Raw genomic sequence first — 56,096 nt, 5'->3', positions numbered from 1 at the left:
ACTTAACACATACACCTTCACTTTTCACCCATGAGCCCCTAATTTCCAGGCTTAACTTTATGAATTTATTCTTAATGTATTTATAAATTTTTTTTAAAGTTCATCCTGATAGCTATACTTTATCTGGCAGTATGAGTATTGAGTGAATGTCTAAAGAGAACCAATGGAAGATTATGAAAAAAAATCACCTAACAGAACGGTTTCATACAGTCCGGGGGTTCGACCTGAATCTTTTAACGATGTTTGAAGCTGTGTTCATTCATGGCAGCGTTACAAAAGCTGCAGATATCCTGGGAATAACACCGTCAGCCGTCAGTCAGGCCCTGGGGCGCTTACGGGATCACTTTTATGATCCCCTCTTCGTCCGTCAGGGTAAAATCCTTATTCCTACGACAACTGCCATCAGCATTCATGACAAGATGGCCGCGCCGTATGACAATTTGCTCTCGCATTTCCAGGAAATCGAGAAACCACTCGCCAACAGAAATTTAGTGATTAATAGTCCGCAATACATATCTATTAGCATCCTGCCTGTTCTGATCAAAATCACTGAAGCTATGTCCCCCGGATGTAAACTGACTCAGACAATCGGTGAAAACTCCCATGAGATGATTGAAGAGCTTCTGACATATCGTAAAGCCGACATCGTTTTTGACTTCAGCCCGCACCACCATATATCCCGTAATTCTCAGTTACTTTATGAGGAAGATTTAGTCCTTATATGTGCAAAAACACACCCCAGAATTCACGAACAGGTTGCGGGGGGTACGGTTAGCATTGATGCCATTTCCAATGAGCATTTCACATTGGCCAGTAATGAGACTCAAGAAAGGATTATCATTACCGAGAAAATCGAGAAGATTTTAGGTATTACGCGAAAAATCCGTTATGTCGTCGGATCAGTGACTGCCGTGTTTCCTGTTGTTGAAGCGTCTGAAACACTTGCGGTTATTCCCCATGCTGCCTATGAACAATATAAAAACACATACAATGTTCGTATAATCAACACGGACATGGTTCTGCCCAAAGCCTCGTTTTACATGATTTATAATAAAAGCTCTTTAATTAATAAGTTTTTTGCATCTCTGATTAGCAACATTGAAAACATTTATCCTAAAGCTTAATTTCACATGTTGATAACTACGCACTTCCCCGCGATATCCGATAAGACAATAAAAGGCGACCGTGGTCGCCTTTTGTTTTTTCAGGCACAACGTGAACAGTGTGGATTACCGTTCCCGGTTATGACCCGCACAGGCGTCGCCCTCCCGCCTCCAAATGCATCTCCCGCAACTTCATAGCAACTATTGTTGTTTTACTTAACTTGTCCCTGACTTTAATAATCGCTGTTAACGATGTGTTGCGAAGATAAGGGAAAGCGATGGGATACCGTTTAAGTTTGCTGGAAAAAAGTCCGCTGGATGAGCATGAGGATGCCGCAGGAGCGTTAAGCCGGACACTGGAACTGGCCAGAAATGCAGAACGCTGGGGCTATCACCGGTTCTGGCTGGCGGAGCATCATAATACTGAGAAACTCGCGATCTCTTCGCCGGAAATCGTCATCGCCTGGATCCTCGCCCATACCCAGCATCTGCGGGTCGGCTCCGGCGGTGTCATGCTGCAACATTACAGTCCCTACAAAGTGGCAGAAAACTTTAATCAGCTGGCATCACTTGCCCCCGGCCGTGTGGATATCGGCATCGGCAAAGCGCCAGGGGGATTACCGCTTTCGACTCATGCATTGCAATACGCGGTGGACCCGGCACGTAAGGGCGATTTTGCCGAACAATTGCGTCAGCTCGACGACTGGTTGTCAGTGCCCGTCAGTGGGAAGGGTGACGATGCACTTTCTGCCACCCCTCAGCCGCCCCAGCCGGCATCACGTTTCTTATTAGGTGCCAGCGAACAAAGCGCCCGTCTCGCCGCGAGTCTCGGCTGGAATTTCGTTTTTGCTGCGCACCTGAATGCCGACGAGCGCGATATTTCCAGCGCCCTTTCTGCTTACTCGCACGACAGTCACGGCAAACGCGCTCTTCTGGCAGTGCCGGTGATTGTCGCTGACACCACCGAACAGGCCGCGCGACTGGTGGATAAAACGCAGCGATATCGCGTTATCACCAGCGACGGGCAAAGCGTCAACGTCGGCAGCCATGAACAAGTTGAGGCCTATCTCCGCCAGTCAAAGGCCCAATCTCATCGTATTGAAGAACGGCAGTCCGAAGTGCTCTACGGCACCGGAGAGGATGTTCATCAGCAGCTGGATGCATTGCAGGCCCGTTACGGTGTGGAAGAATTTATCATTGATACGCCTGTCTCGCAGCCCCGTGCCCGTCTGCGTTCCCTCGAACTGTTAGCCACGTCCAGCGTTGCGCTGGCTTAAGGACACAACATGAGCCACGTGATCCGCCTTGCTCAGGAATCTGAAGCGGCTGCACTGCACAGCCTTTTGCAAAAGGCTTACGAGCCGTTGCTGGAACATGGCATTCATTTCACCATCACCCGCGCCAGCGTGGAGGATGTACGGGATGTTATCCGCAATGAAACGACCTATGTGCTGGAAAAAGACGGCGTACTGACAGCGACGCTGACCACGCGTTTTCTGTGGACGCCGGCGAAGAATCATCTTGCACCCTGGCCGTTTGTCCACTGGTTTGCAGTGGCGGAACACGCCAAGGGTGAGGGGTTTGGCAACGAAATCATCCGCTACGTCGAAGAAACGTTTTTGCGCGACACGCTAAAATCCCCGGCGGTATATCTGGCGACGGCGGTGAAACATCCATGGCTGACCGCTTTGTATCAGCGACGCGGCTATGAGCCGTTTCATATTGCAACCAATCCGCTGGGTGTCGAACTGGTGTATCTGCGCAAAATCCTCAATCAACAGGCATTTGATGCGCAGGAGCAGGCTCCGCTGGTTCGCTCTATTGCTGAATTACGCACGCTGGCTTAACAGCGGCTGAATAATATAATCTTAAGGATGAATCAATGAGTCATAAAAAACAGTTACGTCTGGGCGCAATTATTCAGGGTGCGTCCGGAAATATGTCCGCATGGCGTCATCCGGATGCCGTAGCCGATGCCAGTATTAATATTCAGTTCTGCCAGCAATTAGCGCAACGCGCCGAGCAGGCTAAGTTTGATTTCTTATTTGTTGCTGACGGACTTTATATTACAGAAAAATCTATTCCCCATTTCCTCAACCGTTTTGAGCCGATTACCCTGCTTTCCGCTTTATCACTGGTCACCCACAAAATCGGGCTGGTAGCGACATTATCGACCTCTTACAGCGAGCCGTTTACCGTCGCCCGCCAGTTTGCCAGCCTCGATCATCTGAGCGGTGGCCGCGCGGGCTGGAACGTGGTGACATCACCACTGGAAGGCTCGGCTAAAAACTTCTCCCGCGATAAACACCCGGAACATGATGAGCGTTACCGTATCGCCAGCGAATACGTCAGCGTAGTGAAAGGGCTGTGGGATTCGTGGGAAGAAGACGCGTTTGTACGCAACAAAACCACTGGCCAGTTCTTTGCGCCACAAAAGCTTCACACCCTCAATCATCACGGCAAATACTTCTCTGTTCAGGGACCGCTGAACGTCGGGCGCTCACCACAAGGGCGTCCGGTGGTCTTTCAGGCCGGAGCGTCTGAACAGGGCAAAGCCTTCGCCGCCGAAGCTGCTGACGCCATCTACACCCGTCAGGAAACCCCCGAACTGGCACGCGAGTTTCGTCTCGACGTCCAGCGCCAGCTGGTGGAAAACGGCCGCAACGCCGAAGACATCCGCGTCTTCCAGGGGATCAGCGTGATTATCGGCGACTCGCCTGCCGATGCCGAGCGCAAATACCAGGAAACCGCACAGCTGGTGACGCTGGAAAGCGCACTGGATTATCTTGGCCGCTACTTTGAGCATCACGACTTTGCCCAATACGATCCGGATGCTCCTTTCCCTGACATCGGCGATTTAGGGCAAAACAGTTTCCGCAGCACCACGGATGAGATCAAACGCAACGCCCGCGAACACGGACTGACACTGCGTCAGGCCGCGCTGGAAGCCGCCACGCCACGCCCGACCTTCTTTGGCACTGCTGAAAACGTGGCCGACGGTCTGGAAGACTGGTTCACCTCAGGCGCAACCGACGGTTTTATCGTCCGCGGTGGTACCCCGACGGCATTCGATGATTTCATCGACCGCGTGATCCCGATTTTGCAGGCACGCGGTTTATACCGGAAGGACTATGAGGCGGAAACCTTGCGGGGGAATCTGGGGCTGGGAGAACCGGAGAATCAATTCACTGCTAAGAGTGTGCATTCCGATGCACTGACGGTTTAAGATCAACACATTGGGTTGCCGACCAAACTGGCCTTAAGGTCAAGGTCAAGATCGTGGGCGTCGGCCCACACCGACCAGAGACCCGGTAACGCGCGGGCCTATGGACTCCGCGCTTTTTCACTGCGCGCTATCGCTGGAACGACGGACATGTTCCGGCGCATTAGTGGGTGGCGCAAATCCAGGTGCTTCGCACTGCCTTCTCTCGGTCTTCGAGCCTCTGGTCTCGAAGCCGCTCCGTTCAGCTGAATTTTGAGCACGCCAATCAACTCATCTAAAAGATAAATCCATTCCGTTTTTGAATTTAAGATCGTGCGGGCGATTCAGAAATCTTGCTGAACGGAGCGGCCTGGAGACCCAAGGCTCCAGGACCGAGAGAAGGAACCGCGCAGCGGCAAGATTTCCAGCCTGTCGCAGTGGTCACTGAAACATAGCCAGCGAGCGGAGCGCGCAGTAAAAGAGCCGGAGATTCTTAAGAGGCGCGGCGATAGGCGCCTCTTAAGGCCAGTTTGGGTGGCAACCCAAGGTCTGGTCGGTGTGGGCCGACGCCCACGACCTTGACCTTAACCTGAAGGCCAGTGTGGTTGGCAACCCAAGTTCGTGAAATTAACGCCCTGGCAGTTTGGATGCTAATCCAAGATTCCCCCTGAAATCCTCCCCTCCATACTCTGTATCAATAAGATTCCGTTTTCGCAACTCCGGCAATAAACCGTTAATCAGTAAATCCTCCTGATCCGCCTGTCCCAGGCCATGCAGGGAAATAACGTCCAGCACACCAGCGCGGTAGCGTTCTTCGATAGCATCGGCCAGTTGTTCCGGCGTACCGGCGACAAACCAGTGGCCGGTTTCCTGAGCCTGCACGATCAGTTCGCGCAGCGTCAGCCCCTGTAAGGCGAAACGCTTGAAAATCTCCGCGCGACCGCGACGGCGGTTAATCTGCTCGATATCCGGCAGCAAACGCAGCGGGATAGGCTGATCCAGCGCGGCGTCGCGCAAATCAATGTCGCCGCCCAGCATATCTGCCACCTTGAGACGCCCATGCTGATAATCAATCCGCTCGTGTTTTTCAAATAAACGGCGCGCCACATCTGACGGACTTTCGCCGATGATCGAATGGAACGAGTTCATAATGAGCGGCCGGTTTTGATGGCGGCCAAAAGCATCGGCATGTTGATGAACCCGTTCAACAAAAGCTTTCGCGTCATCCAGTGTCGGCTGGGAGGTATAAATCACTTCCGCGTATTTCGCGCCGAGCTTCAACCCTTCTTCGGACTGCCCTGCCTGAAACTGGACCGGCCGGTGCTGAGGCGGCGGCGGAACGTTCAGCGGGCCCTGCACGCGGAAAAAGTCGCCGTGATGATGGATCGGGTGCAGTTTGCGCGGATCAATACTAACGCCGCCGTTTTTGTTGCGTACCACCGTGTCAGGCTGATTGGCATCAAATAAGGCATTGATTACTTCGATAAATTCAGTCGCTCTGGCGTAACGCACTTCCGGGGCAGGCAATTGTATGTCACCGAAATTCTCTTCGCCGACAGAAGACGTTACCGCATTCCAGCCTGCCCGGCCGCCGCTGACGTGATCGAGTGTACCGATCAGTCGCGCCAGGTTATACGGATGCTGATAGGTTGTGGACACCGTGGCAATCAGACCAATTTGCGACGTCACCTGACTCAGCGCCGCCAGCGTGATCAGCGGATCCTGACTGCCGGTCGAACCGGAAAGTCCGTCGGGGTCAGCCTGCAATAAATCGGCGGTAAACAGCCCGGTAATTTTCTCTCTTTCCGCAATATTCGCCAGCGTGATAGCACGTGAAATACCGGTCTGGCGGCGTGTGTCGTTCGATGCGTGGATCACGCTCCCTGCACCAACCAGGGTTTTTAAGCGTCTGCGGGATGTATTCGTCAAGCTGATCTCCTTTAACTGTACGTAACTATCTATGTTCAAAACTATCTGCGTTAAAAATAGAGACCATTACTCATTACACCACGAAGAAAAAAGCATTTTATTACCCTCAATTGAGATAAGCCGGTAATTCCGTCCTTCTTTAGACCACAGAGATTTACATAGTCATTTATTGTTTCTGATAAGCAAATATTGTGATTTTACAACTTAGCAACCTGACATTAATAATCCTCTCAGCCGCGCGGAATAATGCGGCGTTATTTATTGAGTTCATTTGAATAATTCATGGCTTATTACCTGACGGGAAATGTATGAAATCCTCTGTTAACGTTCGTTCTCTTTCTGTGCTCGCGCTGTTAGTGCTTTCCTCCGGCCAGTCGCTGTATGCCGCTGAACAACCGCAACAAGGCGGGAATCTGACGTGGGGCGTGGAAACCGAACCCAATACGCTCAATCCGCAGTTAAACGGCCAGTCCAAAGCAGAACTGATCCTGCGTGTGGCCTATGAATCGCTGTTAGCCCGCAAACCGGACGGTTCGTACATTCCGTGGCTGGCGACCGGTTATCAGGTGTCGGACGACGGCAAAACCTACACGTTTACCCTGCGCGATGACGTGAAATTCTCTAATGGCGAAAAATTTAACGCCGCCGCCGTGGCCGAAAACTTCCGTCATGCCCAAGACCCGGCGTACTGCGCAGGGTCAAGTATTTGCGCGCTGGCCGGGCGAATTGCCAGTGTTACCACGCCGGATGAGCACACCGTCAGCATTACGCTGAAAGACGTTTACAGCCCGTTCCTTTCTTTTGCTTCCGGCCTGAAGCTGATTTCGCCCTCTTCCTGGAACTCGCCGCAGCTGAAATCCGGCGGGACAGACATCGCGGGTACCGGGCCATTTATTCTCAAACGCTATGAGAAAGGCCAGCAGATTGAATATGTGCGCAACCCGGATTACCGCTGGGCGTCGGCGAATGCGAAACATCAGGGGCCGGCATATCTCGAAGGGATAACTTACCGTTTCCTGCCGGAATCCTCAGTGCGTACCGGCGCGCTGCTGTCCGGTCAGGTGGATGTGATTGAAGGCGTTTCCGGTAACGATGCCGGTGAGTTCAAAGACAATCCTGATTTCTCTTACCAGCACGCGCTCAATACCGGCACGCCGTATTCGTTGTTCCTCAACGTCAAATATGGCCCGACGCAGGACGTGAAAGTCCGTCAGGCGATTTTACAGGGGCTGGATATTTCACCGATTTTGCAGTCGATTTATCGCGGCGAACGCACCCGGGTCTGGGGGATTACGTCGCCGGTCGATCCGTTGTATGACGCCAGCCTGAGCGGTAAATATGGCAATAATCCCACGCTCGCTAACACGTTGCTCGATGAAGCAGGCTGGAAAACCAAAGGCGCAGACGGTATCCGCACCAAAGACGGCAAGCCGCTGAGCATTGAAATCATTCAGGCGCAGGCGACCGTGCGTGACCAGCGCGACGTGTTGTTGCAGGCAATACAGGCGCAGGCGCGGCAGCGGTTGGGCGTGGATCTGAAAATCCGTTATGTCGATTCCGGCACCTATACCGAAGTGCGTAAAACCGGTCAGTTCGGTTCGATTGCTAACTCCAATACCGATACCGACGGCATCGATATTGAAAATCACTATCTGCCAGTGAATGGCGGCGGTGCGATTAACTACAGCCGCACTGATGCGCCGGAAATTATTCCGCTGCTAAAAGGGGCGTCGCTGACGCTGGATACTGCACAGCGCAAAACCTTCTACGGTCAGTTGCAAAACTTTGCCGTGTTGCAACAGGCGCTGGCGCTCCCGCTTTACGAGCCGGAAGATCAGATTGCGGCAGCGTCTTACGTTCACGGCGTCGGCTTCAGGCCGTTCAAACAGATGCCTGAGAATGCCTATGATGTCTGGCTGAGCAAGCATTAATCAGAAGTAAGGAATCAGACTATGTCGGCTGAAACTGCATTTATTTCTCCCCGCCGCCCTGAGGCCAGACCGTCATGGCGCGGGCGGGTCATCCGGCGGATAGTCACCGGCGTTTTGGTGCTGTGGGCGGCGGTCACGCTGTCGTTTATCAGCGTTTACCTCGCGCCCGGCGATATCGTCAGTTTGCTGATGGGCGAACAGGTGCATACGCCGGCGATTGAGGCGGCGATCCGCGCCGAATGGGGGCTGGATCAGCCGCTGTATCTGCAATATCTGCATTACTTATGGCGGGTGCTGCACGGGGATTTTGGCCGCTCTTACATGCTCAATACTGACGTGAGTTCGCTGGTGTTGTCGCAGTTGTGGCCGACGCTGAAACTCACCGGTCTGGCACTGGTGGTGAGCCTGGTGTTTGCCGTGCTGATAGCGGTCACTACCGCGCACCGGCGCTGGGGGCAACGCATCGCCGGTTCCATAGAACTGGTTCTGGCGTCCACGCCCTCATTCTGGCTCGGTATCGTGCTGCTGTTCATCTTCAGTTTTACCTTGCGCTGGTTTCCGGTGGCCGGTGACCGAAGTTTTTCGTCGCTGGTGTTACCGGCATTCTCCCTCGGACTGGCACAAGGCGCGGTAGTGTCGCAGGTGCTGCGCCGCGGGCTGGAAGATGCGCTTGATGAGCCCTTTGTTCTGACGCTGCGCGCCTGGGGACTGGGCAATACCGTCATCCGTTTACGCCATGCGCTGCGTCATGCCGCCCTGCCCGCCGTCACCCTCACCGGCTGGCTGATTGGTGGTCTGCTCAGCGGGGCGGTGATCACTGAACAGGTGTTTGGCCGTCCTGGACTGGGCAAAATCACCGTCGATGCCGTGCTCGGTAAGGATTTGCCTGTAGTGCTGGCGGTCGCGATTTTCTCTGCACTGGTGTACGTGGTGCTCAGTACGCTGGTGGATATTTTGTATCTGTTTATCGATCCGCGGTTGCGCGACGTGCCCGCCGCCGGGGAGGAAAACGCATGAGTCAGGTTCTGCTTTCCGGGCGCATTACGCGCCGTTTCTCTGCCGGTGTTTTACTGGCGTCCGGTTTTATATTTCTGGTACTGCTGGCGGTTGTCTTCCCGGCGTTGCTCACGCATTACGATCCGCTCAATGCCGACCCGATTAACGCGCAGCTTGCGCCTTCCGCCGGTCACTGGCTGGGTACCGATCAGCTGGGCCGGGACGTGCTGGCACGCATTATTTATGGCAGCCGTTATTCCCTGCTGATCAGTCTGGCGGCGATGGGCGTGGCGGTGAGTATCGGCAGCCTGCTCGGCCTGCTGGCTGGCTTATTCAAAGGGCCGCTGGATGAGCTGATCAGCCGCGCGGTGGACGTGGTTTCAGCCTTTCCTGATTTGCTGCTGGCGCTGATGTTGATTGCCTTTACCGGTCCCGGCACCACCAATCTGATTTTCGCACTCGGTGTGGCGTCAGTGCCCCGCTTCACCCGCGTAGTGCGGGCGCAAACCTTTCTGGTGATGTCTTCCGGTTATGTCGAACAGGCGCGCACGCTGGGACTGAAGCGTCACGTTTTGGTCTGGCGACATGTGTTGCCGCACGCCATTGCGCACGTTCCGGCGCTGGCGACCCTCGGACTGGGCACGGCGATTATGGGCACCGCCGGACTGAGTTTTCTGGGTATGGGCCCGCAACCGCCGACCGCCGAATGGGGGCTGATGCTGGCCGAAGGCCGTAATTATCTGCGTAATGCCTGGTGGATTGGCGTCTGGCCGGGCGTGGCAATCACCCTGACGGTGATTTCAGTGAATACCCTGGGACGTTACTGGCAGGCCACTTTTGAAGGAAAACGCCCATGAGCAGCGAACTGTTTATTGATATCCAAAACTTGTCGATTTACTTCCCGGCGGCAGGCGGTGAAAAAGCCGCCGTCAGCGGGCTGAATCTGCAACTGCGACGCGGGGAATCCGTGGCATTTGTCGGTGAATCCGGATCAGGAAAAACCGTGACAGCGCGCAGTCTGCTTGGCTTACAGGATGCCAAAGCGCGTATTACTGCCGACCGTTTTGTGATTGGCGGTGAAGACATGCTCGGCGCCAGCCAGCGGCGCTGGCGTAAAATTCGCGGCAGCCAGATTGGCTATGTATTGCAGGACGCGCTGGTGTCGCTCGATCCGTTACGCCAGGTCGGGCGGCAGCTACGCGATGCGCTGACCGCCAGCCGCAAAACGGATCCGAAGTTGCTCAGCGAACAGGTGATGACCTCGCTGAAATCAGTCGGATTTCCCGATGCGCAAAACCGTCTGAGCGCCTATCCGCATCAGCTTTCCGGCGGTTTGCGTCAGCGGGTTTTGATTGCCACCGCACTGGCCGGAAATCCCGGTTTGCTGATTGCCGATGAACCGACCACTGCGCTGGATATGACGGTGCAAAAACAGATCCTGGACCTGCTGCAACAGCGCCGTGACCAGGGCGAAAGTCTGCTGCTGATCAGCCACGATTTGTCGGTTGTCGGGCAACTGGCTGACCGTATTCTGGTGATGCATCAGGGCAAAGTGGTGGAGGAAGGTCGCGGCGAAAAATTGCTGTCCGCGCCGGAACATTCCTATACGCAACAGTTGCTGGCAGCGGTTCCGAGTCCGGCGACGCGCGGTTTTAAGCTTTCAGGCAGACGTGGCGAACCGCTGCCTGCGCGCAATATTTCCATCACCAATCCGGTGCTGGAAGCCCGACATCTCAGTAAAGAGTACGCCGGTAAAACCGTGGTCAGTCATGTCAGTCTGCAACTTTTTGCCGGTGAAACATTGGGCATTGTCGGGGAATCTGGTTCGGGGAAAACCACGCTGGCGCGGATGATCCTCGGGCTGACCGAACCGGTATCCGGCACGATAGAGATCCAGGGACAACGCTGGAGTCAGGTCCCTGAAACGCAGCGCAGGCTGCAACGTCGTGGTATTCAGCTGATTGCGCAGGATCCGCTGAGTTCATTTGATCCGCGCTATAACGTGGAAAAAATCATCGGCGAAAGCCTCGACAGCGTGGGCATTTTTGGTGAGGAACGGCGCAACCGCGTCCGTCAGTTGCTGGATGAAGTGCAGCTTGGCGACAGTTTTCTGCACCGTTATCCGCGTGAACTGTCCGGCGGACAGCGTCAGCGTGTCGCGATTGCCCGTGCCTTTGCGCCTAACCCTGCGCTTCTGGTGGCCGATGAACCGGTCAGCGCGCTGGATGTTTCGATTCAGGCTCAGGTCCTGGATTTGCTGGCAAAAATGCAGGCCGAACACCGCACGGCGCTGTTGTTTATCTCCCATGATTTAGGCGTGGTGCACCATCTGGCAGACCGGGTGATGGTGATGAAAGACGGCAGCGTCGTGGAGCACGGAAATGTCGATGATGTGTTCTGCCATCCGGCGCATCCGTGGACGAAAAAGCTGATTGATGCGCTGCCGGCAGTCAGTCTGAATCCGCATAATAAGAATTATCAGCCACGACATTCTGCGTAATATTACGCCCCGCATATCGTTAGCGATTTAAAGCATTTGTCGCAGGCAACCGAAAAGTTAATATTATTTTAATGAAATATGCGCGTTATTTATATTAACCAGCGGGAGTACGGATGATCACTGTCAGCGGATTAAATAAATCATTTAACCAATTCCCTGCCCTGTCGGATATTAATTTCACGGTGAATAAAGGTGAAGTTGTATCGATCATTGGCCCTTCAGGTTCCGGGAAATCCACTCTGTTACGTTCGCTGAATTTGCTGGTCAGGCCGGATTCCGGCCAGATCCAGATTGGTGATAAACACATCAACGCGGACACTCTCACCCGCAGACAAACAGCCGATTTTCGCCGCCAGACCTCGATGGTTTTTCAGCACTACAATTTGTTTAAAAATAAAACCGCGCTGGAAAATATCACTGAGATCTTACGTTTTACCCAAAAACTGAACAAAGCGCAGGCACGCGAACGGGGCGAAGAATTGCTTGCGCAGGTAGGTCTGGCGCACAAATCGGCGGCTTATCCCGGCACTCTCTCCGGCGGACAGCAGCAGCGCGTCGGCATCGCCCGCGCCATGGCCGTTGACCCGCACGTTATTTTATTCGATGAACCCACATCATCCCTGGATCCTGAAATGCGCCGTGAAGTGCTCAACCTGATTGAAGGGCTGGCCGGGCGTGATTTAACCATGATGATCGTGACACATGAAATGGGCTTTGCACGGGATGTCTCTGACCGGATATTTTTCATGGAACACGGCCATATTATCGAACAAGGTGAACCGGCCAACATCTTCCAGACCGGATCCTCGAACCGTACCCGTTCTTTCTTACACGATTTTGCCTGATGGCCGTAAACGGAACTTTGCACAATGAATTTTGATTTCCCCTATATGCTTGGCGTTATTCCGCAGATCCTCATATATCTTCCCGTGACCTTGCTGATTTCATTGCTTTCCATTTTACTGGCTACAGTTCTGGGTATTATTTTCGCCCTGTTACTCAGGGCCGGTAAAATACCCGCGGCTTTCGCACACCTTTATATTTCCTTCTTTCGCGGCACGCCGGTTCTGGTGCAGTTACTGATTATTTATTTTGGTCTGCCGCAAATTATTCCTTCGATGAATTCGCTGAGCGCCATGAATGCGGTGATCCTCGGTTTAAGCTTAAACACGTCCGCTTATCTGGCGGAAATCTTCCGTGCCGCCATCGACTCTGTTGATAAAGGGCAACTGGAAGCCTCTCTGGCTTCCGGGCTGAGCATGTTTAAAGCCTGCAGTCGCATCCTGTTTCCGCAAGCCTGCCGCAATGCCATTCCGGCGACCGGCAACGTCTATATCGGTCTGATTAAGAACTCTTCGCTGGCGTTCACCTTAGGCGTGAGTGAACTGCTGGCAGCCGGAAAAATGGTGGCCACAGAATCGCTGAAATTCTTTGAAGCGTATTTCGCCGTGGCGCTGGTCTACTGGGCGCTGACCATCATTTTCAGTGAGTTACAGCGTCGCCTCGAAAAACATCTCGGCAAACCTTATGCCGGGTAAACAGGAAATTATGCTATGCGATTGTTAACACTGGCGATTTGTTCGCTGCCTCTTCTGCTGACCGCGTGCGATAAGCCTGCCGAAAAAGCCGATGACGAGCCGGTTCTGCGGGTGGGTGCGACACCGGACGGTTATCCGCACTATTTTAAAGAGGGCGACACCATCAAAGGTTTCAGCGCGGACATTCTCAACGCCGTTGCCGGTAAGATTCACTATAAAGTTGAATGGGTAACGTCCGACTGGGTGGGCGTGCTGGGCTCTCTCGAAACCGGCAAAGTGGATACCGTAGGCAATTTCGCCGACACGCCTGAACGGCGCAAAAAATATGATTATTCGGCGCCCTACTATTACTCAGCGGCGCAGTTAGCGGTGAGTAAAAACAACACCACCATTCATGGTTTGCAGGACATGAAAGGAAAAACCGTCGCCGCCGATCTCGGTTCGAACTATGCCAAAGTCCTGAAAGAGTTTGACCCGAAAAATGAAATCAAGCTGGTAACCTTTGAGGGGATGGATGTGGTAGTTAACAGCGTGGCGCAGGGAAAAGTGGATGCCTATGTTTCCGGCCAGGTGATCCTGCTCGGGCAGATCAAGCATAAAAATTTGCCGCTGAAAGTTGTCGGTGAACCCTTTGGCCTGAAACAGGTCGCGCTGCCGTTCAGAAAAGATGCACGCGGAGAAGCACTGAAACAAAAAGTAGATGTCGCACTGGGCGAATTACGGGCAGACGGCACACTGAAGAAGATTTCTGAGAAGTGGTTCGACCGGGATCTGAGTGTGGATACAGAATTATCCTCGGTCAGTAAAAGGCAATAAACTCAACGACTCTTCAGTTCAGATACCCCGCCGGAAACAGGCGGGGTTTTGGTTTACGTCCGCAAACCCTGACGACGTTTTATCGATTTACCCGCCAGATACGCCAGCGACGCGCATAACAGGTAATACATCAGCCCGACCAGCATGAAGATTTCCGCCGGGTATATTTGTACCCGGTTATTAACTTGCCCGGCCACCGTGGTCAGTTCCGGCACATTAACGATAAACGCCAGTGACGTGTCTTTCACCAGAGAGATCAGCAGCCCGAGATACGACGGCAGCAGATTCGGCCACGCCTGCGGTAACAGCACAAACAACAGCACTTTGCCGTAACTCATGCCGGACGCCATTCCCGCTTCAGTTTGCCCGCGCGGTAAGGCCTCCAGCCCTGCCAGCGTCGAATGCATCACCGCCGCCGAGGTAAACCAGGCCAGCGCCAGAATCACCGTCAGCGGGCCGGGAATGGATCCGCCAAACACGACCGGCAGCAGGAAATACAGCCAGAAAATCACGAAAATCAGCGGAATGCCGCGGATAAACGATGCCCAGATAAACAGGATTTTCCGCGTCCAGCCGCCGAAACGCCACGCCAGCGCCGCCATCAGAACACCGAACACTAACGCCAGAACGCCCGCCGATGCCGCCATGATAAGAGTCAGCAACACCCCGCCCGGCTCGCCGTCAGCCAGCCTTCCCCATAGAAGATAAGTGAAATTATCCTTTAAAACAGACCAGTCAAATTCCATCGCGGGTTTCCTCCTTTGATACCACCTGCGGCCTGTGCTGAGGTCGTTTCGGGCCAAATGCCGTCATCAGCCCGCCAAGGAACAGTCCGAGCGCCAGATACAACAGCGTCCCGACTGCGAAACCCTCAAACGCGTGGGCGTTGTAGCTTTCAATCTGGCTGACCTGATACGTCAGTTCCGAAAAACCAATGCCGGTGGCCAGCGAGGAAAGTTTCATCAGGTTGAGATACTGGCCGGTGATCGGTTGCCACGCGTTGATCAGCGCCTGCGGCAGGAGAATTGAAAGCAGCAACGTTTTACGGCTGAAACCCTGAGAGATCGCCGCTTCGATCTGGCCTTTGGGCACAGAATTCAGCCCGGCCTGCACTTCTTCTACCAGAAAAGCCGCCGTGAACAGCGCCAGCCCCCACGCCGCACACAAAAATTCCGGCGTCAGCCACGCAATATTGCCCGGAAATGTCGCCCACGGATGGTTGTCACCGATGTAAAAACGCCAGCTTTGAGGCAATGCGCCGTACGCGGCGAAATACCAGAACAGCAGTTGTACCAGCAGCGGCGTGTTGCGAAAAACAGAAACAAACGCCGCCACGACACCGCGTGCAAGACGTGACGTGCTCAGTCGCAGCGCAATCAGCAATATCACCAGTAACGTGGCGAGCAGACTGCCAATAAAGCTGACATACAGCGTGGTGAGGAAGCCGGAGATAATCCATTGCAGAGGCTGGCCGGTCAGCACACCCGCCCAGTCGGGATGCCAGTTCATAACCCTGCTCCTGCCTGCGGATGCAGCGGGAACAGGACTTTCTGCAGGAACCGCTGCGCACGCGGATGCTGAGGACGCAGAAAGAAATCTTCCGGCTGCGCCTGTTCGAGAATTTCGCCGCCGTCCATGAAAATCACCCGGTCGGCGATTTCACGGGCAAAACTCATTTCATGCGTCACGACAATCATGGTGATGCCGCTTTTTGCGAGTTCCTGCATCACCAGCAACACCTCGCCAATCATTTCCGGATCCAGCGCCGACGTCGGTTCATCAAATAAAATGATGCCCGGATCGGTGACTAACGCTCTGGCAATCGCCACCCGCTGTTGCTGCCCGCCGGAAAGCTGCTCAGGATAATGCTGCGCTTTATCGCCCAGACCGACGCGCGTCAGCAAGGCCCTTGCCTTTGCGCGCGCCTCAGTTTTCTTCCAGCCATGTACTTTAATCAGCGCCAGACTGACGTTGTCTTCGGCGGTGAGATGGGCATAAAGGTTGAACTGCTGGAACACAAAGCCGATGTGGGTACGCAACTGGCGTAATGCGGCACCTTTGAGATTGCGCGTCGGCTGGTTATCGATAAAAATTTCACCGCTGCTGACAGATTCCAGCTGATTAATGAGCCGGATAAGCGTGGATTTGCCCGAACCTGATGGCCCGCAAACCGCCACCACTTCGCCGCTGTCCACACGCAAATCGACCTTGCGGATCACCTCATGCGAACCAAAAGATTTACTGACCTGACGAAATTCGACGGCTGCCGTTTTTCCGGCAGATGAATGTGAAAAAACCGCAGACGTCGCTGCGGTTGAGAGAGTGTCTTGCTGCATGTGTCTTACCTTGCATAAAACAGATTATTTGGCTTCGATTTTGAACAGACGCGGCTGAGGCGATTTAGTCTGCGGACCGAACCAGACGTTATAAATGCTGACCGCCTGACCGTTTTTCTCCAGATTCAGCAGCTCGTCATTAACCACTTTCAGCAGGCTGGTTTCGCCTTTTTTCACGCCTACGCCAATTTCTTCTTTGCTCAGCAATTCAGGCAGCACTTTGTATTTGGCCTTATCCGGCGCACCATCCAGCAAACCGGCCAGAATGGTGCTGTCCTGGGTAATCGCCTGTACATTGCCATTGCGCAGCGCAGAAAGCGCCAGCGGAATATCGTCATAAGACAACACACGCGATTGCGGGAAGCGGTTATGCAATTCCTGTTCGCCGGTGGTGCCTTTCACCGCGCCAATACGCGCCGTGGCGTAAGCATCCAGTTTATCCGGCGAATTTGCAGGCACCAGGAACTGCTGGCCGGTGACGAAATACGGCACGGAGAAGTCGATCACTTTCGCGCGTTCCGGCGTGATGGTGATATCGGCAACTATCAGATCCGCTTTACCGGACTGTAACAACGGAATACGGTTCGCCGGATTGGTCGGCACCAGTTGCAGTTTCACGCCCAGCGTTTTTGCCAGTGCTTTCGCGAAATCCACGTCATACCCGACGATGTCATGCGTTTTGGCATCCACAGACCCAAACGGCGGATTGGAATCGAAGGTCGCGACCTTCACCACACCGGCTTTTTTAATGTCCGCCAGCTGATCAGCATGAGCGGCAAAAGTAGAAACCGTGCTGAGCGCCAGAAACAGTCCTGCAGCAATCTTGTTTTTATTTACGTTAATGACAGCCATCGTTTTTCCTTATGAATAGTCTTCAGAGGGCTCCCGCCCGAATTTTTCAAAATGGAGTATTCGAACAAACACAGACCTGTTTTTCTTTTATGAGTCAGAGAATTACATAAGGGATGAAGGCGGTGCCACTAACAAAAAAGGATATAGATGGGTGATTTAGGCATAAGCAGGAGAGATGGGGTTTGAGTTGGGCACCCATGAGCCTTAAGGTCAACACCGTGGGTTGCCACCCAAACTGGCCCTAAGAGGCGCCTATCGCCGCGCCTCTTAGGAATCTCCGGCTCTTTCACTGCGCGCTCCGCTCGCTGGCTATGTTTCAGGTATCGCAGCGACAGGCTGGAAATCTTGCCGCTGCGCGGTGCCTTCATTTCGGGATTGCAGCCTTTGGTCTGCAACCTCTCATTCAGCAAGTTTTCTGAAACGCCCGCACGATCTTAAATTCAACGGCAGACTGTTTTTCATCTTTTAAAAAGGTTGAATGGCGTGCTCAAAAATGGCACCGAATGAATGGTTCGAGACCTATGGCTCGAGCCGAGCGAAGCGAGACAACGTCACGAAGTGACGGCCCGAAGGGCGAGGCCGTAGGCCGAGTAAACCTGAAATTCGGGAATCGCGTAGCGATGACATTTTGCGCCACCCACCAATGCACCAGAACATGTCCGTCATACCCGCGACAGCGCGCAGTGAAAAAAGCGCGGAGTCCAGAGGCCCGCGCGTTACCGGGTCTCTGGTCGGTGTGGGCCGACGCCCACGGTTTTGAACTTGAAGTTGAAGTTGAATTTGAAGTCAAAGGCCGATCACACGCGGCCCCAGCCGGTAATCCCCTGATTTTCCTAAAATCCCCTTCTTTGTACATTCCGTTACACGCCGATACCAATCACTCACGGACAGCAGCGATCCGCACGCCTATTATCCTTTCACCGGCCCCGCAGTGGGGTGGACACTTAAACTAAGATTCTGAGGAATTACACATGAAAAAAGTATTAGCTCTGGTTGTTGCCGCTGCAATGGGCCTGTCTTCAGTGGCTTTCGCTGCTGAAACCACTGCAACTCCGGCACCGGCTGCAACAGCAACTACCGCTGCTCCGGCTCATGCAACTAAGCATAAAGCACATAAAAAACCTGTGCAGAAAGCTCAGGCTGCCAAGAAACACAAAAAAGCAGCTAAAAAAGCACCAGTAGCTCAGAAAGCTCAGGCTGCTAAAAAACACGTGAAACATGCCAAGAAAGCTGCTCCGGTAGCTCAGAAAGCCCAGGCTGCTAAAAAACACGTGAAACACGCTAAGAAAGCTGCACCAGTAGCTCAGAAAGCGCAGGCTGCTAAAAAACACGTAAAACACGCTAAAAAAGCTGCACCAGCTGCAAAAGCAACGCCAGCAGCATAAGTAGTCAGTAAGAAGTCCTTGTGAGCGTATCTACTCACCATTATCAAGACTGATGATTTAACACCCGGTTCGCCGGGTGTTTTTTTCTCCGGTTCTTTATCTTGAGGTACTGATGGAAGATGCTGCGCCGCTACCTGTTCGAAATCACCCTGTGCTCTCTGATCCTCTGCGGTCTGATCACCCTGTTCTTCTACTTCTGAAGTATCCCGGATGACGTCCGTCATCTTCTCAAAAGATTGAGTTATCAGACAAATCTATCCATCACGAAAGATAACCGTCTATAATCGTTCCATAATAACTGGTTATCGGGTTCTCCCTGTTTTCAAGGTCAGAATGTTATGCGCATCGCGTTACCGCTTTTTTTGTGCTTTTTCTGTTTTACCGCCAGTCCTCTTGTTCATGCAGATTCCCCGGATGATGCAGACAGCGACGCACCTTCAATCAGCTTAAAAGAAAAAACTGCCCTGTTCTTCGGTCACGATCAGCGAACTCAGGTTTCTGCGGCAGCGCACTGGCCGTGGCAGGCCATCGGACAGATTGAAACCGAAAGCGGTAATTTATGTACCGCCACCCTGATTTCCAAACATCTGGTTCTCACCGCCGGTCACTGTGTCCTCGCGCCTCCTGGCAAGATCGACAAAGTGATTGCACTGCGTTTTATTTCTCACAATCAGAAATGGCGTTATCAGATAACGGCGTTGCAAACCCTGGTGGATCCTAAGCTCGGTAAGAAACTTAAAGCCGATGGCGATGGCTGGATTGTCCCTCCGAAAGCCGCGCCCTTTGATTTCGCGCTGGTCCGCCTGACGGATGAAAAACTGGCGTTGCCGATCAAACCCCTGCCGTTATGGGAAGGCTCACGCGATGATCTGACTGCCGTGCTCAAGCAGGAAGGCCGAAAAGTGACACAGGCAGGCTATCCGGAAGATCATCTGGATGAGTTGTACGTGCATCAGGATTGTCTGGTGACAGGCTGGGCGCAACCGGGCGTGTTATCGCATCGTTGCGACACGCTGCCGGGCGACAGCGGTTCACCGTTGTTACTGAAGAATGCTGACGGCTGGTCTTTGGTGGCGATTCAAAGTTCCGCGCCTGCGGCGCAGGACCGCTATCTGGCAGATAACCGCGCGCTGGCCGTTCCGGCCATTCGTGACGCACTGAACACGCTGTCTTCCGGCGTTATCAGCGCCAGCACACCGGTGACTGCGCCCGTTCAGTAACTCACAGAATCACCGTTACAGAGCATAAAAAAAACCGCCTGAGTCTGTAAGGCGGTTTTTTAGTTTAGAGAACCGGTTAAACCAGCTGTTCCATGGTCTGCAGGATACGTTTATCCGAAATCGGATACGGCGTGCCCAGTTGCTGAGCGAAGTAGCTGACGCGCAGCTCTTCAATCATCCAGCGCACTTCTTTCACATCTTCACTTTGCTGGCGCACCGGCGGCAATTTGTTTAACCACTGCTGCCATTGCTGCTGGATGTTTTCCACTTTCAGCATCTGCGCGCGGTCGCGGTGCGGATCCATCGCCAGCTTGTCCATCCGGCGTTCAATCGCCTGCAAATAACGCAGCGTATCCGGCAGACGCTTCCAGCCGTTTTGCGTCACGAATCCGCGATAAATCAGCCCGGACATCTGCGCTTTAATATCCGAAAGCGCCAGCGCCATAGTGATATCAATCCGCCCTTTCAGCCGCTTATTAATGCTGAAAACAGTGGTCAGAATTTGCTCTACCTGAATCGCAATCTGCACCACCGTATCATTCAGGTTGGCGCGTACATGCTCATGCAGTTTGGCAAAATCCTCCTCGCGCCACACCAGCCCGCCCGATTCGGCAATCAGTTTGTCGATACCACAGGAAATGCAGTCGTCGATCAGGTCCAGCACTTTACCGTACGGGTTAAAGTACAGCCCCAGTTTGGCTTTGTTCGGCAACTTCTCGTGCAGGTATTTGACCGGAGACGGAATATTCAGCAACAGCAAACGCCGCATACCGCTGAGCATCGCCTGTTGCTGTTCCAGCTCGCTGTCGAACAAACGTATAGCCACGCTGTCTTTTTCATCGACAATCGCCGGATAGGCTTTCACTTCATAGCCACCGCGCTTTTGCTCGTAGCGTTCCGGCAACGTACCGAAACTCCAGACATGCAGATCGCGCTGCTCAATGCCGTCATCTGCCACCGCAGACAGCGTTTGCTGAACCTGCTCTTTCAGGCCGGATTTGAGCGCCAGCAGGTCTTTGCCTTCACGCAGCGTCTTGTTTTTGTCATCAACAATGCGGAACGTCATTTTAAGATGATCGGGCACCTGATCCAGCTGCCAGTCTTCACGTGACACCGTCACGCCGCTCATCTTACGCAACTCTTTTTCCATCGCATCGAGTAATGGCATTTCGAACGGTTTGATGCGTCCGAGCAAAGCGTCGGCGTAATTGGGCGCAGGGACAAAATTGCGGCGAACCGGTTTTGGCAGCGATTTAATCAGCGCCATAATCAGGTCGCGGCGAATGCCCGGTATCTGCCAGTCGAAACCTTCTTCAGTCACCTGATTGAGCAGCGGTAACGGGATATGCACCGTCACGCCGTCAGCATCGGTACCCGGTTCAAACTGATAAGTCACGCGCAGTTTGAGATTGCCCTGATGCCAGAAATTCGGGTAATCGTGGGCGCTGATGTTGCCCGCGCCCTCTTTAATCAGCATGCTTTTTTCAAAGTTCAGGCTGTCTTGCGGCTGTTTTTTCCACCAGGTATCAAAGTGGCGCGCAGACACAACTTCCTGCCCGATGCGTTGCTCGTAGAACAGGAAAAGCGTTTCATCATCGACCAGAATATCGCGGCGACGGGATTTGTGTTCCAGCTCTTCCACTTCTGTACGCAAACGCAGGTTAGCGCGGAAGAACGCGTGACGCGTCTGCCAGTCGCCTTCGACCAGTGCGTGACGGATAAACAGTTCGCGCGACACCACCGGATCAATCGTGCTGTAGTTCACACGACGCGCCGCCACAATCGGCAGGCCGTATAGCGTAACTTTTTCCGTTGCCATCACCGCGCCCTGCGCTTTTTCCCAGTGCGGTTCGCTGTAACTGCTTTTCGCCAGATGCTGTGCCAGCGGCTCGATCCATTCCGGTTCGATACGCGCGGCAATGCGCCCCCACAGGCGGCTGGTTTCCACCAGTTCAGCAACCATCACCCATTTCGGCGGCTTTTTAAATAATCCGGAGCCAGGGAATACGGCAAAGCGCGCATTACGTGCGCCGGTGTATTCCTGTTTGTCCGCATCTTTCTGACCGATATGCGACAGCAAGCCGGTCAGCAGCGAGCAGTGAACTTCGCGATATTCAGCCGGTTCACTGTTCACCGGCAGGCCGAGTTCTTTCACCACCTGACGCAGCTGGGTATAAATGTCCTGCCACTCACGCACACGCAGATAGTTGAGGTAATCACTGCGGCATAATTTGCGGAACTGCGCCGAAGACAGCTCTTTCTGCTGAACTTTCAGATAATCCCACAGGTTCACGAACGCCAGAAAATCCGAATCTTTGTCAGCAAAGCGACGATGTTTTTCATCGGACGCCTGCTGTTTGTCCATAGGACGTTCACGCGGATCCTGAATCGACAGCGCGGAAGTGATGATCATCACCTCCCGCATACAGCCATTTTTCTGCGCTTCCAGCACCATACGCGCCAGACGCGGATCTACCGGCAACTGCGCCAGCTGGCGGCCCAGCGGCGTCAGTGTATAACGCCCGTCAACGGCGTTATTGATGGCATTCAGCTCTTCGAGCAGACGCACACCATCCTGAATGTTGCGTTTATCCGGCGCTTCAACGAACGGGAATGCGCCAATATCACCCAGCCCCAGCGACGTCATTTGCAAAATAACGGAAGCCAGATTGGTACGCAGAATTTCAGGGTCGGTAAATTCCGGGCGCGACAGGAAATCCTGCTCCGAATAAAGACGGATACAGATACCTTCTGAGACACGTCCGCAACGCCCTTTACGCTGGTTGGCCGACGCCTGTGACACCGGCTCAATCGGCAGGCGCTGCACTTTGGTGCGGAAACTGTAACGGCTGATGCGCGCGGTGCCGGGGTCAATCACATATTTAATGCCCGGCACGGTCAGCGAGGTTTCGGCGACGTTGGTAGCCAGCACGATACGGCGACCTGAATGCGACTGGAACACACGGTTCTGCTCGCTGTTCGACAGTCGCGCATACAGCGGCAAAATCTCGGTGTGCGGCAGTTCCAGACGGTTCAGAGCATCCGCGGTATCACGGATTTCACGCTCACCGCTCATGAAAATCAGGATGTCACCCATGCTTTCGCGGCCGAGTTCATCAACCGCATCGAAAATCGCCTGTAACTGGTCACGATCCACATCCTCGGCGTCATCGACAATCGGGCGATAGCGCACGTCGACCGGATATGTCCGGCCAGACACTTCAATGATCGGTGCATTATTGAAATGGCGCGAGAAACGCTGCGGGTCAATCGTCGCGGAGGTGATAATGACTTTCAGATCCGGGCGCTTTGGCAGCAACTGGCGCAGGTAACCGAGGATAAAGTCGATGTTCAGGCTGCGTTCATGCGCTTCATCGATAATCAGCGTGTCGTACTGCATCAGCATGCGATCCTGCTGGATCTCTGCCAGCAGAATACCGTCGGTCATCAGCTTAACGAGGGTGTTTTCACTGACCTGATCGTTAAAACGGACTTTATAGCCGACCGTGTTACCCAGCGTGGTATCCAGCTCATCAGCAATACGGTTCGCCACGGTACGCGCCGCCAGACGACGCGGCTGAGTATGACCAATCACGCCTTTGATTCCGCGACCGAGTTCCATACAGATTTTCGGGATCTGCGTGGTTTTACCGGAGCCGGTTTCGCCCGCGACAATCACCACCTGGTGGTCGCGGATAGCGTTATAAATGTCGTCTTTCTTCTGGCTGACCGGCAGGTTTTCCGGATAGCTGATTTTTGGCCGTGACGCTTCACGGGCGCTGACTTTTTTCAGGCTCTCGTTTATAGCGGTCTGGATTTCAGCACTTAACGCGTCGAGTGCTTCGGGTTTATCAATCTTTCTGGCACCCTGCAAACGACGTTGCAGGCGTTGCCGGTCACGTAGCATCAGCCCGTCTAACTGCGCTGATAATGCCGCGAGCGGTGATTTCACGTTCGGAATTCCTTGTTGCATGTCAGCCGGGGGGCAAACCTTCTGCGCCAGCTGAATCTGAATGGGTGATGAGGAAGGTTCACGCCTTGCCTGCTTGTGTCTATGTTAACACAAGGTGTTGAAGATGCTGAAAACGGGTGGTTTAACGACCGGATTTCAAGTTGTTCAAAAAAATCGATGATAGGTCTCTAAATATTGCGCTATCACTGAATAAACTTTAACAATAAAGTAAGTTCCATTCCGGGGATACTCTGGTTATAAAACCCGAAACCCTATGTACCACACAGTTAAGGAACTCACTCATGAGCAAAGTCCTCGTTCTCAAATCAAGCATTCTTGCTAACTTCTCTCAGTCAAACCAACTGGCCGATTACCTGGTGGCACAGTATCAGTCTGCAAACAGCGGTTCTACCGTAACAGTTCGTGATCTGGCAGCTAACCCAATCCCTGTATTAGATGGTGAACTGGTTGGCGCACTGCGTCCTTCCGATGCTCCGCTGACTCCACGTCAGGAAGAAGCACTGGCGCTGTCCAACACCCTGATTGAAGAACTGCAGGCGCACGACGTGATCGTCATCGCTGCACCAATGTACAACTTCAACATCCCGACACAGCTGAAGACTTATTTTGACCTGGTTGCCCGTGCTGGCGTGACGTTCAAATACACCGAGAAAGGCCCTGAAGGTCTGGTGAAAGGCAAACGCGTTATCGTTCTGACCAGCCGTGGTGGTATCCATAAAGACACCCCAAGCGATCTGGTTGCCCCTTACCTGTCCCTGTTCCTGGGCTTCCTGGGCATGAGCGACGTAGAATTCGTTTACGCTGAAGGCATCGCATACGGTCCTGAAGTGGCGACTAAAGCACAGAATGATGCGAAAGCTGCCATCGACGCCGCGATCAAAGAGCTGGCTGCCGCATAATTGCAGTGATCACAATCTGAGCATCCATTCACTTAAGAATCTGTCCGTTCCGCTCAGATGAAGTTGTGATAAAACTATTGCGCGCCGAGAGGCGCGCTTTTTTTTGCCCCGTTTATCCCTAAATAATCCGCTCTCTTCGGTAAACCTTACTTCTGTAACCACTGTCCGTTAATGCCCCGCACGTATTCACCCTTTCCGGCTCTGGCGACCAGTTTCTGCCCTGCCAGTTTTGCGACGTCGTCCGTGCTGACATTATTTTCCTGTGCCACCTGCTGATATTGCTGCTTTCTCGCCTCGTTGATACGGTTCGCCAGCGCGATGCTTTCGGCATCCTGTTTTAGCGGTGCCAGATAACCGGACAGCATTTCGCCTACGCGCCCCTGCTGTTTGGCTTCATTGAGCGTTAACGCAAACGCCTGACTGCACAACAGCAAACCACCGGCCAGCAACATCAGGCTGCTTCTTTTTATACTGCTTCGTTTGAAGCTGCTCGTTATGACGCTGATAGTTCTAAAAAACATCCCGGACATACGCGCTCCTAGAACAAATCGCTCTGATTTTTCAGCAGATCTTCGACGTCTTTATCCACTTTTATGTGAATTTCGTGTTCAATTTTCACGTTCATATTGATAGTGATCGGCTCTTTAGGCGCAGCCAGTTCGATGCGCGGTACACATCCACTGAGCATCACTACGCAAAACGCCAAGCACGGTCCTGCAAATTGCAGTTTCATTGTTCCTTCCTCACTGTTGGATCCTTTTTCTGCCCGGCCGCAGCGGAGCCTTTTGACAGCGAATTCGCAGGCAAAGACATCTGCTGTTGCAGCCATTCCTGAAGATTGTCGCCAAAGCGCAAGCTGCGCCAAAGCTGGTAGATGTTTTCCTCGTGGGAATAATTGAGGACGATTTCACGTTTTTCTTTGTCACCGCCGTGCGTCGTGTCGGTGTAGTTCACCCCGTCCACTTTAGCTTTCATGGACAACACACCAAGATTATCCAGGCTGACCAGCGCATCAGAACGGCTGATTTCCAGGTAGCGCAGCAGGCCAATCACCATATTATTGGCAAAATTACCGCTGGCCATCGCGTCCGCGAATTGCGGGTCGAGACGCAACGTCAGGCCGCCGTCGTTTCTGATCCAGCCGTTATGGATGATCCACTGCGGATTTTCCACGTACAGCGGCAGCTCGCCATAAATCACGCCCGACATCGCCAGTTGTTTCGGTTTGAGCGCGGTGAATAATTCACTGAGATTGATTTTTTCCAGCTTCAGCACCGCGGCATCATGCTGTGGCATGCGCAGTGCAGAGAGGCTCAGGTGCCCGCGCAACATATCGACGCCCAGATTGCTCAGGGTCAGCGGCGTCGCTTCACTCCACGGATAATGGCCTTGTAAATCAGCGGTGACATTCTGCATTTTGACCAGATTATTGACTTCACCAATGCGCAGCGTCACTGGTTTTTTCACGCCGAGCTGCCAGACCTGATCCTTCAGGCGATAAGGCAGACTGAAATCCAGCCCGCTCAGGTCGCCGTCTTTCATCCAGAAGCCGCCATTTTTCACGACCCAGTGGCCGCCCGCGACAAATCCCTGCCCGCGCGCCGCCGAGAATGCAGACTGCGCGTAGAACGAGCCTGCACGTAATTTAATGTTCAGATCCGGCGTCAGCAGTGTCTGGAACGCGGTGAGTTGTTGTTTAGGCCACCAGCCTTCGCCGCGCAGACGTTCGCCGTCCCAGCGCCCGTTAAGCCGGATCGGCCCAATCGGTTTGGCATCAAGCATTCCGCGCATCGTGAAACTGTCGGGGCTGTCGCCGCTGAGCTGTAACGCCAGCGTTGCCGGAGGCAAATATCCGCCGTTCTCCAGCGCAATTTTTTTCGCCACCAGTTTGATATCACCTTTAAATTCTGTCGGTAAATCAGGGTACTGCGGTTTAAAACGGGAAGAAGGCGGACGTTTCCATTGCAGAGGATGTTCCAGCGTCAGACGCGGCGCATCGACATCAACGAGGCCGTAATGCAGCCGGTCAAAACCGGTTGAAAGCGAATTAATACTGATGAGATTGTCATGCCACTGACCTTTGCCGGACATATCCCAGCGACCGTTAAGCGGCGGCAAATGACCGTTGCCCCAGTAGTTGAAATTCCACTGTCCGATATCCGGCCAGAACGCCAGCGCTTTGCCGCTGAGGTGTAAATCAAACGCGCCCCAGAAGCTGTGGCGTGCTTTAAGAATGGCCTGAAGGGGTCCGCTGACGCCCTCAGCCGACACTTTGACGCCCGCCAGCGGCCAGCGTGCATCACTGATCGTCAGCTCCGGCGTCGGTTTCCCCCACGCACGCAACAGTGAACCGCTGCGCAGTGACAGTGTCGGATTGAGAACCGAGCCGCTGAGCTGGCCGGGAAGCGAAGCACTGAGCGACGTCGCCTGTAAATTGGCCTGGCCGGTGATGCGGAAACCGAGATTACTGTCGAGCAGCCCGACGCGACCCGGCCCCATCGTCAGCACCACATTCGCCTTACCATTGTGGCCCTGCGTCAGCACGTTCAGACGTGCCGTGATATTGGTTTGATCGAACGTCGGCGTCCAGTCACTCAACGTCAGATTTACGCCACCGGCCAGTGGTTGCGACCCATACGGCCAGCGCCACTGCCCTTGCGTAATGTCTAAAACGTTATTGCTCAGTTTCCACGGCAGCATCAGTAACGGCTGCTGGCTGTCTTTTTCTGTCAATGTCAGCACGCCTTCAGTCGCCTGCCAGCTGAGCTGAATATCCAGCGGACCGGGCACCTGCGCGGTTTGCATTTCGGCATGCAGTTCGCCGGATTCCGGCAGAGTGTCTAACGTCGCGGGCAGCAGCAGTTTGCCGCTAAGCGTGAGCGGCTGGTCGCTGCCCGGAGGCGTCAGGCTGAAAGAGTGGATAGCCAGCTGGCGGTTGCCGTCAAGCACCGCGTCGAGTTTCAGCGATTCGCCATTAAAGGAAAGATGCTGCGTGCCGTCAGCATTACTGATCTGCAATTGACCGGCATAGCGCTGCCAGGGCGTGACGGAAAGATGAACGATGCTGATATCGCCGGGCGGCAACATCTGCTGAATATCGGCCAGCGAAAACGTCTGCTGACTGTCACTTTTGGGCAGTTTAGCCAGACAGGCGGTGTCGACGCTCAGGGCCTCCAGTTTCAGCGCCCAGCGCGCGTCATTACGGCTGAGACGGGCATTGCGCGCCATCGCAAGCTGGCAGTCACCCGCGGCATAACCGACGCCCGGCAACTGAAGGACGCCGCCAGCCCAGCGCGGCGCGCCTTTGAGCGTCAGTTGTGTGCCTGCGGGGAGCCAGTGACCGGCCACAACGGGCAACCAGCGCGGCACGGTTTTCCATAACACCCACATCAGTAATGCGACAATCACCACTATACTCAGGAGTATCTGCGCGCTTCTCTTCAGTCCGTTCCTCATGACTTGCCTTGTCTTATGCTTCACTAAATGACCTAACCGCCCGCAAGATATCATAATTAGCGTAACAACTGATGGCCGGATTGCCAGAACACCTGAGCCAAATAGCACGGGATAAATTGTCTGCGCCCCTGCGCTCTGCTAGTTTGGTAGCATATTGCGAATTGTTTCTGAAACTGTTTATTCCTTATAAAACAGTCGGAAACCGTTTCGCCAGAGATTCAAACTCACTGCGGAGAAACACCATGAAAGTGGCTGTCTACAGTACTAAAAATTACGACCGGAAATATCTGGAACTGGTCAATCAACATTATGGCTATGAGCTGGAATTTTTCGATTTTCTGCTGACCCCGCAAACGGCGAAAACAGCGATAGGTTCTGATGCGGTCTGTATTTTCGTTAACGACGATGGTTGCCGCGAAGTGTTACAGGAGCTGGCGTCCCTCGGCATTAAAACTCTCGCCCTGCGTTGTGCTGGTTTCAACAATGTCGATTTAGACGCAGCAAAAGAGCTGGGAATTTCAGTGGTACGCGTACCGGCCTATTCGCCTGAAGCGGTGGCGGAACATGCCGTGGGTATGATGATGTGTCTGAACCGTCACATTCATCGCGCATATCAGCGCACCCGTGAAGCTAACTTTTCTCTCGAAGGTCTGATCGGCTTTAATATGTATCAGCGTACTGCCGGGATTATCGGCACCGGTAAAATCGGTGTGGCCGCCATGCGTATTCTGAAAGGTTTCGGCATGCGTATTCTGGCTTACGATCCGTACCCAAGCCCGCTGGCACTCGAACTCGGCGCGGAATATGTCGATCTGGATACGCTGTATGCTGAATCCGATGTGATTTCGCTGCACTGCCCGCTGACACCAGAAAACCACCACATGCTAAATGCCGGTGCGTTTGCCAAAATGAAAGACGGCGTGATGATCGTGAATACCAGCCGTGGCGCACTGCTTGATGCCACCGCCGCGATTGATGCGCTGAAAAAGCAAAAGATCGGCGCGCTGGGTATGGACGTTTACGAAAATGAACGCGATCTGTTCTTCGAAGATAACTCCAACGAAGTGATCCTCGATGACGTGTTCCGCCGCCTGTCATCGTGCCACAACGTGCTGTTCACCGGCCATCAGGCGTTTCTGACCAGCGATGCGCTGACCAGCATTTCTGAAACCACGCTGATGAATATTGATCAGCTGTCGAAAGGCGTTCACTGCCCGAATCTACTCACCGCATAAAACACCTATGAATGATAAGGCTCACTTCGGTGAGCCTTTTTTATGGTATGCGGTGTTGTCAGCGGCTCAGCACCCGGCTGATTTCCGTGCCATAGCCGGTGATGGTCAGGACGTTGTCGGCCAGCGTCACCGAGGAAAATGGCAGGCTGCTTTCGCCATCCACCATGCCTTTAAGCGTAATAAAATCGGTGTTTTCGACACGTTCGTAGCCGCCGCGATGGTCATGGCCGGCAAAATAGGCACGCACCTCATAGCGGCAAAACAGTTCGACCAGCGTCTCGCAGTTCCACAGGTTATGGCTGTTCACCGGCGTCAGCGGGTAATGTCCGAAAACCAGCACCCCTTCACGCCGTTCGCGGGCTTCGCGCAAATTCTGTTCAATCCATTCCAGCTGTTTGCGCCCGACTGCACCGTTCCACGGCTGCGCCTGCGACTGCTGGCATTCAGTCAGTTCTTCCAGCATATATTCAGCCAGCTGATGATCGTCACCGTTGGCATGATTGCAGTACAAACTGACGTCGTTGCCGTCAATGACCAGAAAACGATAGCCCGGCAAACTGAACGAATAATAACTTTTCGGCAGGCCAATCGCCGGTTTCTGCGCGCCGAGATGTTCAGAAATCACCTGCGCATCATGGTTGCCAATCAGAACCGCATGCGGATGTCTCAGCGCGTCATAGCGGTCAAGAACCGCCTGAAAACTTGTCCAGTCGCGGTCCACCAGATCACCCAATGTGACGACAAAATCGAGTTTCTGCTCATTCAGTTCATTGATGGCAGTAGCCAGTTTATTCAGGCTGTTGCGGTAATAACGAATGTTATGCGGATCGGCATCCGCATATTGTGGATCCGCAATCAGCCCGAACCGCAGCCGCGCGCCGTTCACCAGCGCATCGTGCACCTCCGGCGGCGCGTACAGTGAACTGACATTGCCCAGCGCCAGTGCCTGCCGCTCAGATAACAAAGGGGATGAGGTCGTGACGGTCATAATATTCTCCTGTCAGGGTCTTATCGGATCCCTGCCCGCATAAACGATTGGACAAACTGGCGCTGAAAGATAAGAAACAGCACCAGTAATGGCAGTACGGTCGTCAGTGTCGCGGCGCTGATCAGCGCCCATTGCACGCCCTGTTCCGGCGCAGAAAACAGCTGAAGCCCGACGGTAACCGGCCTTACTTTCACCGAATCGGTGATGACCAGCGGCCAGAGAAAATCGTTCCAGTGGAAGCTGATGGAAACCAGCGCAAAGGCGACGTAAATCGGTTTCGCCAGCGGGATGTAGATTTTGCGCAGGATATAAAACCGGCTGGCGCCTTCCACGATGGCGGCTTCTTCCAGCACCAGCGGGATGCTTTTAAACGTCTGGCGCAGCAGGAAGATGGCAAACGCTGAGGCAAAATACGGCAGCGCGATACCGGCCAGCGTGTCACGCAGCCCCAGCGCACCAATGGTTTTGTAATTATTCAGGATCAGCACGTCGGGACTGATCATCAGCTGCAGCAAGATCAGCGCGAAGATAAAGCCGCCTGCTTTCAGTTTAAATCTGACCAGCGCATACGCCGCCAGCGTCGCCAGAATCAGCTGGCAGACCACAATCATCAGCACCAGCAAGGTGGTGTTGAGAAAATAACGGGCAAAAGGTGCCGCGTTCCAGGCATTGATAAAATTCTGCAGGGTCAGCGGTGCAAACAGCGAAAAACTGCCCTGCGCCGAAGCGGGATGAAGCGCCACCCAGACCGACACCAGCACTGGCAAAAACCACAGCAAAGCGGCCAGCCAGATGGCAAGGTTCAGGGAAAAACGGCTGAGAGAAAAACGATTCACTGATAGTGCGCCCTTTTATCCAGCAGATTAAATTTGATCAGCGCAATGGCGGCGAGGATCACCAGCAGGACGACCGTCATGGCTGACGCGGCCGGCAAATCCCAGTAACTGAACGCGGTACGGTAGATGTAAAACAGCAACAAACTGGTGCTGTTGTTCGGCCCGCCGCTGGTCATGGCAATCACCTGATCGACAATCCTGAAAGCATTCATCGAGGCATTAATCAGGATAAACAGCGTGGTCGGCATCAGTAACGGCCACTGCACACGAAAGAAGAAATAGCGTTTTGACGCCCCTTCTGTTTGTGCCGCCTCTGCCAGACGCGGATCGATTTGCTGCAACGCCGCCAGATAAAAAATCATAAAGAATCCGGCTTCGCGCCAGACGGAAACCGCCATCAGGCTGTAAAGCGCCGTGCCCGGTTCGCCGAGCCAGTTGACCGCAGGCAGCGAAAACAGCGCCAGCACTTTGTTGAGCAAGCCGAGTTGCGGCGTATAGAAAAACAGCCACAGGTTGGCAATCGCCACCATTGGCAACAGCGAAGGAATGAAAAACGCCGCACGGGTCATGGCATTACCGCGCAGCCGACGGTTCACCGCCAGTGCCATCATCAGCGCCAGCACCACCGACAGCGGAATGGTGATCACGGCATAAAGCAGGTTATTGCGCAGCGACAGCATGAAGATGTCGTCATCAAGCAGTGCGCGGTAATTATCCAGACCCACAAACTGCGGCGCATGTCCGCTGCGCGCGGCGCTGAACAGGCTTTCCCACACCGTCGCCAGCGCCGGATAATGGGTAAACAGCAGCAGAAAACAGAGAGCGGGCAACAGCAGCAGATAACCATAAAGCTGTAAAGACAGCCCGCGTGTGCGGGCGGCCGGTGCAACAGTGTGCAAGATACTCATGCCGTTCCTTACTGATAAGGTTTCAGCAGGCGGTCGGCCTGTTTCTGCGCAGAACTCAGCGCCTCTGCCGGCGTTTTGGCCTGCGTTACAGCGGCTTCGATAGCGTGGTTTAACAATTCCTGAATCTGCACGCTGTTATACGTCGACAGCTCCGGCTGTGAATATCTAAGCTGCTCGCGCGCCACCAGTGCCTGCGGCACCTGTTTCACGTAATCCTGCATGACCGGTGTTTCCCACGCGGCGGGTGATGTGGCGACATAGCCCGTCGCGATACTCCAGCGGGCGGCCTGCTCAGGCGCAGAAACCCAGCGGATAAACGCCATGGCGGCTTTCTGTTGTTCCGGCGTGGTGTTTTTGAAAACGTACAGGTTGCCGCCGCCGGTCGGGCTGCCGCGCCGGGTTTTCTCTGGCAACATCGCCACTCCGAACGGGAATCTGGCGTTTTCACGCACGGTAGTCAGGTTGCCGGTGGTGGTCACCATCATCGCCGTTTTGCCGTCGATAAAGTCCTGCGGCGTGGTGCCCCAGGCAATAGTACCTTTTGGCGATACGCCGTCTTTTTGCGACAAATCAGTCAGCCACTGCAGCGTTTCAACGTTGGCTGGCGTATCAAACGTGACCGCCGTGCCTTTACCGTTATCCAGATGGCTGCCGTTAGTGGCTGCAATCCCCTGAAAGTTCCAGTAACCGTTTGGCGTGGAAGGAATTTCGATACCCCATTGCTTCACTTCGTTACCGTCACGTACCACCAGTTTCTTGCCGAAATCCACCACCTGCTGCCAGTTCGCTGGCGGCGTATCGCCATTCAGCCCAGCTTTCTCAAATGCCTGTTTGTTCCAGTACATCACCACGGTTGACCGCTGGAACGGGATCCCCCACACCTTGTCCTGAATGTGGCGGATAAAGGCCGGATAAAAACCGTCGATCCATTTTTTGCCGTCTGCGTCATTTGCCAGATCACTGACCGGCAAAATCGCGCCCGCGTCGATCAGCGAATAGGCTTCAATGTCGCCAATGACTGCAATCTGCGGCGCATTACCGCCACGAAACGCGGTCAGCGCTTTGGTGACGGTGGTGGCGTAATCCCCGGTATAGACCGGCTGAATGCTGATATCCGGATGTGTTTTCTGGAAGTCTTCCACCAGCGTATCCACCGTATGGCTGATTTTTCCGCCCACGGCGATCGGGTAATACATTTGTAATTTCAACGGATCCGCTGCAAAAGCGGACGTTCCGGTGATTAAAAGCATCGCTGCGGTCAGACGTGTGTAACGGTGCGCAATAGCCATGATGTTCCCTTCGGTAATAGTCGTTTTAAGAATAAAAGTGACTCAAAAATAAGTGCTAAACAGCGACGCGGGTATCTGAAGGCAGGCAGGCTTGTTCCGCCTGATAGCAGCGCTTTCCGTCCGCGGTGAAGAAGAAATATTGTGCGCCCGTCGCCCACTGCAACCCGACGTACTGACCTTCGGCGTAGCGTTTCATCCCGGCGACTTTAACGGTCAGCGGTTGCTTATATCCGGCTAAGGCACAGGCTATCAGCGTATCTGCGCCCATGTATTCGTGGCTTATCACCTGCGCGGTCAGACTGGCATTTTCGGCGGCGATCAGCTGAATATCTTCTGCACGCAACCCCAGACTGAGGGCGTCCGGGTGGAAATTTTCCACCACCGGCAAGGACATGGTGGCCAGATAATGATCATGACCGCGGCGCTCTAACGGCAAAATGTTCATCGGCGGCACCCCGATAAATTGCGCGGTAAAAATGCTGGTCGGGTTGTTATAGAGATTGTCCGGCGTGTCGTGTTGTTCGATACAGCCGTCGTTGAGCAGAATGATTTTGTCGGCCATGCTCATCGCTTCGGTCTGATCGTGGGTGACGTACACCATCGTCAGGCCGAGTTTTTTCTGAATCGCACGGATCTCACGACGCATACTCTGGCGCAGTTTGGCGTCCAGATTAGAAAGCGGTTCATCCATCAGACACAGCTTGTTATTGGCGATCACCGCCCGGCCCAGCGCCACGCGCTGCTGCTGTCCGCCGGAAAGCTGCGCCGGAAGACGGTCGAGCAAGGCTTCCAGCTCCATCAGTTTGCTGACGTCCTGCAACCGCGAAGCGAAATGACGCTTATCCTCGCCGCGCGCCCGCAGTCCAAATAACAGGTTTTCGCGAACGTTCATGTGCGGAAACAGCGCGTAGGACTGGAACACCATAGAAAGCTTGCGCTGTGACGGTGTGAGCGCTGAAACGTCTGACTGCTGGAAATAAATCGCCCCGCTGTCGGCGGACTCCAGTCCGGCAATCGTGCGCAGCATGGTGGATTTCCCGCAACCGGAAGGCCCCAGCAACGCAATGAAATCACCCTCTTCCACATCAAAGCTGATGTCGTTGAGTGCCACTTTATTGCCCCAGGATTTTCGGATGTGATGAAGTGATAAATAGCTCATGCCGCCGGTGTCTCTCTGACTCGTGATGGGCATAACCTATCGGGCTGAAATGACGCTTTTATGATGGGGAGATGACGGGATAAAGACAGACAAGGTTTTAAGCTACATCGCAGGAGAGGGAGTTAAGGGCTTAAAATCACAATTCATTCACGCTATAATACTCCAACAAATATTGCATAAGTCAGTTCAATGTATCGACTTGACGAGTGCTTAAGGAATATTTCTCAGGAGAGAAGATGAAGAAGTCACTGTTTATTCTGGCCGCCGCGATGACTCTGGGTGCCTGCAGCATGAATCAAGACACTACTGTGAAACAAAACGACCTGCAGCATCATCGCTTTGAGCTGCTGAGTGTCGATGGTCAGACGGTTCCTGCGGCGCAGGGGCGTATTCCGGAAATCGAATTCGGCTCAAACATGCATGTTTCCGGCAAAATGTGTAACAACTTCATGGGTCAGGGCAAGCTGCAAAACAACGTGCTGACCGTGAAAGGTCTGGCGTCCACCATGATGCTGTGCCCGGATGAAAATCTGAATAAATGGGATCACGTGATCAGCGACGTTCTGAATAACGGCGCGGCAGTCACCTTGCAGGATCACAAACTGACCCTGACGCAGGGCAAACACCAGCTGGTATATCGTCTGAAAGACCGTATGTAACAGCAGGTATGTCGTAGCACGAATGCAAAAACGCCAAACTGTAGTTTGGCGTTTTATCAGGCTTTACAGAGTCCCTGCATCAGCGCACCTTCAGAGCACTGACGGCCATTGGACATCGAACACATGCCGACACGGCTGCCATCAAGCTGCGGTGCCATACGTAACTGTCCTCCCGCCATAGAACAGGCTGCATAAGCCGGGCTGTCCATATTAACGGCACGCTGTCCGATATTAACGCTGTTGCCTTTTTGCACAACATCAGCCGGGTCGTCGTGGCTGCTGCATGCGGCTAACACCAGCACACCCGTGGCCAGTAACACGCGAAACGCAGTGATCATCTGTCCTGCTCCTGAATATGACGGGGAATATTTTCGAACCGCCATCATATCCGACGTATTTCATCGCCGTCGAGCCCTCCGGAGAAATAACATCAACTTTTTCCTAAAAAAATGGGGTATTTAAACACTCAGACACATTTTATTTCGTCTGGTTATTTCTTTGGCTAATAAAATTAACGGTTATTAACCTCTTTTCCGTCTACATACACTGGAAAATATAATCAACAAGGAGCCTTTTTATGCTGACAGATTTTCTCCTGCGTATTGCCCTCGCCGGCGCGCTGGGCGGCTTAATCGGTATTGAGCGTCAGTTGCGCGCTAAAGAAGCCGGATTACGCACTCATATTCTGGTGGGTATCGGCAGCGCAATGTTTATGATTGTGTCGAAATACGGTTTCGCCGATATCCTGATGCAAACCCACGTGAGCTTCGACCCCAGCCGTGTCGCCGCGCAGGTCGTGAGCGGGATGGGTTTCCTCGGTGCCGGGACCATCATTATTCAAAAACAGATCGTGAAAGGCTTAACCACTGCCGCGGGTTTATGGGTCACCGCCGCCATTGGTCTGGTGATTGGTAGCGGGTTGTACGAAATCGGTATATATGGTGCTTTCATGACTTTAATTGTGCTGGAGGTCTTTCGTCAGATCAGCAATCACTGGGTCGGGCATCACCATTTAATTGAAATACGTCTGATGCCGGAAAGCGTGCCGGCGGTGTTATTAGCGTTGCAGAAAATGCGTATTCGTCCCGGCCATATCAAAGTGAATCAGCGCGACGAAGATGAAAGCAAATGTGAACTGGTTCTGGATGTGATCCTGCGTCCGAAACAAAGCGTGGATAAATTGTATGAGGCGCTGATGTCGGTGAAAGGAATAAAACGTATCGATATTAATTAATCCCGGTTTCATTTACACATCCTTCCTATTTGCCCGCTGCTGACGTTGTGTTTTCTGGCAGCGGCTAATAAAAATCCATACCCTGCTGGTCATGGCGTAACAGGTTCAAAATTCGAGCGAAATAGCCCTGCACACAATCAGGATAAATCGATTAATCCGCCCTCTGCTAAGCTTTTAACATTCTCGCCAGCAGAACGAATTTCCTGCTGGCCGCTATTGTGAGCAACGCAAAAGGGTATTCCATGATCACCACTGACGGTAACAACGCAGTCGCTTCCGTGGCTTATCGCACTAACGAAGTGATTGCCATCTACCCGATCACACCAAGTTCCACCATGGCCGAAATTGCCGGTGCGTGGTCAGGCGAAGGAAAGCAAAATCTGTGGGGCGACGTCCCGACGGTAATGGAAATGCAGTCCGAAGCCGGAGCGATTTCTACCGTTCACGGCGCATTGCAGACCGGTGCGTTGTCGACCTCTTTCACCTCGTCGCAGGGTCTGTTACTGATGATCCCGACGCTGTACAAACTGGCCGGTGAACTGACGCCGTTCGTGCTGCACGTTGCAGCACGCACCGTTGCGACCCATGCGCTGTCGATTTTTGGCGATCATTCCGATGTGATGGCCGTGCGCCAGACCGGTTGCGCCCTGCTCTCTGCCGCCAGCGTGCAGGAAGCGCAGGATTTCGCGCTGATTTCTCAGGTCGCCAGCCTCAACAGCCGCGTGCCGTTTATTCATTTCTTCGACGGTTTCCGTACCTCACACGAAATCAACAAAATTGCCCCGCTGAGCGATGACACGCTCCAGCAAATGTTGCCGCAGGCGCAGATTGACGCGCACCGTGCCCGCGCCCTTTCGCCTGACCATCCGGTGATCCGCGGAACGTCGGCCAATCCGGATACCTATTTCCAGTCGCGCGAAGCCACCAATCCTTATTACAACGCCACCTGCCAGCACGTTATCGACGCCATGAATGCGTTTGCGGCCCTGACCGGTCGCGAATATAAGCCGTTCGAATATGTCGGCGATCCCCAGGCTGAACGGGTGATTGTGCTGATGGGTTCCGGCATCGGCACCGCCGAAGAAGTGATTGAAACCCTGAATGCGCGCGGTGAGAAAGTCGGCGTGCTGAAAGTGCGTCTGTACCGTCCTTTCAGCGCGGAACATATGTTATCCGTGCTGCCGCACACGGTGAAAAGTATTGCGGTGCTCGATCGCACCAAGGAACCGGGCGCGCTGGCCGAGCCATTATATCTCGACGTGATGACCGCGCTGGCAGAAGCCTATAGCCGTGGTGAACGTGATTCACTGCCAAAAGTGACCGGCGGACGTTACGGGCTATCTTCGAAAGAGTTTGGCCCTGACTGTGTAATGTCGATATTCCGCGAACTGTCACTCAGCCAGCCGCGTCCGCGCTTCACTGTCGGTATTTATGACGACGTAACCGGCCTTTCGCTGCCGGTGGTGGAAGAAGATTTACCGCAGCACGCTTCGCTCGAAGCCCTGTTCTACGGGCTGGGCAGCGACGGTTCCGTGTCTGCCACCAAGAACAACATCAAGATCATCGGCAACAGCACCCCGATGTATGCGCAGGGGTATTTTGTATACGACTCGAAAAAGGCCGGTGGTCTGACGGTGTCGCATCTGCGCGTCAGCGAAAAGCCGATCAAATCTGCGTATCTGGTCAGCCAGGCGCATTTTGTCGCCTGTCATCAGTGGCAGTTTATCGACTTGTATCAGATGGCAGAACGTCTGCGTCCGGGCGGCATTTTCCTGCTCAATACGCCGTTCAGCGCTGATGAAGTCTGGGCGCGTTTACCGCTGGAAGTTCAGGCAACGCTTATCCAGCGTGAAGCCCGTTTCTATGTGATCAACGCCGCCAAAATTGCCCGTGAGTGCAAACTCGGCGCACGTATTAATACCGTCATGCAGATGGCGTTTTTCCACCTGACGCAGATCCTGCCGGGCGAACAGGCACTCGCCGAGTTGCAGGGCGCGATTGCCCGCAGCTACAGCAGCAAAGGCGAGGAAATCGTCACCCGCAACTGGATGGCGCTGGCCGCCACACTGGAAGAACTGGTTTCAGTGCCGTTACAGGCTATCCCGGAAAATCCACGCAAGCGCCCGCCGATTGTTTCCGACGCTGCGCCGGATTTTGTCAAAACCGTCACCGCCACCATGCTGGCCGGTCTTGGCGATGCGCTGCCGGTTTCCGCCTTCCCGCCGGACGGCACCTGGCCGACAGGCACCACGCAATGGGAAAAGCGCAACATTGCCGAAGAAGTGCCGATCTGGAAGCCGGATTTATGTACTCAGTGCAACCACTGTGTCGCGGCTTGCCCGCATTCCGCGATCCGCGCCAAAGTGGTTCAGCCGGAGTTTATGCAAGACGCGCCGTCTGCACTGCAATCTCTGGATGTGAAATCCCGCGACATGCGCGGCCAGAAATACGTGTTGCAGGTTGCCCCTGAAGACTGCACCGGCTGTAATCTGTGCGTGGAAGTGTGTCCGGCGAAAGATCGTCAGGATCCGTCCATTAAAGCCATTAACATGGCTGACCGTATCGAACATCTGGAAGAAGAACGCGCCAACTATGACTTCTTCCTGAAACTGCCGGAAATTGATAAAACCACGCTGGAACGCATCGATATCCGTACGTCTCAGCTGATCACGCCGCTGTTTGAATATTCCGGTGCCTGCTCCGGTTGTGGCGAAACGCCCTACATCAAACTGCTGACCCAGCTGTACGGCGATCGTTTGCTGATTGCCAACGCCACCGGCTGTTCGTCAATTTATGGCGGCAACCTGCCTTCAACGCCGTACACCACCAACGCAGAGGGCCGCGGTCCGGCCTGGGCAAACTCGTTGTTTGAAGATAACGCTGAATTCGGGCTGGGCTTCCGTCTGACCGTTGATCAGCATCGTCGTCGCGTGCTGCGTTTAGTTGCGTCGCTGGAAGAACATATTCCGGCTGAGGTTTTAGGAGGCCTGCGCGATGAAACGTCCACGCCGGAAGTGAAACGCGAACATGTCACGGCGCTGCGCAAAATTCTGGCAGATATTGATACGCCGGATGCACGTCAGCTGGCAACCGACGCCGATTATCTGGTGGATAAATCCATCTGGCTGATTGGCGGCGATGGCTGGGCGTATGACATCGGTTTCGGTGGGCTGGATCACGTACTGAGTCTGACGGAAAACGTCAACGTGCTGGTGCTCGATACCCAGTGTTATTCCAACACCGGCGGCCAGCAGTCGAAGGCGACGCCGCTTGGCGCGGTGACCAAATTTGCCGAACAGGGCAAACGGAAATCCCGCAAGGATCTGGGCGTCAGCATGATGATGTACGGTCATGTGTATGTGGCACAGATTTCGCTGGGCGCGCAGCTGAACCAGACCGTTAAAGCCATTCAGGAAGCCGAAGCGTATCCGGGGCCGTCGCTGATTATCGCGTACAGCCCGTGCGAGGAGCACGGTTACGATCTGGCGCTCAGCCATGACCAGATGAAACAGCTGACCACCACCGGTTTCTGGCCGTTATACCGCTTCGATCCACGTCGCGTGGAAGAAGGCAAACCGGCACTGGCACTGGATTCAAGGCCGCCTTCCAGCGGTCTGACGGATACGCTTAACAATGAGCAACGCTTCCGTCGCCTGAATTCCCAGCAGCCCGAAGTCGCGGAAATGTTGTATGCCGCTGCAGAGAAAGAGTTGCAGCAAAAATATGACTTCTTAGCCATGCTGGCCGGAAAAAAAGCAGAGCCGGAGTCTTAAAACTGAAGCGCGGCCGCCCTTACCGGGCGGCTTTTTTCATCGTAAAGCGACCTGTGCGAGTTTTGCGGAAATCACAGGTAAACTTTCTTTAATTACATAACGCGATTTCTCAGGCCAAATTCCTAAAGGGTACTAACATCGTTCCGGGAGCACGACTCTCGTTCCAAAACTAAATTTTAGTGATGATTCACTGGCCTTCGCTCGCGAAGGCTTTTTTTTATAATTTCTGCATTAAGCGATAGCAATGACCAGACCAGACATAAGACGCGTATCGCCTGTTGAAGAACTTAACGCAGTGTATAAATCACTACCCTGAGCGTTATTTCATTCGTGTTAAACGGCGGACCAGATCCATTTCAGCACGACGGAACGGAATGCCATATTCATCCAGCACATCATGAAACCACAGATGCGCATAATCTTGATTGCCTTTACGCACTGAGGGCCACGGCAGCGTGGTCTGCGTTTTACCGCGTACTAATCCCCACTGATAACAGCCCGCATTGAATGCGCTGAACAGCGGCAGTTGTTCCTCAAACACGCTGCCGACGTGGCGCGCCAGCCATTCCGTACACAGCACCGGACGGTCGTATTTCTGCCAGAAACGCAGCGCCTGCAAAAGTTTCGGCGTGGCGACGTAGGCGTGGAAACTGATGATATCGGAAAGTTTTGCTGCCTCGACATCAATGGGATGGGTGAAGAACTCGCTTTCCGGTTCATCAGGATCCTGCGAGACATGCCAGGCACAGACAGTCAGCGGCTGTTGTGGATCTTCCTCCCGCGCCCAGACAAACGCCTTTTGCATCAGTTCCAGCGCAAAGACTTCGAGTTTTTCGTCGTACAGCACTTCCTCAAGCCCGGTGGCGAAGGTGCCACGGTTACCCGGCTCATTATATAAATCCCAGATGGCGATACGTTTATCGGTGCGGAAATAACGGATAATATCGCGCACATAACGCTCCACTTCCGGCCACATATCGCGGTTACACACCACATCGCGCCCCGGACTGGCTGCCGCCTGGCTGTTATGTTTACCCGGTTCCGGCGCTTTTTGCGGTCCGGGGAACGGTTCGTCACCGGAGAACCCGCAGTCATCCATCAGCGTCAGCATCACGTTAATCTGATGACGGGCGGCAATCGCCAGAAACTCGTCAATGCGCGCCAGCAGGCCGTCGCGGTCATCCTGCCAGACAATAAACGGCAGATTGATCCGCAGCTGGTTGTAACCTGCCTCATGCGCCCAGCCGAGTTCCTGATCGATAGTTGGCGCATCAAAAGTGTCGCGCTGCCAGAGTTCCGTCCAGTTCACCGCCGTACGTGGCAGATAGTTAAATCCACAAATCCAGCCTTGTTGCTGGCTCCACGCGGATGCCTGCTCCCTGCTCCACTGCTGTTTCATTCATCACTCCTGATATTAACTGCATTAAATGACATGTTTAGCTGTCTTTTATTCTCTGCAGAGAATGGCTGCAAATTACTTGCTCAGGTTATGGAGTTAAGATCACACTCTTTTTACCTGATTTGCGAAGCCATCAGGAAATGTTAATGCAGTGACGAAGTAAGAAATTAAAACAGAGAGAATGGATAAACTGGAAAGAGAAAAATCAGATTAGATACAATGGGATAATTATATTTCATGTTTGTTACGGGAAATAATAATATTAATCACCATCAATAATGACGAAAATGAACTCCGTAAATAAGATGAATAATTAATGCGTTCCGATTAAAGGGAATATCTGATATGCAGATATTCCCCTTTGCACAATCAGCCGAGATCCACACCATTACTGGCAATGACTTTCTTGTACCAGTAAAACGATTTTTTTCTCTTTCTTTCCAGCGTGCCGTTCCCGGCATCATCGCGGTCAACGTAAACAAAGCCGTAGCGCTTGCTCATTTCACCGGTCGAAGCGGAAACCAGATCGATACACCCCCACGAGGTGTAGCCGATCAGCGGCACGCCGTCAGTGATCGCCTCACCCATCGCGCGAATGTGTTCGCGCAGATAGCTGATGCGGTAATCGTCGTTGATTTCGCCTTGCGCGTTAATGTCATCTTTCGCGCCGAGGCCATTTTCCACCAGGAAAAGGGGTTTCTGATAGCGGTCGTACATCATGTTCATGGTGATGCGCAGGCCAAGCGGATCGATTCCCCAGCCCCATTCACTGGCTTCGATATACGGGTTTTTCAGCGATTTGACGATATTGGCCGCGCTGCTGTTGTTGTCATTCATGTCTGCTGACGCGCAGCGTGACGCGTAATAACTAAAGGAAACGAAATCGACGGTATTTCTCAGGATTTCACTGTCGCCCGGTTCCGTCACCACGTTAACGCCCTTCTCCGCAAAGACGCGCCGGGTGTAGGTCGGGTATTCTCCGCGGGCCTGAACGTCGATGAAGAACAGGTTTTCGCGATCCTTTTGCAATGCTGCCCAGACGTCCGCAGGTTTACAGGTTTGCGGGTAGAAGTTCCCGCCCGCCAGCATACAACCCACCTGATTTTGCGGGTTCACTTCATGGGCGATTTTGGTCGCTAAAGCGCTGGCGACCAGCTCATGATGCGCCGCCTGATATTTCACCTGCTCCTGATTTTCGCCTTCTTCAAACACTAAACCGGCACCGGAGAACGGGCTGTGCAGCAGAATATTAATCTCGTTAAACGTCAGCCAGTATTTCACCAGTCCGTCGAACGCTTCGAAACAGGTGCGCGCATAACGGGCGAAAAACTCGACCATTTTACGGTTACGCCAAGACCCGTATTCGATCACCAGATGCATCGGCACATCGAAATGGCACAGCGTGACCAGCGGTTCGATGCCGTACTTTTTGCATTCCGCAAACACATCACGGTAAAACGCGATGCCTTCCGCGTTCGGCGTCAGTTCATCACCGTTGGGATAAAGCCGGCTCCAGGCAATCGAGGTCCTGAATACCGTAAAGCCCATTTCCGCCATCAGTGCGATGTCTTCTTTATAACGATGGTAGAAATCAATCGCCTGATGCGCCGGATAAAACTCGTCGCTTTTAAATGAGAAACGTTTTTCCTGACCGGTTTTAACAGCCAGACGGTGCGCGCCGTGCGGGATCATATCGACCGTGGTCAGGCCTTTGCCGCCTTCAAAACTGCCGCCCTCGGCCTGGTTAGCGGCAATCGCGCCGCCCCATAAAAAACCGTCAGGAAATGCTGAAGCTGCCATGAGAAATCCTCTCCTTTAATTTATTTAACTGCGCTCTGCGAAACCGCAAAGGCGGCGGAAGCCGTTGATTCAGGTGCTATATTTTTTGGCACCACGGTTTCCACCGGAATATCTTCAAATCCAAGTAACAGCGTGGTGAAGAAGGAAATCACCACCGCGAGGATCATTACACCCGCTACCCAGACGATGCTCATCGGGTTCGACGGGTCAAAGAACTGTACGCTGGTAAACAGCCCCGGTGACGCCATCGAATGGCTGGCAAGTCCGCCTAATCCGGCCACACCGCCGCAAATGAAACCACTGATTAAACAGGCGATCAGCGGACGTTTCAGGCGCAGCGCCACGCCGTAAAGCGCGGGTTCTGAAATCCCGGCAACAATCGCCGACGCCGCTGCGGCCAGTGCGGTCTGACGCAGTTCAGGGTTTTTGGTCCGCCAGGCCACCGCCAGCGAAGAACCGCCCAGCGACAGGTTCGCGCCAATTTCTGATGGCATCACCATGCCCTCTTTACCGGTTTCAGCGATGGTCTGAATAATGGTTGGCGTGAACACGCGGTGCATGCCGGTCATCACCAGCAGCGGCCAGGCCGCGCCCATAATGGCGACCGAAAGCCAGCCCAGATAACTGTGAACGGTATACACCACCGCTGAAATCCCGGTACCGATCCAGATACCCAGCGGGCCAATCAGCATGATGGCAATCGGTGCCGCAATCAGCATGATCAGCATCGGTTTGAGGAAGTTTTTGGTCACTACCGGCGTGATACGATCAACCCATTTTTCGATGTACGACAGCAGCCAGGTCATGCATAACGCGGGAATAACCGTGTAAGTGTATTTCACCGCCGTCACCGAAATACCGATAAATTCGACTTTCTGCCCCTGCGCGGCTTTCGCCATTAAATCGATAAAGGCCGGATGGACGAGGATCCCGGCAATAGCAATCGCCAGCGACATATTGGTTTTAAATTTTACCGCCGCCGATGCCGCTACCATCACCGGCAGGAAGAAGAACGCCCCGTCGCCGATGGTGTTGAGGATAATCAGCGTCGATGCCCCCTTGTCGAACACACCGGTCATATCCAGGATCATCGCCAGCAGTTTCACCATCGAGCCACCGATAATCGCCGGGATCAGCGGTGACATGGTGCCGATCAGTGCATCAAGAATGCCGGAGCCAATGCGTTTGAGCGTGATTTTGCCTTTGGCCGGCGCGTCATCACTGGCCGCTGCAAAGCCGTCCGGCAGCAATTTCAGCACTTCAGCGTAGGCCTGAGAAACGTTATTACCGATGATCACCTGGCACTGTTTTTCATTGCGCACCACACCCATCACGCCGGTAATGGCTTTCAGCGTGGCGGTATCAACGGCAGATTCGTCATTCAGCACGAAGCGCAGACGTGTCATGCAGTGCGTCACTGCGGCTACGTTCTCTGCCCCACCGATTGCCGCGACGATCGACTGTGATATTGCTGCAAAATTTTTAGACATGAGTAACAACTCTCTCGGATTCATAGGGTTATGAATGTTCTTCAGAAGCCCTGGCCTCTGGGAAACCGCTTTTTTTTGAAACGTTATGCTTTTTTGTGTAATGCTGTGAAACGGTAGGTAACCGGTTTCATACGAGAATGTGCAGTTCTATTCATGACTTCAATAAAAATCTGCAACGCTGTTTTATTTTTGTGATGGCGATCTCCCGCTGACGTTCAGCCGGGCTGAATTCATCGCAAAACGCAGGGAATGTGTAGAATGGCAGATAATTTTTCTTTTTTTGGGTGCGGCTGATGTCAACAATGCAGGACGTGGCTAATAAAGCAGGAGTTTCCAAAGCCACCGTTTCCCGAGTGCTTTCCGGTAAGGGATATGTGAGCCAGGAAACCAAAGATCAGGTGTTTAAAGCGATTGAAGAAGCCGGCTACAGGCCGAATCTGCTGGCACGAAATCTGGCAACCAGCAAGTCAATGTGCATCGGACTGGTGGTCACCAATACCCTGTATAACGGCAATTATTTCAGTGAGTTAATCTCACAGGCCGCCAAAAAACTCGATGCCAACGGACGTCAGCTGATCCTGGTCGATGGCAAACACAGCGCTGAAGAAGAACGTGAAGCCATTCAGTTTCTGCATGATTTGCGCTGCGACGGAATTATTATTTATCCGCGCTTTTTATCTGTCGATGAAATGGATGACATCATCGATAAATATAATAAGCCGGTAATGGTAGTGAACCGTAAATTACGAAAACATCAGAGCCACTGTATTTATTGCGATCACAAAGGTTCAGGTCTTCAGTCCACCAGAGCACTGATTGAGCGTGGTCATCGTAATATTGCTTTTATCACCGGCTCGATGGATTCCCCGACCGCGATTGAACGCCTGTCAGGTTATAAAGAGGCGCTGTCGGCAGCCGGTTTACCGGTAAATGATGCGCTGATTATTCCCGGAAAATGGACACCCGCCAGCGGAGCCGCCGCCGTGGAAGCCCTGCTTGCGGGCGGTCAGACGTTCAGCGCCATTCTGGCCAGTAACGATGACATGGCGATCGGCGCGATGAAGAAACTGAACGAGGCCGGAATTGCCGTCCCTGCCGATGTTTCGGTGATCGGGTTTGATAATATCCCGACCGCGCCGTTTCTTATTCCGGCGCTGTCGAGCGTGAAAGATCCGGTCAGCGATATGGTCAGCGAAGTCATCAGCCAGATTATTTCCATGCTCGATGGCGGCTATTTGTCCGACCAGAATAAGTTTGTATCAGAACTTATTTTGCGGGAATCAGTGACGAGCGGACCTTATCTTAAACCGCGCTGACGTGGTAGACTCACACCGTTAATTTATTGTTTTAACAAAATTATTATTGAAATTACTTATAGGGAATAGTTATTCAAACTGCTGTTTAGATGGAGTTAAACGATGAGTGAAATGATTCACAAAAATATTCGCAATCCAAAGTTTTTATCAGAGGATGATATTTGTCGCCCTGTCAGTGCAGGCGCAATGACAATTCAAAACTGTGCCGTTATGCGCCCGCTTCCTTGCATTGTGATTCTGGTTCACGGCGTGAATGATGTCGGTGAGGCTTACCAGGATCAGGATACCGGCATCTGTGCCGGGCTGAATACCCGGCTGGGGCGTCAGGATCTTCATCCGCATGAATGGAAAACGCACGAATTCATGATTTCCGACGCCGATGACAATGTCGCGAAGCTCACCTGTAGCGTGCAGGATCACACCTGTATCGGGGTCGCTAACCGCTCACCGGTGATCCCGTTTTACTGGGGTTATAAACCGGTCGACCATGAAACCTGGGAGCAGGATCAGAAGCAATACCGAAAAGACTTACTCGAAAAATATAATAACGCTGACCTGCCTTACGATACCTACCGTGAAAATGACGCAGTCAAAATTCGACAACACGACAACCAGAATATCGACAATCTCAATAACTGGCTTGATCTGACATCCGCCAAAGGCGGCGGCACTTTTGCAAATGCCACCACCTGCATTCCTGATATGTTTGGTCCCGGTGCATCCGGCCGTATTTTAGAAGCCGTCGGGTTATTCAAATCCCGCAGTGATCTCGAAAATCACGGTGACTGGAGTCATCCGATTTATGAAAATCCGCACCGGATTTATCAGGCTTATGCCGCACGCCGCCTGGCCGATCTGATTTTAGATATAAGACAAAATCCGTTAACCCAGAATGACACAATTAATATTGTTGCCCACAGTCAGGGCACGATTATTACCATGCTGGCCAATATGTGGGTGCAGGCTGAAGGCGCAGCGCCTGCCGACTGCGTAGTACTCAATCATTCACCCTATGCGCTGGAGAACCGCTGGCTGGAAAACGCCATGCCCGGAAATCAGCAAACCCGTCAGGGACGGCAAAAAACGCTGAGCAATTTTTGCCGGCTTATGTCACAGAACCCTCTGTACCAGCCGGGAGCAACCTCTCATGACAGTGCCTATCTTCAGCAATTGCACGACATCGGCTGTATTTCATTAAATAAATCACTGTGGAACGACCCGCTTTATAACCGCAATAATTTCGGCAAGGTATATAACTATTTCTGCCCTAACGATCAGGTCGTGTCCATGTCACCCATTCAGGGATTCGGCTGGCGTGGGATCCCTGACAAAATCAAAGCTCAGTCAGGCGATAACCTCTATCAGCGTGTTTTCTGTAAAGACGTCGTCGTGGGCGATAAGACAGCGTTTCATTTTGAGATGCCTGCGCGTCAATCTGATGATTCCGCAGATACCGGTTATTCATTTACCGACGTCACCGTCAATGCCCCGGTTTTACCCGATCCGTTTGTCTTTAAGCTGATGGCACAGGGCAAAGGTTATAAGGCGGCACTGAGCGGTAACGATCCTAAAATTGCTAAATCCGCGATGAAAGCTGAACGGTTCCCTGCCGAATGTATTGATGTACCCGCCTCCGCACAATTTCAATATCTGGATAATGGTGTGGCGCTGAATGAAGCCCAGCTGGAAGAGCTGAGAAGCCAATATCCCTGGGATATTGTCAGCGGTATTTATCATGAACTTAATGGTTATTTCCGCCAGCTTGTACTGTTACGCCGGATGACAGATAAAGAACTGGACCGTGCAATAAAAATGGATACCACGTTCAGTCAGCACTCCTCCATTGTAACCAATATTGAAGTGGCGCAGAAATCTACCGCGTTTGATCTGGCCATCGGGCAATGTCAGGCATTTGAATATCAGGAGTTCTGGGAAGGATTGTTATTAAAAGCTGACTGGCGTCGTGAAATGAATCCGGATCCCAATGTGAAGGCTTATTATCGGGATGGGCTTTTACCCTTCGATGATATAAAAAAATTTATGAATCACCCGGAACTCCCTAAGGGTATGCCACTTGGTGAACTTGGTGTAATGAATGACTACGGAGCCCGGGAAAAACCCAATGTTCTCTGTACGGGGACTACCAATGTATTGCAATGGGAAATGCCAAAACCTTTGCTTGTATAGGGAAATAATAATGAAGCGATTAAAAGTATGGGAGTTAATGCTGGCTATCAGTTCAATAACAGGCTGTGATGCAACACCGACAACTCCGCCAACACAGGTTGTTTATCGGTTTGATGACCACCGTTATCTGGAATTAACGGGATACCACTGCCAGGGTGGCTTGCGCTATATAGATTCTCAAAGGGGTATTCAACACCAGATTTATGATGTTGACACTGGCTACAGAATCTTCATCCCTAAATTTACTCATCCTTCGCAACGTTATATTGCAATACCATCTTATGAATCTGGGGGCTTCGCTATTTCAAAGGACTTTGGTCACACATGGGATGCGGCACGTTTCGCCCCCGGCACCGGCGCAGTCCAGTACGGAGCTGATGGCCCGCAACGCGAAGAAATTGAATCCATCACTGTCGTCAACGATCAGGGCTATGTGCTGACCAAACAGGGCGACCTTTATATGAGTTCAAAGCCCTTTGATGACCCACGGCTTGAACCCGGTGGAAGTGGCATTGATTATACATTCACCAACAGCCGCGGGCAGGCTCAAACTAATCATATCAGGCCAGGATATGGGGGTGGAAAATGGGGTGAAAATTATGTTTCATGGAATTCATTGCAGGGTACACCACCCAGAACCATTTTCGCTTACCGAACGAATTTCCAGAACATCCCCAACAAAGTGCCTGAGGTGAAAAATTACACCGGCTGGGATCGTATGCGGTGTGATCCGGATTTGGGGTTGCCAGCAAAATGAAGCTCTCCCAAAATCTGTTCATCCTGTCTGGTCTATTAGTGATGACGGCTTGTGATACAGCGGCCGCAGCCCCACCCACGCAAATCGTCTACCGGTTTGACGCTCACCGTTATCTCGAACTGGAAGGAAATCATTGCGAAGGCGCGTTGTGGTACATCGACATAACAAGAAATATACGGACTGAAGTGGTCCATCGTGACAACCCAATATTTCGGATTTCATTTTTTAAATTTGTCCATCCCTCTGAAAAATACATTGCGATTCCCTGGGATGACTTGTCTGGTTTCTTGATTTCAAAAGATTATGGCCGCACATGGGAGGGATCACGTTTCGCCCCCGGCTCCGGCGCAGTCCAGTACGGAGCTGATGGCCCGCAACGCGAAGAAATTGAATCCATCACCGTCGTCAACGATCAGGGCTATGTGCTGACCAAACAGGGCGATCTTTATATGAGTTCAAAGCCCTTTGACGATCCCCGGCTTGAACCCGGTGGAAGTGGCATTGATTATACCGTTGCAAACAGCCGTGGACAGATGCAAACCCATCATATCCGCCCCGGATATGGCGGCGGTAAATGGGGCAATGAATACGTTTCGTGGAACTCATTCGCCGGACCAAAACACTGGACCATCGATACTTACAGAGCCAATTTCCAGAACATCCCCAACAAAGTGCCTGAGGTGAAAAATTACACCGGCTGGGATCGTATGCGGTGTGATCCGGATTTGGGGTTGCCAGCAAAATGACGCGTGGGGGAATGTTCCCCCGGCACGTCCTTAAGCTTTCCGTAAACGTGGTTTAAATTACCCGTTAAACACCACCGATTAAGCCTTTTCCGAATTGTCGTTTATCCCTTTGCCCTGCATTGTGCGCGTGAACATGATCCACCGTCATGACGGGACACAGGAAACAAAAATGAAAAAATCTGGAATGGTTGTTCTTTGCGCAGCACTGCTGGCTGCGAGTGTCAGCGCCTTTGCTGAAGGCCCGCGTCAGCCGCCGGTTAAAGAGCCGCAGTTGGTACATAAAACGCACAAGCCGGTTGTTCATCATCAGCCTGCGCATCACAAAGCTAAACCGGTGCCGGTTCATCACAAGGTGAAACCAAAGCCGGAGATGAATAAGCCCGAACATCGCGGCTAAACAATTTCATGACAAGCCGCACACTGTTGCGGCTTTTTTGCATGCTGATTAAACACGTGTAACGCCTGAACGTTGTGTGCCTTTTTATTAAAGTTACTTCCCCGTCTGCCGATAACTCCCGTGCTATTTAAAACCCAAAGAGTGAATTGCACTTAAGGCCGATCTTTTTGCTAAATATGCTTAAATTTAAGCACGTTAGAAGCAAAATTTGACGAAGTAAGAATTATCTTATGCTAACGTTTCATCCGCACATCACAGCAAAAATGCGTCGGGACAGGCGCACTATTTAGCCGGACTTTGATACGGAAGGATCCCCGTAAAGGCGGCAGGCTAGCAGGCAAAATAAAATGAGCGAAGATTCTGATGTATTGTATCGGTTGCTGGTTCAGCGCGTGGAAGACTACGCGATTTACATGCTTAAACCCGATGGCATTATTGCGAACTGGAATGCCGGTGCGCAGCGGGCAAAAGGGTATACGCCTGAAGAAGTAGTCGGAAAACATTTCTCGTGTTTTTACACCGAAGAAGACCGCAAAAGCGGCTGGCCGCAGCACGGCCTGGAAACGGCGCGCGAAACGGGCCGATACGAATCCGAAGGCTGGCGACAGCGCAAAGATGGTTCCCTCTTCTGGGCGCATATCATTATTGAAGCGTTGCGTGAGGCCGGTGAAATCATAGGTTTCGCCAAGATCACCCGCGATGTCACTGAGCGTCGTGAAGCCGAACAGGCGTTACTGCAGGCCAAAGAACTGGCTGAAACCAACAGTGAACAACTGGCCTCCCTCTCGCAATTTCTGAATACGGTCATCGCCAATATTCCGTCATCCGTCATTGTTGAGAATGCGGTTTCCCGCGAGATCTTACTGGTTAACCGTCAGGCAGAACGTTTACTGGGCATTTCACGTGAAAAAATGCTCGGTAAACGTCCGCAGGATTGCATGGGCGTCGGACTGAGCACTTTTATCAATAAGCAGTCGGACGAATGCCTGCGCGCGGAAGGCGTTCACCGCAGCGAACAGCAGTTGCTGACCGCCATCGGCGACCGCACGTTACAGACCACCAGTTCGGTGATCCGCGGCAACGATCCGCAGACCAGTTACGTGATGATGATCGCCGACGACGTGACCGACCAGCAGGCCGCGCATGCCCGGATTCATCACATGGCGCATCACGATAATCTGACCAGTCTGCCGAACCGTATTCTGTTTAGCCAGCGTCTGAGCGAAGCGTTGCAGCGTGACAGTTATACCCACAGCCACACCGCCACGCTGTGTCTGGATCTCGATAACTTCAAAAACGTCAACGACGCACTGGGCCATCAGATTGGTGATGAACTGCTGCGCGCTATTTCCAAACGCCTGCGCATGACGCTGCGTGATGACGATACGCTCGCGCGCATTGGCGGCGATGAATTTGCCGTGGTGCTGCCGGGGCTGAAAGACATTTCAGCGGCGCATCAGATTTCCAAACGACTGATTGAATCAGTGCGCCCGCCCGTGATCATCGACGGTCATTCGCTGTCTGTCGGTCTGAGCATTGGTATTGCGCTGGCAGATTCGGCAGAAAATACCCCGGATCAGTTGTTGCGTTGCGCAGATATGGCGCTGTACGAAGCCAAACGTAACGGCCGTAACCGCTACGAAGATTTCCGTCTCGAAATGGATGCCGCCGCCCGCAAACGCCGCGTGGTGGAAATGGATTTACGCGATGCAATTACCTGCAATCAGCTGCGTCTTTATTATCAGCCGATCACCGACGCGCGTCATGATGCCGTCATCGGATATGAAGCGCTGATGCGCTGGCAGCATCCGGAAAACGGGCTGATTATGCCGGTCGATTTCATTCCGATTGCGGAAGAAACGGGGCTGATCCACAGTCTTGGCTCATTTGCCTTGCACGAGGCCTGCCGCGAAGCCACCACCTGGAAAGGCAATCAGACTGTTGCGGTAAACCTTTCGCCGATCCAGTTTAAAAACAGCGGGCTGGTGTCTGTGGTGGAATCTGCGCTGGAAGCTTCGGGGCTGGATCCATCGCGTCTGGAAGTGGAAATCACCGAATCGGTGTTGCTCGACAATACGCTGGGCAACATCAGCATCCTGCGCAAACTGAAGGCGCTCGGCGTGCGTATTGCACTGGACGATTTCGGCACCGGCTATTCATCACTGAGTTATCTGCGTTCGTTCCCGTTCGACAAAATCAAAATCGACCGGTCGTTCATTAATGATATGCAGGACAGTCGCGAAGCACTGGCGATCATCCGGGCAATCACCGGCATGAGCCGCAGTCTGGACATTCAGACCACGGCAGAAGGTGTGGAAACCGACGAGCAGTTCCGGCGTCTGAAAGAAGAAGGTTGTACGTTGTTTCAGGGATATTTCTTCGGACGGCCTCAGCCCTCAGAGTCAAGACTGGTTGGGTTTGCACCCCTCTGATGATAGGTATTAGACAGGGGTTTTGTCGGGGATGATCGGGGGATAAGCGACGTATAACGCTGTTAATTCTGACGATAGCCACAAACAAAGACCGTGGGTTGCCACCCACACTGGCCCTAAGAGGCGCCTGTCGCCGCGCCTCTTAGGAATCTCCGGCTCTTTCACTGCGCGCTCCGCTCGCTGGCTATGTTTCAGGTATTTCAGCGACAGGCTGGAAATCTTGCCGCTTCGCGATTCCTTCACTCGGTCCTGGAGCCTCTGGTCTCCAGGCCGCTCCGTTCAGCAAGATTTCTGAATCGCCCGCACGATCTTAAATTCAGGGGCGGATTATTTAGGGTTTTGCCCTGCACGCTTCTCTGCGAAAACCTCACCAGCACTCACGATCTTGCAGAAGAAACCACTGCCCGCGTCCTCTCCGGCCTGCGAATTATTCCTTAATACCCCGCCCGACCCTTTCCTTCTTTGGTGAAGCAACGATATAGCGAACCATTAGCTAAGTTATTCCGCTTATTTGATCTACTTCTCATACCGAGAAATCACGCACCATTACGATCCGTTAACATTATTTTAACGCACTACACTTGTGCATATCAGCGAATTATCAACACCTTATAAGCTGTAAAACGTTCTATCCTTTGAAGCGGGTGATTTTTTATACATTTGAAATTAAAAACAAATCCTCCGTTTTGCACAACTTTCTCATGAACCATTACAAAATTGGTTCGGAAAATGCAAAGGACTGACTAACGATTTAATTCCCAGCGGGAAACTGAAATATGACAACACACTCCGTGGCGCAATCTCCTTCTAACGGCACCTCGAATTCAGCACTGGAGCAGCTGCGCCATCTGATACAGCAGCATCCGGATCAGACTCAGCCACTGCCGGCAGAACGCGATCTGATGCAGAGGTTTGATGTTGGCCGCCGTGAAATCCGTCGTGCGCTGGATGTGCTGGAAGAAGAAGGCCGCGTGTGGCGCAAGCAGGGAAAAGGCACGTTTATCGGCCCGAACGGTCCTGCGCAGCCGCTGAGTTTGCAGGCATTACCTAAACAATCGAACTTGCAGGAAGTAATGGAAGCACGTTTGCAGCTCGAACCGGGGCTGGCGAAATATGCCGCACTGCGCGCCACGCCGGAACAGATACAGCTGATGCGACGTTTGCTGGACAAAGTGAAAACCATGTCGCGCGGCGATCCGGATCAGATTGAACTGTGGGACAGCGCATTTCACCGCGCGATTGCCGATGCCGCCGGTAACCGGTTGTTACTCGGATTGTTCGATGCGGTCGATGCCATCCGCCGTGACCCGAGCTGGCTGGCGGTGCGTAACGCCGCACGAAATCAGGAGCGCCTGAACCGTTACGACGATCACCACGAGCGCATCGTAGAACACATTGCCGCACGCCAGCCGAAAGAGGCCGCCAGAGTCATGCGCGAGCACCTTCTGGCACTGCAACAGGCGTTTCTTTCCACCCTGAATGATGATGACGAGGATTTTACTGATGACTGACCCGGCCGGACCCGTCACGCCGCTGTTACACATCAACGACCTGCGGGTGCAGTTTTCCGGTTCCCCCGCGACCGTGCTCGATGGCATTTCCTTGCAGCTGGAAGCCGGAAAAACGCTGGCGCTGGTCGGGGAATCCGGTTGCGGCAAAAGCGTGACGTCGCTGGCGCTGATGGGATTATTGCCCGCCAGTGCCAGCGTGTTGCAGGGCGATATCCGCCTTAATGACACCTCGCTGCTCGGACTGTCCGAGCGTCAGTATGCCGACCTGCGCGGTCAGGAACTGGCAATGATTTTTCAGGAACCAATGACCTCGCTCAATCCGGCGCTGACACTCGGCGATCAGCTGGCTGAAGCGGTAATACGCCATCAGGGTGCGGATAAAAAACAGGCGCGGATGCAGGCACTTGAAATCCTGAAAAAGGTGCAAATCCCTGCACCGGAATTGCGGATGGACGCGTATCCGCACCAGCTTTCCGGCGGTATGCGCCAGCGCGTGATGATTGCGATGGCGCTGATCAACCGTCCGCAACTGCTGATTGCCGATGAACCGACCACCGCGCTGGACGTCACCATTCAGGCGCAGATCCTCGCCCTGCTCAACCGCATCCAGCAGGAAACCGGCAGCGCATTGTTGCTGATCACCCATGACCTCGGCGTGGTGGCGGAAGTCGCCGACAGCGTGGCGGTGATGTATGCCGGACAGATCGTTGAACAGGGACTGGTGGACGATATTTTCAATAATCCGCAGCACCCTTACACCATCGGGCTGATGGGATCGATGCCGTCGCTGGCCTCGCGCCAGGGCGCGCTTTCCACCATTCCCGGCGCTGTGCCGCTGCCGAAAGATATGCCGAAAGGCTGCCGCTTTTCGACGCGCTGTCCGTTTGCCGATGTGCGCTGCCATCAGGAACGACCGGCCTTGCGCCCGCTGCATCAGTCCTCACACCAGGTCGCCTGTTTCTTTGCGCCGCTGGAAAACTATTTTACGTTGTCCGCCGAAGGAGCCTGCGCATGAGCCTCGCACCCCGCCCCATTCTGGAAGCCGCCGGACTGACCAAAGTCTTCAAAGGCCCTTCGACGCTGTTTACTAAACCCAAAATCGTGCAGGCGGTGGATCGCGTTTCGCTGCGCGTCTGGCATGGCGAAACGCTGGCGATTGTCGGCGAATCAGGTTCGGGCAAATCGACCCTTGGCCGCCTGTTATTGCAGTTGCTCAGCGCGACCGACGGGGACGTGTTTTATGAAGGCGAAAACCTGAAACAGTTTTCGGCTGACCAGATGAAAAAACTACGCCGCGACCTGCAAATCATTTTTCAGGATCCCTTTGCCTCGCTCAACCCGCGCATGACGGTAGAAGAAATCGTCGGCGAGCCGCTGTGGCTGCACAACATCGTCAGCGGCAAAGCGGACCGTCAGGCAAAAGTGCGCGAACTGCTGACGACCGTCGGCCTGCCCGCCGCATTCAGTCACCGTTATCCGCATGAGTTTTCCGGCGGTCAGCGCCAGCGTATCGGCATTGCGCGTGCGCTGGCGTCATCGCCAAAACTGCTGCTGGGCGATGAGCCGGTTTCTGCGCTCGATGTGTCAGTGCAGGCGCAGGTAGTCAATCTGCTGGAAAATCTTAAACAGCAGTTTGGCCTGACGATGATCGTCGTCGCGCACGGTCTGGCGGTGATCCGCCATATGAGTGACCGCGTGGCGGTGATGTACCTCGGGCAAATCGTCGAACTCGCCAGCACCGATGACATTTTCGACCAGCCGCTGCATCCCTATACCCAGGCGCTGATTGCCTCCGCGCCACAGCTCGCGCCGGGGGTGAAACGTCCGGTGCCACTGCTGCAGGG

At 53.3% G+C, this 56,096-nt stretch carries 46 protein-coding genes and 1 other RNA gene (1 of these 47 only partly in view); 29 read left to right on the top strand and 18 right to left on the bottom strand.

Features of this window, described 5'->3' with window-relative positions:
- The first annotated feature begins 173 nt into the window (after positions 1-173).
- From J1778_RS24525 to J1778_RS24510, 4 genes are all read left to right on the top strand, one after another.
- Positions 174-1,124: a LysR family transcriptional regulator gene (locus tag J1778_RS24525; protein WP_217175353.1), complete on the top strand. Its 951-nt coding sequence runs from the start codon at positions 174-176 to the stop codon at positions 1,122-1,124.
- 257 nt (positions 1,125-1,381) lie between these two features.
- Positions 1,382-2,380, top strand: coding sequence for an LLM class flavin-dependent oxidoreductase (locus J1778_RS24520; RefSeq protein ID WP_217175352.1), 999 nt, complete (start codon positions 1,382-1,384; stop codon positions 2,378-2,380).
- A gap of 9 nt (positions 2,381-2,389) precedes the next feature.
- Entirely contained in the window at positions 2,390-2,950 is a 561-nt protein-coding gene (locus tag J1778_RS24515; protein ID WP_217175351.1) for a GNAT family N-acetyltransferase, read from the top strand.
- A gap of 35 nt (positions 2,951-2,985) precedes the next feature.
- The gene (locus J1778_RS24510) at positions 2,986-4,329 is read left to right on the top strand and encodes an LLM class flavin-dependent oxidoreductase (protein WP_217175350.1); all 1,344 of its coding nucleotides are present in this window, start codon (positions 2,986-2,988) and stop codon (positions 4,327-4,329) included.
- Positions 4,330-4,932: 603 nt separating this feature from the next.
- Here J1778_RS24510 and J1778_RS24505 read toward each other — a convergent pair.
- The gene (locus J1778_RS24505; protein WP_217175349.1) at positions 4,933-6,234 is read right to left on the bottom strand and encodes an NtaA/DmoA family FMN-dependent monooxygenase; all 1,302 of its coding nucleotides are present in this window, start codon (positions 6,232-6,234) and stop codon (positions 4,933-4,935) included.
- A 308-nt stretch (positions 6,235-6,542) separates the two neighbouring features.
- Between J1778_RS24505 and J1778_RS24500 the strand changes: the two genes are divergently transcribed.
- The 7 genes from J1778_RS24500 to J1778_RS24470 all read left to right on the top strand — a co-directional run bounded on the left by J1778_RS24500 (position 6,543) and on the right by J1778_RS24470 (position 14,015).
- Positions 6,543-8,165, top strand: a complete 1,623-nt coding sequence (locus J1778_RS24500; RefSeq protein WP_217175348.1) for an ABC transporter substrate-binding protein — start codon at positions 6,543-6,545, stop codon at positions 8,163-8,165.
- A gap of 21 nt (positions 8,166-8,186) precedes the next feature.
- Positions 8,187-9,182: an ABC transporter permease gene (locus J1778_RS24495; protein ID WP_217175347.1), complete on the top strand. Its 996-nt coding sequence runs from the start codon at positions 8,187-8,189 to the stop codon at positions 9,180-9,182.
- Complete coding sequence (locus J1778_RS24490; RefSeq protein ID WP_217175346.1) at positions 9,179-10,018, top strand: ABC transporter permease; 840 nt, start codon at positions 9,179-9,181, stop codon at positions 10,016-10,018. Before J1778_RS24495 ends, J1778_RS24490 begins: the two co-directional genes overlap by 4 nt.
- On the top strand, positions 10,015-11,661 hold the full coding sequence (locus J1778_RS24485) for a dipeptide ABC transporter ATP-binding protein (protein ID WP_217175345.1): 1,647 nt from the start codon (positions 10,015-10,017) through the stop codon (positions 11,659-11,661). The genes J1778_RS24490 and J1778_RS24485 overlap by 4 nt, the downstream gene beginning before the upstream one ends.
- A 113-nt stretch (positions 11,662-11,774) precedes the next feature.
- Complete coding sequence (locus J1778_RS24480) at positions 11,775-12,506, top strand: amino acid ABC transporter ATP-binding protein (protein ID WP_217175344.1); 732 nt, start codon at positions 11,775-11,777, stop codon at positions 12,504-12,506.
- 24 nt (positions 12,507-12,530) lie between these two features.
- Positions 12,531-13,199 (top strand): amino acid ABC transporter permease, encoded by a 669-nt coding sequence (locus J1778_RS24475; RefSeq protein WP_217175343.1) that lies wholly within the window; start codon positions 12,531-12,533, stop codon positions 13,197-13,199.
- Positions 13,200-13,214: 15 nt separating this feature from the next.
- On the top strand, positions 13,215-14,015 hold the full coding sequence (locus J1778_RS24470; protein ID WP_217175342.1) for an amino acid ABC transporter substrate-binding protein: 801 nt from the start codon (positions 13,215-13,217) through the stop codon (positions 14,013-14,015).
- Between the two features lie 53 nt (positions 14,016-14,068).
- On the opposite strand, the gene J1778_RS24465 is transcribed toward J1778_RS24470, so the two are convergent.
- From J1778_RS24465 to J1778_RS24450, 4 genes are read right to left on the bottom strand one after another with little or no spacing between them, the layout of a single operon-like run.
- On the bottom strand, positions 14,069-14,761 hold the full coding sequence (locus tag J1778_RS24465; protein ID WP_217175341.1) for an amino acid ABC transporter permease: 693 nt from the start codon (positions 14,759-14,761) through the stop codon (positions 14,069-14,071).
- Entirely contained in the window at positions 14,751-15,524 is a 774-nt protein-coding gene (locus J1778_RS24460; RefSeq protein ID WP_217175340.1) for an amino acid ABC transporter permease, read from the bottom strand. The genes J1778_RS24465 and J1778_RS24460 overlap by 11 nt, the downstream gene beginning before the upstream one ends.
- Entirely contained in the window at positions 15,521-16,351 is an 831-nt protein-coding gene (locus J1778_RS24455) for an amino acid ABC transporter ATP-binding protein (RefSeq protein ID WP_238484867.1), read from the bottom strand. Before J1778_RS24455 ends, J1778_RS24460 begins: the two co-directional genes overlap by 4 nt.
- A 24-nt stretch (positions 16,352-16,375) precedes the next feature.
- Positions 16,376-17,203, bottom strand: coding sequence for an ABC transporter substrate-binding protein (locus J1778_RS24450; RefSeq protein WP_217175339.1), 828 nt, complete (start codon positions 17,201-17,203; stop codon positions 16,376-16,378).
- Between the two features lie 511 nt (positions 17,204-17,714).
- Between J1778_RS24450 and J1778_RS24445 the strand changes: the two genes are divergently transcribed.
- The 4 genes from J1778_RS24445 to J1778_RS24435 all read left to right on the top strand — a co-directional run bounded on the left by J1778_RS24445 (position 17,715) and on the right by J1778_RS24435 (position 19,808).
- Positions 17,715-17,796: non-coding RNA, RtT sRNA (locus J1778_RS24445), on the top strand.
- A 378-nt stretch (positions 17,797-18,174) separates the two neighbouring features.
- Positions 18,175-18,588, top strand: coding sequence for an acid resistance repetitive basic protein Asr (gene asr / locus J1778_RS24440; RefSeq protein WP_159281118.1), 414 nt, complete (start codon positions 18,175-18,177; stop codon positions 18,586-18,588).
- Positions 18,589-18,707: 119 nt separating this feature from the next.
- A complete protein-coding gene (ydgU, locus tag J1778_RS24950; protein ID WP_455567028.1) occupies positions 18,708-18,788 on the top strand; it encodes a small membrane protein YdgU in 81 nt (26 codons plus the stop codon).
- A 138-nt stretch (positions 18,789-18,926) separates the two neighbouring features.
- Positions 18,927-19,808 (top strand): trypsin-like serine peptidase, encoded by an 882-nt coding sequence (locus J1778_RS24435; protein ID WP_217175338.1) that lies wholly within the window; start codon positions 18,927-18,929, stop codon positions 19,806-19,808.
- A gap of 76 nt (positions 19,809-19,884) precedes the next feature.
- On the opposite strand, the gene hrpA is transcribed toward J1778_RS24435, so the two are convergent.
- On the bottom strand, positions 19,885-23,760 hold the full coding sequence (gene hrpA, locus J1778_RS24430) for an ATP-dependent RNA helicase HrpA (RefSeq protein ID WP_217175337.1): 3,876 nt from the start codon (positions 23,758-23,760) through the stop codon (positions 19,885-19,887).
- Positions 23,761-24,062: 302 nt separating this feature from the next.
- Here hrpA and J1778_RS24425 point away from each other — a divergent pair, with 302 nt between their 5' ends.
- The gene (locus J1778_RS24425; RefSeq protein WP_217175336.1) at positions 24,063-24,680 is read left to right on the top strand and encodes an FMN-dependent NADH-azoreductase; all 618 of its coding nucleotides are present in this window, start codon (positions 24,063-24,065) and stop codon (positions 24,678-24,680) included.
- Between the two features lie 146 nt (positions 24,681-24,826).
- On the opposite strand, the gene J1778_RS24420 is transcribed toward J1778_RS24425, so the two are convergent.
- From J1778_RS24420 to J1778_RS24410, 3 genes are all read right to left on the bottom strand, one after another.
- Positions 24,827-25,132: a YdbL family probable chaperone protein gene (locus tag J1778_RS24420; protein ID WP_217175335.1), complete on the bottom strand. Its 306-nt coding sequence runs from the start codon at positions 25,130-25,132 to the stop codon at positions 24,827-24,829.
- Positions 25,133-25,218: 86 nt separating this feature from the next.
- A complete protein-coding gene (locus tag J1778_RS24415; protein ID WP_217175334.1) occupies positions 25,219-25,413 on the bottom strand; it encodes a YnbE family lipoprotein in 195 nt (64 codons plus the stop codon).
- Positions 25,410-28,124, bottom strand: coding sequence for a YdbH family protein (locus J1778_RS24410; protein ID WP_420804103.1), 2,715 nt, complete (start codon positions 28,122-28,124; stop codon positions 25,410-25,412). The genes J1778_RS24415 and J1778_RS24410 overlap by 4 nt, the downstream gene beginning before the upstream one ends.
- Positions 28,125-28,378: 254 nt before the next feature.
- Here J1778_RS24410 and J1778_RS24405 point away from each other — a divergent pair, with 254 nt between their 5' ends.
- Positions 28,379-29,371, top strand: a complete 993-nt coding sequence (locus tag J1778_RS24405; protein WP_217175332.1) for a 2-hydroxyacid dehydrogenase — start codon at positions 28,379-28,381, stop codon at positions 29,369-29,371.
- Between the two features lie 58 nt (positions 29,372-29,429).
- On the opposite strand, the gene J1778_RS24400 is transcribed toward J1778_RS24405, so the two are convergent.
- The 5 genes from J1778_RS24400 to J1778_RS24380 are packed head-to-tail and all read right to left on the bottom strand — an operon-like array spanning position 29,430 to position 34,551.
- The gene (locus J1778_RS24400; RefSeq protein ID WP_217175331.1) at positions 29,430-30,359 is read right to left on the bottom strand and encodes a metallophosphoesterase; all 930 of its coding nucleotides are present in this window, start codon (positions 30,357-30,359) and stop codon (positions 29,430-29,432) included.
- Positions 30,360-30,379: 20 nt separating this feature from the next.
- Positions 30,380-31,195: a carbohydrate ABC transporter permease gene (locus J1778_RS24395; protein ID WP_217175330.1), complete on the bottom strand. Its 816-nt coding sequence runs from the start codon at positions 31,193-31,195 to the stop codon at positions 30,380-30,382.
- Entirely contained in the window at positions 31,192-32,103 is a 912-nt protein-coding gene (locus J1778_RS24390; protein WP_217175329.1) for a carbohydrate ABC transporter permease, read from the bottom strand. Before J1778_RS24390 ends, J1778_RS24395 begins: the two co-directional genes overlap by 4 nt.
- 8 nt (positions 32,104-32,111) lie before the next feature.
- The gene (locus J1778_RS24385; RefSeq protein WP_217175328.1) at positions 32,112-33,392 is read right to left on the bottom strand and encodes an ABC transporter substrate-binding protein; all 1,281 of its coding nucleotides are present in this window, start codon (positions 33,390-33,392) and stop codon (positions 32,112-32,114) included.
- Between the two features lie 55 nt (positions 33,393-33,447).
- Positions 33,448-34,551 (bottom strand): ABC transporter ATP-binding protein, encoded by a 1,104-nt coding sequence (locus tag J1778_RS24380; RefSeq protein WP_217175327.1) that lies wholly within the window; start codon positions 34,549-34,551, stop codon positions 33,448-33,450.
- Positions 34,552-34,787: 236 nt separating this feature from the next.
- On the opposite strand from J1778_RS24380, the gene hslJ reads away from it, so the two are divergent.
- Complete coding sequence (hslJ, locus tag J1778_RS24375; protein ID WP_120163981.1) at positions 34,788-35,210, top strand: heat shock protein HslJ; 423 nt, start codon at positions 34,788-34,790, stop codon at positions 35,208-35,210.
- A gap of 56 nt (positions 35,211-35,266) precedes the next feature.
- Here the strand turns inward: hslJ and J1778_RS24370 are convergent, their stop codons facing one another.
- Entirely contained in the window at positions 35,267-35,548 is a 282-nt protein-coding gene (locus J1778_RS24370) for a putative hemolysin (RefSeq protein ID WP_217175326.1), read from the bottom strand.
- A 239-nt stretch (positions 35,549-35,787) separates the two neighbouring features.
- On the opposite strand from J1778_RS24370, the gene J1778_RS24365 reads away from it, so the two are divergent.
- Both J1778_RS24365 and nifJ read left to right on the top strand, forming a co-directional pair.
- Complete coding sequence (locus J1778_RS24365) at positions 35,788-36,444, top strand: MgtC/SapB family protein (protein ID WP_217175325.1); 657 nt, start codon at positions 35,788-35,790, stop codon at positions 36,442-36,444.
- 242 nt (positions 36,445-36,686) lie between these two features.
- Positions 36,687-40,217: a pyruvate:ferredoxin (flavodoxin) oxidoreductase gene (gene nifJ / locus J1778_RS24360; protein WP_217175381.1), complete on the top strand. Its 3,531-nt coding sequence runs from the start codon at positions 36,687-36,689 to the stop codon at positions 40,215-40,217.
- A 319-nt stretch (positions 40,218-40,536) separates the two neighbouring features.
- Here nifJ and J1778_RS24355 read toward each other — a convergent pair whose 3' ends face one another.
- The 3 genes from J1778_RS24355 to ascF all read right to left on the bottom strand — a co-directional run bounded on the left by J1778_RS24355 (position 40,537) and on the right by ascF (position 44,906).
- Positions 40,537-41,616 (bottom strand): glycoside hydrolase 5 family protein, encoded by a 1,080-nt coding sequence (locus tag J1778_RS24355; protein ID WP_217175324.1) that lies wholly within the window; start codon positions 41,614-41,616, stop codon positions 40,537-40,539.
- A gap of 369 nt (positions 41,617-41,985) precedes the next feature.
- Entirely contained in the window at positions 41,986-43,416 is a 1,431-nt protein-coding gene (locus J1778_RS24350; protein ID WP_217175323.1) for a 6-phospho-beta-glucosidase, read from the bottom strand.
- A gap of 20 nt (positions 43,417-43,436) precedes the next feature.
- Complete coding sequence (gene ascF, locus J1778_RS24345) at positions 43,437-44,906, bottom strand: PTS cellobiose/arbutin/salicin transporter subunit IIBC (protein WP_217175322.1); 1,470 nt, start codon at positions 44,904-44,906, stop codon at positions 43,437-43,439.
- A gap of 293 nt (positions 44,907-45,199) precedes the next feature.
- On the opposite strand from ascF, the gene J1778_RS24340 reads away from it, so the two are divergent.
- From J1778_RS24340 to J1778_RS24300, 9 genes are all read left to right on the top strand, one after another.
- Positions 45,200-46,222: a LacI family DNA-binding transcriptional regulator gene (locus J1778_RS24340; protein ID WP_217175321.1), complete on the top strand. Its 1,023-nt coding sequence runs from the start codon at positions 45,200-45,202 to the stop codon at positions 46,220-46,222.
- 102 nt (positions 46,223-46,324) lie between these two features.
- Positions 46,325-48,409 carry a T6SS effector phospholipase Tle3 domain-containing protein gene (locus tag J1778_RS24335; protein ID WP_217175320.1) on the top strand — a complete coding sequence of 695 codons (2,085 nt, stop codon included), beginning with the start codon at positions 46,325-46,327 and terminating at the stop codon, positions 48,407-48,409.
- Between the two features lie 10 nt (positions 48,410-48,419).
- A complete protein-coding gene (locus J1778_RS24330; RefSeq protein ID WP_217175319.1) occupies positions 48,420-49,166 on the top strand; it encodes a T6SS immunity protein Tli3 family protein in 747 nt (248 codons plus the stop codon).
- Positions 49,163-49,912: a T6SS immunity protein Tli3 family protein gene (locus J1778_RS24325; protein ID WP_217175318.1), complete on the top strand. Its 750-nt coding sequence runs from the start codon at positions 49,163-49,165 to the stop codon at positions 49,910-49,912. The genes J1778_RS24330 and J1778_RS24325 overlap by 4 nt, the downstream gene beginning before the upstream one ends.
- A gap of 169 nt (positions 49,913-50,081) precedes the next feature.
- On the top strand, positions 50,082-50,309 hold the full coding sequence (locus tag J1778_RS24320; RefSeq protein ID WP_217175317.1) for a hypothetical protein: 228 nt from the start codon (positions 50,082-50,084) through the stop codon (positions 50,307-50,309).
- 347 nt (positions 50,310-50,656) lie between these two features.
- A complete protein-coding gene (locus J1778_RS24315) occupies positions 50,657-52,741 on the top strand; it encodes a putative bifunctional diguanylate cyclase/phosphodiesterase (RefSeq protein ID WP_217175316.1) in 2,085 nt (694 codons plus the stop codon).
- 776 nt (positions 52,742-53,517) lie between these two features.
- Complete coding sequence (locus J1778_RS24310) at positions 53,518-54,252, top strand: FadR/GntR family transcriptional regulator (RefSeq protein ID WP_217175315.1); 735 nt, start codon at positions 53,518-53,520, stop codon at positions 54,250-54,252.
- Positions 54,245-55,267, top strand: coding sequence for an ABC transporter ATP-binding protein (locus tag J1778_RS24305; RefSeq protein ID WP_217175314.1), 1,023 nt, complete (start codon positions 54,245-54,247; stop codon positions 55,265-55,267). Before J1778_RS24310 ends, J1778_RS24305 begins: the two co-directional genes overlap by 8 nt.
- Positions 55,264-56,096 carry the 5' portion of an ABC transporter ATP-binding protein gene (locus J1778_RS24300; RefSeq protein ID WP_217175313.1) on the top strand. Its footprint extends 283 nt past the window's final position, so 833 of the gene's 1,116 nt are visible here — the first part of the coding sequence; the start codon lies at positions 55,264-55,266; the stop codon falls past the right edge of the window. Before J1778_RS24305 ends, J1778_RS24300 begins: the two co-directional genes overlap by 4 nt.

Source organism: Rahnella bonaserana (genome assembly GCF_019049675.1).
Classification (GTDB): Bacteria; Pseudomonadota; Gammaproteobacteria; order Enterobacterales; family Enterobacteriaceae; genus Rahnella; species Rahnella bonaserana.
This window is presented reverse-complemented; position numbering and strand designations above follow the sequence as displayed.

What these genes read in the sequence shown, in the direction of transcription:
- J1778_RS24450 (WP_217175339.1), bottom strand. Translation starts at nt 17,203, where the DNA reads ATGGCTGTCATTAACGTAAATAAAAACAAGATTGCTGCAGGACTGTTT.
- J1778_RS24405 (WP_217175332.1), top strand. Translation starts at nt 28,379, where the DNA reads ATGAAAGTGGCTGTCTACAGTACTAAAAATTACGACCGGAAATATCTG.
- J1778_RS24310 (WP_217175315.1), top strand. Translation starts at nt 53,518, where the DNA reads ATGACAACACACTCCGTGGCGCAATCTCCTTCTAACGGCACCTCGAAT.
- J1778_RS24415 (WP_217175334.1), bottom strand. Translation starts at nt 25,413, where the DNA reads ATGAAACTGCAATTTGCAGGACCGTGCTTGGCGTTTTGCGTAGTGATG.
- J1778_RS24320 (WP_217175317.1), top strand. Translation starts at nt 50,082, where the DNA reads ATGAAAAAATCTGGAATGGTTGTTCTTTGCGCAGCACTGCTGGCTGCG.
- ascF (WP_217175322.1), bottom strand. Translation starts at nt 44,906, where the DNA reads ATGTCTAAAAATTTTGCAGCAATATCACAGTCGATCGTCGCGGCAATC.
- hslJ (WP_120163981.1), top strand. Translation starts at nt 34,788, where the DNA reads ATGAAGAAGTCACTGTTTATTCTGGCCGCCGCGATGACTCTGGGTGCC.
- J1778_RS24490 (WP_217175346.1), top strand. Translation starts at nt 9,179, where the DNA reads ATGAGTCAGGTTCTGCTTTCCGGGCGCATTACGCGCCGTTTCTCTGCC.
- J1778_RS24350 (WP_217175323.1), bottom strand. Translation starts at nt 43,416, where the DNA reads ATGGCAGCTTCAGCATTTCCTGACGGTTTTTTATGGGGCGGCGCGATT.
- J1778_RS24455 (WP_238484867.1), bottom strand. Translation starts at nt 16,351, where the DNA reads ATGCAGCAAGACACTCTCTCAACCGCAGCGACGTCTGCGGTTTTTTCA.
- J1778_RS24385 (WP_217175328.1), bottom strand. Translation starts at nt 33,392, where the DNA reads ATGGCTATTGCGCACCGTTACACACGTCTGACCGCAGCGATGCTTTTA.
- J1778_RS24335 (WP_217175320.1), top strand. Translation starts at nt 46,325, where the DNA reads ATGAGTGAAATGATTCACAAAAATATTCGCAATCCAAAGTTTTTATCA.
- J1778_RS24315 (WP_217175316.1), top strand. Translation starts at nt 50,657, where the DNA reads ATGAGCGAAGATTCTGATGTATTGTATCGGTTGCTGGTTCAGCGCGTG.
- asr (WP_159281118.1), top strand. Translation starts at nt 18,175, where the DNA reads ATGAAAAAAGTATTAGCTCTGGTTGTTGCCGCTGCAATGGGCCTGTCT.
- J1778_RS24370 (WP_217175326.1), bottom strand. Translation starts at nt 35,548, where the DNA reads ATGATCACTGCGTTTCGCGTGTTACTGGCCACGGGTGTGCTGGTGTTA.
- J1778_RS24305 (WP_217175314.1), top strand. Translation starts at nt 54,245, where the DNA reads ATGACTGACCCGGCCGGACCCGTCACGCCGCTGTTACACATCAACGAC.
- J1778_RS24340 (WP_217175321.1), top strand. Translation starts at nt 45,200, where the DNA reads ATGTCAACAATGCAGGACGTGGCTAATAAAGCAGGAGTTTCCAAAGCC.
- J1778_RS24460 (WP_217175340.1), bottom strand. Translation starts at nt 15,524, where the DNA reads ATGAACTGGCATCCCGACTGGGCGGGTGTGCTGACCGGCCAGCCTCTG.
- J1778_RS24480 (WP_217175344.1), top strand. Translation starts at nt 11,775, where the DNA reads ATGATCACTGTCAGCGGATTAAATAAATCATTTAACCAATTCCCTGCC.
- J1778_RS24475 (WP_217175343.1), top strand. Translation starts at nt 12,531, where the DNA reads ATGAATTTTGATTTCCCCTATATGCTTGGCGTTATTCCGCAGATCCTC.
- J1778_RS24510 (WP_217175350.1), top strand. Translation starts at nt 2,986, where the DNA reads ATGAGTCATAAAAAACAGTTACGTCTGGGCGCAATTATTCAGGGTGCG.
- J1778_RS24495 (WP_217175347.1), top strand. Translation starts at nt 8,187, where the DNA reads ATGTCGGCTGAAACTGCATTTATTTCTCCCCGCCGCCCTGAGGCCAGA.
- J1778_RS24390 (WP_217175329.1), bottom strand. Translation starts at nt 32,103, where the DNA reads ATGAGTATCTTGCACACTGTTGCACCGGCCGCCCGCACACGCGGGCTG.
- J1778_RS24380 (WP_217175327.1), bottom strand. Translation starts at nt 34,551, where the DNA reads ATGAGCTATTTATCACTTCATCACATCCGAAAATCCTGGGGCAATAAA.
- J1778_RS24355 (WP_217175324.1), bottom strand. Translation starts at nt 41,616, where the DNA reads ATGAAACAGCAGTGGAGCAGGGAGCAGGCATCCGCGTGGAGCCAGCAA.
- J1778_RS24485 (WP_217175345.1), top strand. Translation starts at nt 10,015, where the DNA reads ATGAGCAGCGAACTGTTTATTGATATCCAAAACTTGTCGATTTACTTC.
- J1778_RS24520 (WP_217175352.1), top strand. Translation starts at nt 1,382, where the DNA reads ATGGGATACCGTTTAAGTTTGCTGGAAAAAAGTCCGCTGGATGAGCAT.
- J1778_RS24330 (WP_217175319.1), top strand. Translation starts at nt 48,420, where the DNA reads ATGAAGCGATTAAAAGTATGGGAGTTAATGCTGGCTATCAGTTCAATA.
- J1778_RS24365 (WP_217175325.1), top strand. Translation starts at nt 35,788, where the DNA reads ATGCTGACAGATTTTCTCCTGCGTATTGCCCTCGCCGGCGCGCTGGGC.
- J1778_RS24400 (WP_217175331.1), bottom strand. Translation starts at nt 30,359, where the DNA reads ATGACCGTCACGACCTCATCCCCTTTGTTATCTGAGCGGCAGGCACTG.
- J1778_RS24465 (WP_217175341.1), bottom strand. Translation starts at nt 14,761, where the DNA reads ATGGAATTTGACTGGTCTGTTTTAAAGGATAATTTCACTTATCTTCTA.
- J1778_RS24525 (WP_217175353.1), top strand. Translation starts at nt 174, where the DNA reads ATGAAAAAAAATCACCTAACAGAACGGTTTCATACAGTCCGGGGGTTC.
- J1778_RS24435 (WP_217175338.1), top strand. Translation starts at nt 18,927, where the DNA reads ATGCGCATCGCGTTACCGCTTTTTTTGTGCTTTTTCTGTTTTACCGCC.
- J1778_RS24500 (WP_217175348.1), top strand. Translation starts at nt 6,543, where the DNA reads ATGAAATCCTCTGTTAACGTTCGTTCTCTTTCTGTGCTCGCGCTGTTA.
- J1778_RS24425 (WP_217175336.1), top strand. Translation starts at nt 24,063, where the DNA reads ATGAGCAAAGTCCTCGTTCTCAAATCAAGCATTCTTGCTAACTTCTCT.
- J1778_RS24325 (WP_217175318.1), top strand. Translation starts at nt 49,163, where the DNA reads ATGAAGCTCTCCCAAAATCTGTTCATCCTGTCTGGTCTATTAGTGATG.
- J1778_RS24470 (WP_217175342.1), top strand. Translation starts at nt 13,215, where the DNA reads ATGCGATTGTTAACACTGGCGATTTGTTCGCTGCCTCTTCTGCTGACC.
- ydgU (WP_455567028.1), top strand. Translation starts at nt 18,708, where the DNA reads ATGCTGCGCCGCTACCTGTTCGAAATCACCCTGTGCTCTCTGATCCTC.
- nifJ (WP_217175381.1), top strand. Translation starts at nt 36,687, where the DNA reads ATGATCACCACTGACGGTAACAACGCAGTCGCTTCCGTGGCTTATCGC.
- J1778_RS24515 (WP_217175351.1), top strand. Translation starts at nt 2,390, where the DNA reads ATGAGCCACGTGATCCGCCTTGCTCAGGAATCTGAAGCGGCTGCACTG.
- J1778_RS24420 (WP_217175335.1), bottom strand. Translation starts at nt 25,132, where the DNA reads ATGTTGCTGGCCGGTGGTTTGCTGTTGTGCAGTCAGGCGTTTGCGTTA.